Raw genomic sequence first — 57,671 nt, forward strand, 5'->3', positions numbered from 1 at the left:
TCTGCAGTATAACCGAAATATTTGTGTAGTTCATTTTTCAAAGACTGGCTCTCCATAGAAATAATAAATTTCAGTACTGTTGCAAAATCCCATTTTTTCTTTCTTGTAAAATCTTTGTTTGGATTAACCGTGAATTCTGATGAATTCAAAGACATGTCATCAATTAAATTCCATAGTGTGTTTTTTACTTCTTCCGAAAATCGCATAAGCGAAACCTCCTAAAATGTAATATATTCAAGGGGCTTCGCCGCATTTTTTTGTTAATTTGTCAAGTGTTTTTTCTAAAAAAAAAACGAAAAAAAGAACAGATATGTAAGCTATCATATCTGTTCGGTATAATATATTTTCTTATCTTAATGACATTGGACTCCCGTGCCGGAGGGGCTGAATTCTGTATAGGAGTCCATTCTCTCCACGATGTCTTCTGCCATCTGTGTCAGCTTTCCACCAAACACGCAATGGTCGATATCTACCATGCAGAAATCATCAAATGCACCCATACCGATTCCGTCATAACCATCCATTGCATTGACTGCCAATCGAAAATCCGAAAAGGTATTTTTATCGGCACTGCTCGCTTTTCTGCCATTTGTCTGATACGGCACTTTTGTCATGCGTCCGTTTCTCTCTTCATATTTCCACAGACAGAACCGTCCATCTTTTTTCAACTGTTCAGGAAGTTTCTCGTACATCCTGTGCTCCTCCTTTCCCGCTTATTTCCCGATGCATCATTTCTCTGTAGCTCTTGCAGATAACCACACTTTAAATTCCGAAACCGGAATCAATACCCGCTTGCCGACACGGACGATCGGGAAGTCTGCCTCTCTGGTCAGAGCATATGCTTTGCTTAGGCTGATTCCCATCTGCATCGCCATTTCCTGTACGCTCATCGTGATTTTATCCATAGCCATCCTCCTCTCTGCATTTCAAACATGAATTGCTCTTGTTTTCTATCACAGTATACTTTATAATGTTACCAAAGGCTATTTTCTATTGGTAATAGGTCGTACTGGAAGTAAGTTCTATCGGTAAGAATGGAGGTAGAATATGAACGAAGATTTCAGTTTGGGAAAAATAAGTGCGGATGCAAGACTGACAGCAACTTTCAAATATTATGAAAAGACAGAAAAGAACGGGGAAATCATAATAACCGCCTGTCTGGGGGATGGAGATGTGCCACGGCTCAACCGTGGCTATGGCTTGGATGGAAACGAACTCTGGCTTTCCCTGAACAATCTGTATCAGAGCATCCGTGGAAAAGATGACAACACTGCTGCCGATGATATCATTTCATGGTGTCAGCAGTACGCACACCCTTACTATGCATTCGGCGGTATTGCCGAATATAAATGGGATATAGATAAAGATGCAGAATATTGGGATGTGTCTACCAATATACTTGGAAGTTTTACTTTCGATGTAAAAGAGATGAGGGATGATTTAGAAAAATTGTACCGTGACACTCTGGTTATCCTAATGTTCAAAAAATGTCTAGAGCAGCTTGATATTTCCGATGACCTTGCACAGATAACATGGACAAATGAATTTGCGGATTTTAATTCATTTCCTATGCAGAAACATCTCGGTAAAATATCTGCTTACCTAAATGAAATGAGTGGAGTGACCATGAAGCTTGGATTAGATGAGAATGGAGAATTGAAGGTCATGCCGGATTTCCACTCTGTTTTTGACGCTGCCCGATTCGCCCTGTCGCAATATGTATCTATCCCTACAGATTATCCGATTGCCTATGCAGACCGAGTTGGTGTTGCCACCTGTGAGTGCTGTGGTCGCCTGTTTATCAAGAACGGAAACCGTCAGAAATATTGTGATAATCCGGAATGTAAAAAGGAACGAAACCGCAGAAAATCCCGCACAGCTTATCACAGGAAAATACAGGAAGAAAATGATAACCGCTGGGCGTAATCACTACATTTTTCACACTGGGGCAAGATGTGGCAAGTAATATAGGTTATTTTCTATAATGGCTCTATAAGAATAACCTATATTATCTGCCACAAGCTGCCCCAACTGTTTTTTCATAGAAAAAGGGCGTCGGTTCTCACCGACACCCCAGTGTGATTTTATCCCTATTCTCCATAACGAAATGCTGAATTTCCAGTCAGATTTCTGAGCAAAATCTTCCTTGCTGTCTTATAGTCATTTCCGATGAAGCCAAGCCTGAGTAAAAAACATCGAAAAGCATACTTGTCATTGTCTGTTTCAGTCGGCTTTGATGATACTCTTTTTGCATTTTTTTCCATATCACACAGCCTTGTGATAAATTGCGTGTATGCTGCTATCTCGTCACCATCCTCCGTATATGGAAACCATGCAAAGTTAATTTTCTTCTCTGTGATTTCAACCTCGGTGCTATTCGTCTGAAATGCCTTTTTGAAAAGCGTCTGCTTATTTGCTATGATCTTCTGTAAATTTTCCAATGCCGTATCAGTAAGGCTTACTCTCGGAACTGCTATTATCAACTTATCCTTCGGTAAAAGCACTTCTTCAGTAAATTCCGCATCATCCTGAAACCCACGCTCCCGTAACTGGCGAATTAAGTGTTCCACCATTTCTACCGCTACTCCCTCCGGGATGTGCAGCACACCCTCTTTGTCCAGTCGGTATCCTGCAATATCGTATGCACAGCTTGGCACCCGCTCATAATGCGGGGCTGTTCCAAGTATTTTTCCAATCTCCTGTGCCAGCTTTGGTCTTTGCTTTGGTTCCAGTGTAAATCGGATTTCGTTTCTCATAATATGTACCTGCCTTTCTTTTTTCGGTAGTACATATATCACTCTGACGGCACAGAATAGCTAGACATTTCTGATTATATTTTTGTCAGAAAATATGCATAAAAACTGTGCTTTTTCCATCGTTTCACACACGGTTTTATGCGTATTTCGGTATTATCCGGCAAAACAAAATCGGCTAAAGAAGCGGTATTCTGCGAGGATTTTCATATAATATGAATTTTGTGGGTATCCCCCCTGTTTAATTCTGCGAAAATTCGCACGAAAGGGGCCATCGGTCTTCAGGCAGAAAGGATGTAGAGATTTGGATTCCCCCACTCAACAATTTATTTCGAGCGCAATTATTAAAATATTAATATTGTTTTTATTCGCCACAGCGTATATAATATTAAAAAAGGAGGTCGCTATGGATTATATTTCAGTTAAGGATGCAGCAGAAAAATTTAAAATTTCAGAAAGAAGAATTCAAAAACTTTGCGAGACAAATAGAATAGCTGGATGTACAAGAATAAGTGGTATATGGCTGATTCCTTCAGATGCCGTTAAGCCTATAGACGAAAGAACTTTCTCTGTTCCAGATTCGTCTAAATATTTATCACTCAAAGAAGTTTGCGATGAACTTTCCATTTCTACTGCAACTGGGCGGAATTGGATTAAACTTGGAAAAATTATTCCTGAAAACACCGACACAAAAAAAACATATTTTTCAAAAAACTATATAACAACCTTAAAAAAAGAAATACAGTCTGGAAAGATTTCTGCATTAAAAAGTCGCCGTAATAAAAAATTTGTATCTGGATATGCTTTATACAATTCTTATGTATCAGAGAATTGTATAAATATTCCCACTATCCAAAAACTTTTAGCACTCATATCAAAAAACGAAATCATTATTTCGGAAAATGTAATACAGTATATCATTGCGGACTGTGCCATTCATCTGCTTGGAAATAAAAAAAATTATACGTGGAGCGGGCAAGGTAACTTGCTTTTAAAATTTTTGAATCAGGAACTTACAACCGGAACATATGATTCACTCATTGACGATTTGATTGACAATGGTGATAGTGCCAGATTATTCTGTAAACAGAATAACGCAATATTTAATTTAGATTATGAATATGAACCACATGAAGATATTCTCGGTCTCATCTATATATCATGTAAAAACTTAGGTAACAGAAAATCTACTGGTTCATATTACACCTCTAATAAGGTTGTCAATCAACTTATAAGTAAATTCAAATTCAAGGAAAATGAAAAAGTTCTTGATCCTTGCTGTGGAACTGGTAATTTTTTATTACAACTTCCAGACATAATACCTTTTGATAATATCTATGGAAACGATATTGATGCCATAAGTGTAAAAATCACCAAGCTCAATATGGCATTAAAGTACAATGCTGATATCAACATCATTGATGCTCATATTACTAATTTTAATTATCTTACCAATTTTAACCTTGATACCGAATACCATTATATTATTGGAAACCCACCATGGGGATATGATTTTTCCGAAGATGAAAAAGTTACATTGAAAGCGAACTTTAAATCTATTTCCAACAAAAGCATCGAATCCTATGATGTTTTTATAGAACAGGCTCTTAGAAATCTTACTTTGGGCGGACATCTTGCATTTGTATTACCAGAAGCACTACTAAATGTAAAAGCTCATACAAGTATAAGGAACATTATACTTAGTAGTTGTTCAATCAGACATTTGGATTTTCTTGGGAACGCTTTTGACGGAGTACAGTGTCCTTGTATTATTATAGATCTGCAATACCAGAACGCTCCTCTCTCTACCGTCGGAATGGTAGTTAGTAATAAAGACGACGTGTTTACAATCAATACATCTCGAACAACTTCCGCAAATCACTTTAGTTTTATAACTTCTGACAAAGAATATAAATTACTTCAAAAAATACGCAATATTGATTCTGCCTGCTATTTAAAGGACAACGCAGACTTTGCATTGGGAATTGTAACCGGAAACAATAAAGAATACATTTCCAAAACTAAAACAAAAACAAATGAGATGATTTTAAAGGGTTCGGATATAAGCAAATACCACGTCAACCCTACAACAAACTATATTGTTTTCAAACCTGAGAGTTTTCAACAAATTGCACCCACTGAAATGTATCGTGCACCTGAAAAGTTGCTGTATCGTTTTATCAGTAGCCAGCTTGTTTTTGCATATGACAACACACAAATGCTGTCATTAAACAGTTGCAATATTGTTATTCCGAAACTCCGCGAAATAAACATAAAGTACATCCTTGCTATTCTTAATTCAAGAGTTGCTCAGTTTATTTACAAAAAGGAATTCAACTCCGTTAAAGTACTCCGTTCTCATATTGAAAGCATTCCCATTCCTATCACTGATGCCGCAACTCAGGATAAGATTATTTCTGTAACCAATAAACTTATTGCCGGCTTAAATGGTGAACAGCTTTATGCCCAATATGATACACTTGATTCTATGATATGTGACTTATTTCACTTAACAAACACAGAGCAAAATATTATCAAACAGGTTGTAGACAGGGATAATAAATTTCTTGATTAAAAACCAAGCCAATGATGTTTTACACTATCATTGGCTTGTATTTTATTTCTTTCCTTTTTTCTTTACAGCATTGAGAACATCTTTTTCAGCAACACAGAATGGTACCAATTCCTCTTCTGCCATAAATACCTGTCCTTCATATACTTCGACGCCTTTAATTCCTGTATTTTCATTTCTATGCTGAGATCCGAGTTTTCCTGTCTGTAATAATTCATCACTGGTCAACACCCAGTAAATCAGGTCATCTCTGCACACACCTATCCAAATAAATACATCACAGCAAGTCGGTTTCAACTGCTGATAATGATATTTGAAAGAATTTGCTGTGGCTTCGGAGTGCAAATATGCTCTACTTGCAAGGCTTCCCCCTGCTCTTGTGCTGTTTGCTCGACAAGCCTTTACCTCGACTCTTATACCATCTAACCATAAATCAAATTCTCCATCAAATTTGGGATAAACTGAAGCAATATTCTCTTTCGTCGCCTTCATAAATTCTGGGAAAAGATTTAAAATATGCTTTTCGCCCCATGTTTCTCCAAATGTTCGCGGTGCCATATCAAACAAATCTAAACATTGATTCCGTTTTGCATATGCATTTTGCAGTTCCATATATTTCTCATAATCAATAGCTCTTGTAGACAATAAATATGCAAGCACACGCCCCTCAGTGCTAAACGGGAAAACCGGCTTTTCCCGTTTAATAACTTCTATAATTTGATCATCTACACCGGATTGTTTTAAAAGTAAATCCAGTTCATTTTGTAATTGTTTCATATCACTAATTCTCCTCTTGAAGTAGTTCATATAATTCTGGATAACTTAATACTCTTTGTAAAAAGTGGTCTCTATGTAATCCAATATTTCTTCTATTTAAATGGAACTGCCCTTCTCCCACATTTCCCCTGTGCTGTTTGTTGGAATAGTTTTCAAAATTTAATACTTCCAAACGAGTAACCTTAAATATCTCAATCTGATCCCAAAAGAATAGTCCATAATATAAAATATCAAATTCCTTTCCCTTAATCTGTTGTATATTTGAATCAAAATCATATATTTCCGCTTCATACGAAAAAATAGCCCTTGTTTTGTAATCCGCATCCATAACTTGTTGAAAAACATTTTGATCATTGATTGCTTCTTCATTTTTCTTTAGCGCAGTAGAAAACTTTATTTCTACACGAGCATTTGTAACCGTATCTCTTTTATCAAATGCCAGCGTTCCCGATTCATTCAACCCATACAATTTCTTAATCATAATTTCTGCTACTGTACCAAATCTACGAGTTCGCAAATCAAAAATACCATTTTTAAATTTCTCAATTTTCAAGCTATAATCATTCATTTGCATCACCATTCCTCTGTTCAGAGTAATCCTCCATTACTGAAAATAACTCACTTATAGATAGATTGAAACCATTGGCAATTTTATAAATATTTTTCAATGAAATGTTTCTTTTTCCTGCTTCAACAGAAGCATAATATGTTCTATCCATTCCAATAGAAAGTGCAAATTTTTCCTGACTTAAACCTGTACCCTCACGAATCTTTTTTATCGTCTTTCCAAAATTTGCTTGAATCATTTCGACAACTACCTCCATAAAATATTATAGTTTTCGCATGCCTTTGAGGCAACGGATTATAAGTCACAATCCAGCATTCAAAAAAGCCACAATCCAAGTAGTTTCCTACCAAAAATTGTAGCTTTTATCATTCATATTCAACTTCTAAGTAGTCCCTTACTATTAAGGAATCCTCACAACACCTTTGCCTTTATCTCACTTCCAGCCATGAGCCTTAGTAGTCTAAACCGTAGTAATTCCAAGGTTTTCCATCCTATTATGCCGTACTCTGCCCCAGTCTGCGAAGGTATGCATTATCATAAAACTGGAGTGCCGTGGCAGATGAAAAGTATTTTTATCATATATCTAAAACCTCTCTAAACGCTTGATTTTACTGTATTTTCGGCACTTACAACAATTCTGCAATATTTCTGTGATAGTGCTTTTGTTCACATTTTCAGCATAATTTGGAATAACTTTGCATAACTTTTCCTTCATTTGGGCTAAATTCTGGGCTATTTTCATACCTTTTAGCCCACGACCTTTTTCATCTCTACTAAGGCATCCTCAAACTGTAAATGAGTATATGTATTAAGGGTAACTCCTATATCTGAATGTCCCATAATATATTGTAAGGTCTTTGGGTTCATTCCAGACTTTGCCATATTAGAGCAGAAGGTGTGTCTGCATACATGAGGTGTAATACACGGCATTTGCACTTTATAAATACTGTTGTACTTCTCACGGATATGTTGAAAATATTTCTCCCAATGCAATGCCACCATAGGCATATCATTCTTATCTAAGAATAAAAAACCACTATAACCATCAATCATAGGTTCAATCTTTGGATGCTTTCTATTCTGAATGATCCTACGAAAACAATCTGCAACATCTTTCTGCATTGGAACATATCTTTCACCTTTTTCTGTCTTAGGTGTCAATATCTCATATTCCATATTGCGTGTCCTCTGTAATTGATGATCTACTTTGATTCTTTCTTTGTCAAATTCAATATCATTGATGGTCAATCCGACAAATTCTGATACACGCAATCCAGTATGAAACAAGATATAAATTCCATCATAGTATTTACAGAAATGCTTATCCTCTTTGATAAATCTTAAAAATTCTCTCTGCTGTTTTCTTGTGATAGCTTCTCTCGTCACACTATCATTTACAACTACTGTTGCAAGCTGGAACTCAAACGGATTTTTATTTATCAAATCATCATCTATTGTCACTAATCATTTTCCTCCTTTTTGATAAATCAGAGGTCAAGAAATAAAGGTAAACTAAAATTCGTTCCCCTTAATAAACTGCTAAGTGCAACAGACGTATTATTCAATTTTCTCATATTGGAAAATGTGCAGAATTGCACGTTAGATATTCTTGATCTCTGATACAGACTTTCTTTTACTTCCTGCCTGTTGGGAAATATCCATACATTTGTTTAGAATCGGTATATGTCTGCCGATTATTTACTTTTTCCAAGGAAGCATAATACATCATCATATGTACCGCTATACAGTTTCTTTTCATCATAAATCAAAGAATATGTTGCAAGATTCATAAATCCCTTTGCAAGATGACCGCTTTTGTAATGTTTCAAATAGTGGCTTGTATTTTTAGCAACATATGTACTTCCACTCTCTTGTAATATCTTGTTGAGATTATCCACACACGATTCTCTGTATGTCTCTAAATTTCTAGCAAATACCTTAATATTTTTGTGGAAAGTCGTTTTGTTACTTGCTTTATGGACATATTTGTTTACATATTCATCAACTGTATCTTTTAATATTGCATCAAGCTCTGGAAACTCAAAAACACAATTATCACCTTCTATTCTTGCTTGTCCTTTTGTTTTAACTAAATGTCCTTTATACAGTCTTAATATAGTTTTTCCTCTGCTAAAATCTCCCCATTTCTTATACCACTGTGATAATATAAAATTCTTACTCGGTATCATTGGTGCAGAACACATAGAAACTGTTAATAGTTCTATGATTTTCTGCTTTTCTTCTAAATTCTTAATCAATCTGAATCCTCCTTTATTTCCTCTATTGCAACTCTGATATGGTTATTTACTATCTGTGATAACCTATCAATATTTAATTCTCCATACAGCTTTAACAAATCACGGAAATTATCTTCTGTCAGAATTGCAATTCTATCTTTTAAATCAATCTTCTGTATCATTCTGATTATCCCTCACAATTTCAGTCAACCTTGTACCTGGTAAAATCTTCACTATCTTATGCTCTTTCTCCATAATAGTTTTTCCATAAGGTGCTATATATCTTTTTCGTGGCTTCTTTGTTATGGTTTTAAGTGTGAATATTTCTTTCAGAAACATTGCTTCATCCTCTTCAATTACATCAACCATGGTTTAGAAAGCAGTTCCCGATTGCATCACTACCGTCTATTCCAAAAGCTTCTTGGCGAATATGAAGGCATCTGCTATCTTTATCAGAATATTACCAACGAGGACCATGCCACGCTCCTTCACTATAGGGCAACCGAAGCCGCTATTATTCATCAAAATCATGTAAAAGCTCTGGAACTGGAAGAAAAAGCAATTGCAGAAGCCTGCGGAAAAGGCACCACACATATCTTCAATTTATCCTCCATGTATCTAGATGCCGGAAGTTATTGTATGAATCTCCGAAAACCAGAGCAGGCTTTGGATTACATTGAAAAATCTGCCAATATACTTGTACAGACACAGATGCAGTATTCCCCAAACGGCCTCTATACCATGAACACTTATGCCAAACTTTTATATCATCAAGGCAAGTTCCCGGAGGCTGCCCGAATCTTCACAAGCTGTATCGGTATTACAGATAAGGTATATGAATCCGATACCCTTACCAAAGGTTACCTGTTTCAAAACCTCGCCGCTGTCCACGCCTCTATGCATAACGCAAAAGTAGCTCTTATGTACTATGCACAGGCCGAAAGCATACTCCATAAGTTTCTGGATGAAGAGCATCCTGATTTGTTGACTTGCAAGGAGCAACGGAGAAATCTGATAGAGATGGATGGGCAGAAAGTGGATTTGCTTGAAATTGAAAACTTATAATACCTAAAAGAGGCTTACATCTTATAAACCGATGTAAACCTCTTTTTTCATCCAAATTCTATATAGTTCTTTCTATAACTCTATCTGATACCTTGAACCACCATTAATATCTGTTATAATAAAATACTTATCTCCAACATCCTTCGTCCAATTTTTTAATGGTGCAATTCTGTGCATAATACAAACACCATGTCCATGTTTACCACTCAAATACTCTTCATGAACTTCCGGTGGCAAAACTTTTCCTATGCAACCTTCTATATGATAATCAATTGCTCGTATTTTTTCTGGTGAAAATGTATATGCCTCTTTATACTCAAGTAAAATATTTTGTGCCTCAATTATCACTCTACGATAATCCCCTTCATACAGCAAGTATGCTAATTCGATAACTGCAGGTTTCTCAAATCCCTCTAAGACTAATGTTGCCGGATAATTAAACTTGATTGTTATTTGATAAAGTTTTGTATCAAAATCCATAGTTATAGTCAAAGCAATTTTTGCACACTTACAACGCCTTCAAATACTCTTCCACATTCAGATAAGCCACATCTTCCTGTGTCTCCACGCCTGCCTTAACAAGCGATGTTGTAGCACCACGGTATATCACATACTTTCCGGTAATTGTACCATATCTAAATTCAGTATCCTTGCATTTTTGTTCATCCAACAAATGTTTGCACTGCTGTGGAACAACTTCTTTACTATGCTTAATCTCATAGATTTCGCAAGTCCCTTCATCCGGATTAAACACCACCATATCAAATTCGCCAATTGCAAACTGTAAGCGGAACACTTCACAATTCTTTTTGGAAAGCTTTGTTTCCAAAAGAACAATATCCTCCATCATTCTGCCTTTGATTTCATCTATTATTCTTTCAGTTACTCGCTTTCGCTCTTCAAAGGATAAACCTCTAAACATATCATCCTGCATAAGCGATTTGATAAGTGCCTCTGCTTGGGAATAACGCATACCAGGCTGCGAAAATGCTGTTCTGGATTCTCTTCGATTATAATCAGACATCCATCTGCTTTCTATTTCGACAGTTAAGTCAAGCAAATCCAAGTATTCTTTTATTTCGTAACGATGTGAATCTTGGATTTCAACCTTTTGTTCTTCCTTATCCTTGATTTCCAGCAAAGATTTCAGCATTTCATTCACTTTAAGAATATCAATACGATCGAGAATATCTGTCGGTTCTTCCCGATCCTTTCGTAAATTGCTTGCTGAAATTCTTAAATCATTTGATTTAAAATCTCTGGTCAATACCTCCATAGTGAATCGATGGTTCATATCCTCCACGATTCTGTTAATTGCGTTGGTTAATTCATTTTTCTCATATAAATCCCGGAATGAACGGAAATGACCTTCATACTTATAATTTTTTAAGGAATGCTGAATATTTCTCGCAATGGCACTGTCAACGTACTCGTCGGTACTCTTCTTAGTGGCAAAAATCATGGCATTATCATTATACTGCTTTCCACCAAGACTCATCGTTCCGCCATATCGAATGAAATCATCAATACCAACAATTCCCAGCACTCTCTCAAATTCGCGATATGGAATAAAAGTTGTATGACACATAATGCACCTGTCATACAACTCCTCATCCTCTGTAAACATAAAGCCTAAGGAATCAGTACCGGAAAGTACTATCTTCATTCCGCTCGCCGCAAATACATCAGAAAACAGTGCTGCACCTTCGATAAAATCATTCATTAGTGTAACCTCATCGATAAACACATAGCGATAACCTTTTTCTTCCAGAACTTTTAAATCCCGATTCACATCATCCAAGGTCTTATTATCCTGTATCTGAATGAACACAGTTTTACTTCTCATTGATGTATCCATCTCTGATATCAACTGACGTATCAGTGTTGTTTTACCGGTTCTTCTAAGACCATACAAAATATACACTCTATCATGTATATCTCCATAAACATAATCATGAAGTTGCTGGTAACATTCACGTTTTACCCACTTTGCCACTGGTTTTACAAAACGCTCCAGCTCCTCTCCAATTCTTACTGTACATCGAAACTGCGAAACCGGCTTTTCTTCATTTATTTCCTGATTATCTATGTTTTTTATTAAGTTTTGAAGTACTTTCCTGCGTTCGATTTGCTTGGAAAGCTGTTCTAACTCTTCATCCTTCGTCCTTCTGGTATGTTGCTTTCCATCCTCGCGCCATTGATAATAAGCATACTCTTTTCCATTTATTTTTTTATAAGTAATACCGCCTGTTGGCAATGTTTCAATCTCAGCAATAATCTTGTTATATTCTTCGTTTGTCATAAGCAACCCTCCTTATAGGTCTATATTAACTTTTTTAACTTCGTTTGTAAAGTTAAAAAGTTAAAATTATGATTTTTTTCATATTATTGGCTAATTCACTCAGAAATGCTATAATACTTCCAGTTGAGAAATCTGCGAGGTTTGCACCATAATATAGGGCAAACCTCGCTCACTCTTATCGAATCCTAACGCCTCTTTCATAACTTCTGTCTTTGTCCGCACTCTGTAACTGTGTCCCCACCTTAATACATGCATCCCGGAATCCATATTCAGAAAAATCTTTTCCATGCATCTCTTGCAGAACAACTTTCGCCTTTTGCTCTGCTATATGCTCTACCTGATTATTATTGCCAAATCCGTCATTGTTTAAGATACCATATGCACCTCTAACCAACTCTGCATACTTTTGAATAATTCCTTCGCATTCGGCCATAATACTCCGATTTCGTTCCGCAAGAGTGTTGCACAGACTCCAGGTCACATTGTAGCTTTGTTGTTTTACCCAAAGCTCACTTTCCGAATAACATCCAGCTTTACTAAGTATCCTCTTATTCTCTTCTTCGATGCGTTTCACTTCGGCAGAAGCTGTTTCAATCTGCTCCTTATACATCTTCTTCAAATTTTTTTGAAACAAACTGCACTTGGATAATTCCGCCGTCCATTGATTGATATAAGACGACTTATCCAAAATGCGTGCCATATTGGCTTGATAAGTAGCATAATCCGGATTTTTGTAACGATGCTCGTAATCAAGATCCGAAATTTTATCCAGATTATATTGAAATTCGTATTGCAAGCAAACGAATTGTGATTGTAATTCTGCCAACAATTCCATATAGTTAAGTTCCTTTGACATTGCATCCCTTTGAATCGACTTGCTTTTTTCTGTTACAGAATACTCGCCTTCCAAAATCGTTTCAACCATCTCCTCTGCAAGCTCTTCCATCGTAAAAGTTTCTTCAAGCACATCTGCAACAAACTCTCCCACCGGCAGCTCCACAAACACTTGCTCCTCTGCAGCCTCAAGCGTTTCCTTACGCATTGCTTCCTGCTCCGCCCTAAGTTCTTTTTCCTTAAAAGCAATAGCTTCTGCAATCCGCTTTTCCAAAGCAAACTTATCATAATTTTCACCCAAGGACTTACCACGAATGGACTTCTTCATATGTGGCATCCGAAAGGATATGGTTTTATTGGTCTCACGAATCTGCCAATCTTCCACATGTTCTAGATAGTATATCATATGGTCCAAAGATTCTGCGTGTTGTATCAACGCATCCAACCTTTCCCGAATCATATCTTTATCTGTCTTAAAATCAGGTTCTGCTTCCTTTCCACGCTTCTCTACCCAATAATTGTTACCATCAGAGCGAGCCAGCAAATCTACCTGATTGTAACCTTTTAGCATACACTCCCGCATTACCCAACGCTTTGCTGCGTGCATAAACTTGCCGGTGCTTTTATGTTTGCATCCCTGCCTGTATTCGCATGGCTTATCCTGCCAACGTTCTTTTTTGCCCTCATACTTTCTGACGGAATTAATTACAATGTGAACATGAATATTCCCGGTGCCGTTATGACCGTCAGGATGCACCGCCAGAATTGCCTGATGCCCCAGCAGAAACTTCTCCACATATTGCTTCCCAAAATCCATTGCCTCCTGCATGACAATATTGTCTTCCGGTGCAAAACTGATGATATAATGATGAGCTTTTACATCCTTTATAGCATTGTTTTTGCCATAATACCGATTGACCTCAATACATTCTGCACCGAAGGTATCAACCTCGCAATTGATACCCTCGATTAAGAAATTATCACGCATTATCATTCGTCCCTTGGCATCCACCAAAGGCTTCATAGTATGCTCATCAAATTTGCAGGTGAGATACTCCACCGCCGCAGAATAATATCTGTTCTTTACCGGTATGTGCTTGATAATCGCCATTATGCACTCCTCCTGTGATGATACTTACCACAGCAGACATCTTCTACCTGTTTCAGCATCCGAAAACGCATATCATTCCAATCCTTTATCACTTCCAACAAGTCATAATAAACAGAATAAACGCTGCCTCCGGCATTCAAATGGTGTGCTATCTGATTTAGATTGGAACCAATCTTACCAAGTTCAGCCGAAATCTCCCTTAATACTGCCACATCTCCATACTGCGGTATCTTCCTGCTAAGAGCACACCTCCTGATATACTCCGACATACTGATGCCTGCCTTATTTGCTTTTTCTTGAATTTTAGCTTTCTCTTCTTGTGAAAGCCACATATTAAATTGAACTCCGTTTCTCGCCATATAAATCCTCCTCTAAATCTGCTTTATCTATCTTGTGCCGGATACGGCACTTGTCTTTCGCCGTCGCTTACGCTCCTCCCTCCGGTTATACTCTCACTCCCCTAAGGTCGTTCACGAATATGCGCGCTAACGCTTGCGAATACGCTCCATTTAAGTCGCAAATAGTAGAGCAAGTTCCGCCCCGTGTAGACACGAGGCAGAACTTGTTGGGGATTTTACATCCCCAAACCCCAGCTTCCATATGAAATTTACCACTTACTTATGCACCAACGTCTGACAAGCAGGCGTACAGCCAATCGCCCAAAGCGATTGCCTGACGTCACTTTGTCAGCCTTAACGATACACAAGAAATTTTAAAAATAACCATAATAATCGTTTAGGAAATCATCCACCTCATCTGATAGTTCTTCAACTGCTTCCGGTGGTGCCACGCCAGCATCTGCTTCTACCGTTTCATCAGCACCTGCAACAGCTCCTACCACCTCTACCAGTCCACCCTTACGCCCAGTTGCATCCAACATGTTTTGCATCCGCTCCATCATATTGTCTGCTGTAATGCGGGCACATTCCTGTATTCGATTGTCCCAGTCCACAATTCTGTCCGGCTCTGTCTTTTCCCGATAAAGGCTTTTTATTCCTTCCCGAAAAATGTCAGATTCCGTTGCATACTCACCTGATGCCAGCAAATATTCAAACATCCGGATTACTTCCTTCTGCGAATAATCCTTATTGCTTAGTCTGATGGTCCAGCGATATCCGTCCTTTGTTCTCTGCATTATACCGACCTACCTTTTATTCATCTGATGAGCTGCCAGAAGCTCGTAACCCTTGGCATTCAGTCTGATATCCTCAAGATAAGCTGCATTTTCTCTTGCGTTTCCAAATCTTCTCATAATAGTTGCTCCGCCACCCACATAAAGAATGTTAGAATAAGCGAGGTCAAATCCACTCTCATCAAGCATACCTTCTATATCCGTTGCAAATGCTTTCATTTTTGATACGATAATCTTCTCTACCTCCTCAGGAATTACCACATCCTTACCACGTATGAAATTTTGTACCACACTTTCGGGAATCCTTCCGCCTGTTGCCTCCGCAACATCTGCGTTGATTTCCTGAAATAGTGTAATTATGGAATTGGGTATAGTGACGCATTTATCCGGTTGTACCTTTCTCTCATCAATACAGATGATATCCTTGGTCCAGGAACCGATATCCGCCACAACATATCGCCCATGCATATTGCCAATACGGTCTGCCACCGCTACAAAACACTGCGGAAAACAATATACATCTTCAATGGTTATTACATAATCCTCCTCTTCGAACTCGATAAAATGTGGACCACTTCGCTTTAAATATGCCACCAGCTTCGCCTGCTCCTTCCAGAATCTCTTAAAAGGAACTCCCACACCCAGCACTACACGCAAGGTACGTGACAATTCTCTGGTTTTAATTTCCTTGGCAACAGCTACTAATGTCAAAAGGAAGAAATCCTCATCCGCTGTCTTATCCTCTTGAACTGTCTTACGCTCTCCACCAATGCAATAGTAACTGCCATCATAATAAAAACTATTCTCTGCTACCGGCGGTCTGCCATTACACCTCACTATGCCGTTGCTAAAAATGTGATGCTTGGTTTTCATAAGTGAAAACCCGTGGTCAATGCCGATTACAACCGGCTTGTCCTGTGAATTATTTTCTTCGTACATACTCTATACCTGCCTTTCTGCCCTGCGGGCGTTTTATTTTGTAGGTATAGAATAAGAAAAATCCACCCAACCTACATTGAATGTAAATTGAGTGGAAATTGAGAGAAAATAGAATTCATAATTTGTATTAGCCGCTATTATTAGTTCCTCTTTGTTTTTTGGTCTTGGCATAGACTACCCTTCTTTCTCATATTTTTTTACAATATTGGAAGCAATTTGATACAGCTTTTCTCTTATGGATTCCGGTTCTATCACTGTTACCTTTTCTCCACAAGTAAGCATCCAGTACAAAAGACTCTCATCATCGGAATACTCATGCTCAAACAATAATCTTCCATCTGGTAGCATACTAAATGAATCTACACCAAACTCCTCAATCAGTTGCCACTTCATGCACGAATCAAAAACTGCCTTTATTCTTGTTTTTGCCGGAAATACACATTCATCAGACAAATCCGGAATCGGGACTGTTCTTCCTTTTTCAAAAACATCTCCCATAACAATTTTATCCATCCGATTTAACTTAAACATGCGAAAATCTTCACGAAACATACAATAGCCATATACATACCAGCTACTCCACCTGAAAATCAGAAAATAAGGTTCTAGTTTTCTTATACTGTCACCACTCGGTGCATAGTAGTGAAAATTTAATGTCTTTCTTTCTTCGATAGCCTCCTGAATAATTTCAATCTTCGAAGCTAAAGCTTCCTTATCCCACGACGAAAGATCAATCAAGATAGATTCTCTACCGCCTATATAAGACGACGAACCTGTCTTGATTTTCTCCATAAGCTGCCTATAATAGTGACTGCCACTTACCCCATCAAGGCTTCGTAATCCTGCCAATATCATCTGCATATCTTTGGATGTAAGTATAGTTCTATCCATCCGATATCCTTCCATAATACGAATTCCTCCGCCTACACCTTGTTCCGTACTGATAGGAATTCCGGCTTTACACAAAGCCTCGATATCTCTGTTAATGGTTCTTCGTGACACTTCAAATCTTTCTGCAAGCTCCGGGGCGGTAACTTTTTCCTTTTGCAATAACACAGAAAGAATACCTATGAGTCTTTCTATTTTCATTTTATCACTTCCTGTCTTATCATACCACCCAAAACATGTCAACGGTATGTCATGTTTATATATTATAACACATTATTTACCATAAAATTTGATATGTTTCATTGCCTGTTTAAATCCTTCCTTTTCCTCTTCTCATTGCCTGACTATATAGCCACTAATCTTACTCTGTTTCCGCATTTGTCTGCATCAACTTCAAAAAATTCTTTTCCATAATAACTGCCAATCCCTGCGCCTCATCTCCTAATATAATAAGATTATCCCCAGGCTCTATTCCAAACACTTTTCTTGCTTTAGCGGGAATGACAATCTGCCCTTTATCTCCCACTTTTACCATTCCAAAAATATGTTTTCCCTTTGGTGGAACACCAAGTCCGTTAGCTGCTTTGTCATAGTTTACCAAGTCATCCATGGAAACATCGAAAATGTCTGCCAAAATCTTACATTTTTCTATATCAGGCAAAGCCTCTCCTGTCTCATACTTTGAAAGAGTTTGTCTGCTCACACCGATTTTTTCAGCAAGTTCTTCCTGGGACATTTGATTTATTTTACGAAGTGAAACCAAATTTTCATGAAACATACTTTTTCTCCTTTTTTATTCCTAATACGCACCAGCGTAATATCGGTATTCGTGAAATAATTTCATACAATATAATAGCTCCTCCAAAAGCGGAAACAGCTGTAAACAGATAAATCACCACTCCCGGCATATTGGTATATGTAGTTAAACAGTATGCACAAACCGATAAAGGTAAATAATGGAACACATAAATTCCAAAACTTTTTGGGGACAAAAATCCACTCACCTTGTTACTATGATTTCCCCATTTTTTCATGCATCCCAAAATTGCCAAACACATTATCCAGCAATATGCAACGGCAAGGGGATTATTTACATTTGGTGCCACTGTATAGTTTTTTCCATAATCCATCCGAACATAGATAATTCCTAGTGCACTGGCAAAAATAAGCAATGGAACACAATACTTTTTCAATATATCGGTCACAGCTTCATGGGAAAACACATAGTATCCCAACAAAAATGAAATGCCATAAATACCAAAACGATATACGACAATTACCGGAGTATTTAATATTTGCGCAAATGCCCATACCAAAGTACCAAGCAAAATCAATGGAATAATTCCCAGTTTCTCGCCTATCTTCAGAAGACGCCCCTTTTCAATTTTCCGTACTAACAATAACACCATGGACAAAATCCACATTACCTGAATGGTCCAAAGTACACCGGTTCCGGATACGCACATAATCAAGTACAAAACAACTCCCGGTATTTTAGTTGGCATATTATCAAAAGCATGACTGATTGCCATATTATAGTATCCCTGTATCCATCCAAAAACCAGCAAGCCAATGGTAGACGGCACTAATAATTTTCTGGTTCGTGCCTTGATATATTCCTTTTCCGTATGTTTTTCCAAATAGTATTTAGAACACATACCGCTTATGATAAACAAAATAACCATAAACCACGGATACAGCAAATATTGTACCGCATCTACACCATTTGCTTTTGTAATCGGACCTATCACACCATCTGTTATTACTGAATTAAACATATAAATCACATGATAGATTACCACCAGAATAATTGTCCATGAACGAATATTATCTATGTAATATTTTCTCATATTTTTCCCACCTTTGCTATCTTTTTTTACAATTATAACAAAGGAAAATAAAAGCATCCACCAACTATTTTTGACATAAATCGTTGGTGGATGTTAAAAATTGTGGCAATCCCTAAAATCAATTTTCTTTACATCTGTTCCGGTATAATGATTGCTGCAACCAGATATGCAATAAGTCCTGTCACAGTACATCCAAGCAGTACAAATAACAATCGAATAATGGTCGGATCAATATTCAAGTATTCTCCTATTCCTCCACATACTCCGCAAAGCACTCTGTTTGTTCTTGACTTATACAATCTTTTTGGTTCCATATATTTCTCTCCTTTACTTTTCAAAATCTACGGTGATATCGCCAACTCCGCAATCAATATCCACGGTTTTCGCACCGCCTTTTATCTCCTTGGTAGCTCCTAATCCACTGTAATCACTATCGCCAACTTCTACGTCGCCAACTCCACAGTCGATACTGTAACTATAATCTTTTTGCTTACCCGCCAGCGTAATATCAATATCTCCGACTCCACAGTCTAAGGTTACTTCCTTTGCATCCGCATAATCCACATTTATTTCGCCAACTCCGGCATTTAACTCTAACTGCTCTGCATTTATATCAGAAAAATCGATTTCACCTGCATCTACTTCTGCATACAATTTCCCGGAAACCTGCAATTTTTTGTTAATTGTACAATCTCCTGCACCTACTATAGCACTAAAGTTCTTCACCTGCAATGCATAATCCACATTAACTTCTCCTGCTGAATTTCGCAATTCTACTGTTTCAAAGGTCATGTCTTTCGGAATCTGCAACAAAACATGTACATTATCATTTGTCACCAGTTTCTTAGCATCCTTTTCTTTTATCTCCAATGTATTTTCGCTATTGTTTACATTAATAGCTCGCTTGGAATTTTCTTTTTTATATTTTACTTCTATATGGATTCCCTGAGATGCAGGTACCTCTTCGATATCAACAATGCCACATTCTACAGACAATTTTAGATTTTGGATATTAGCACAATCTTCTGTTGAAAAATCATATTCTTGTGTATTTCCGGCATTCCAGGATTCCCAGTCGTCATCCCAGTCATTCCCATTCCATGCTTCATTCCAGTTTTCACTCCACTTTTGACTCCACTTGCTAAAATTGCCAAAGTTAGGACCTATCGTAAATATTCCTTCACTTATCATTTTCGGAATAGACGTGTAATGAAATCCAATTCCTGCTGCTGTAGCACACAGTCCACTACCCAATATCACCAGCACTAATACCGTAATCAGTGCGCCTTTTGTAAATTTTTTCATTCTGCTCTCCCCTTTCCTGAAAAAGCTCTTTTACATAATGTTACACATCCGTGTACCAACCACGGGATAAACCTTCCATACAACCACACACATCCTATGGTTGCCAAAACAGCTAATGCTAATACTAAAAGTCCTGCTCCTAACATAGCAGTTCCGGTTGCAATGCCTCCTACTACTAATTGGCCAATTCCAAGTCCAATAACAGCAGCACCTGCAATGTACAAAGCACCCGCTACAGCAATTGCTGCGATTGCAACTCCCAAAATTCCTCCTGCAAGTCCTAACGCTCCACCTAGCAGTCCACCTACAGCTCCTACCCAGATAGGGCTGGTAATCACTGCGAGAATTACAATTAAGAGAATTCTTCCGGATTTATCATTATTATCCTGTTTCCCTGCTTCCTTTTGTGTAGCAAATTCTGCATTATTACCATTACTCTCACTATCGTTTTTTTCCATACCTAAGTCTGCCTTAATGGTCTGGGCTACTTTTTCCGGAGATTCTAATTCTTTTAAAATTCTTTCCTCATTCTCCTCTCCTGCATCTTCAAAGTAACCACGATAATACTCTAATGCTTCTCGCTTCTCTTCCTCAGGTACATCGCTTAATAGCGTTTCTAATTGTTTCATAAATTCTTCTCTGCTCATGCCGACTCTCCTTCCGAAAATAACATTGTAATTTTAGAAGAATAACTTTTCCACTCTGCCCGGTACATATCTAACTGATTCATGCCACGTTCTGTTATCTTGTAGTATCTCCGATTTCGTCCGCCACACTCCACGTCGTATACTTCCAAGCAATCATCCTTTTGAAGTCTACGCAAAACCGGATATAACGTTGATTCTGATACTTCAATTGCCTGCCGGACATCCTGAGTGATCTTGTAGCCATATGTGCCTTCCTCTTCCTTACAAACAACTGCTAATACAATCGCATCCAGAAGAGCTGCACCTGTATTAAATACCATGCCACCACTCCTTATCCTTATGAAATATTATTTATTACACATTACTATTTGAAATGTATTACTATTTCTTAATCAATACTATATGTCATATAATATTATTTGTCAACAATTATTTCCTTAACTTAACAAAAAACTCTGTACCACTTTTTATATGATACAGAGCTTTCTATTATTTATTCTATTGTCTTTTTTACAAAATTTCTTGCATTCTCAAAATCCGTCTCATTTGGATGTAACAATGCTTCATCAAAGTTCTGAAGCATTTTCTTTCTCCAAACTTCCTGCTTGGGATCTTCCATAGAAATTTCATACTTTTCCCGCACATGCATTGGCATCTTTCCCTGACACATGAACGTTCCCAAGTATTCGCAATCATCCGGTATCCAGACACTCACTTTTTGCTCTATGGACTTATAATACTCTTTATCTCCCCCAAACCCACAGGTTCCAAACAGTGCAATCTTTTTTCCGTGAAGCCCGGAAATAAAATCAATGACTGACATATCACAAGTGCCTCGGTTGGTCCAAAATCCTACGAAAAAGGTATCTGCGTCTTTTCCATTATATTCCTCTAAATCCTGCATATCCTTGGACATTCCCGGAAGTGCACTGAAAATCTCGGTAGCCACCTGCTTGGTATTTCCTGTTTTACTGGAATAAACAACCATATAATCCATACTCAAAGACCTCTCTTCTTTCCTAATAATATCTTCCATAAGGCATGCCGCCACAACACAGACCGCCGCCTCCGCAACATAGATTACAAATAAGGTTTGCAACACAAAGCTTCATGCAGAAACTTCCGCTGCCTCCCATGCTGCTTCCGTAAGTCTGACGCTGTCCCTGATACCAACTTCCACCATTTTGAAGCTGTGCATATAACTGTTGATACTCGTGATTTCCAGGCTCCATTTGTACTGCCTTTCCGGCATGTTCCATAGCCACTACGTTATTTCCCATTCCGGAATTGGCAATGGCACTTAAATAGTACCAACGTGCATCCCTCTGACTCATTCCATTCAATACATTTAATGCTTCTTTATAATATCCGCTTCGGATATAATTAGCGGCTGCCTGTTTATATGTACTATCCTCGTCCATACCACTGGTTCTACTCTGTCTTTGACCTTGACCGCCAAAGCCGCCAAAGAAATCACCAAAGCCACCGAATCCTCCAAAATCCCAGTAGCCTCCGCCTCCATACTGTGAAGACTGTCCGCCATAGCCACTTTCGCCATAACCACTCTGACCGTAACCGCTGGAAGTTCCATGCTCCTTTTCATACATAATCTGTTGATATGCCTGTTGAATTTCTTTGAATTTTTCCTCTGCCTGATCCTTATTTGGATTATTAATATTGGCATCTGGATGATATTTTCTGCTTAGTGCCCGGTATGCCTTTTTTATTTCTTCATCTGTCGCATTTCTACTTACTCCAAGCACCGCATATGGATCGTACATATTGTTTCCTTTCCGCTCTAAGCTGTTAGATTCTTGTCCATTTCTTTCTTATTTTCCTGCTGTTGGCGTTTATTTTTCACCATTTCATAACGACGCCATACACCGGAATATAAAATATTTCGCAAAATCTCTGTATTGTCTACAATGGGTAACCACTCAAATGATTTGGAACACTCTGCCATCATCATAGTCAAAATATTTCCCACTTTTTCATCAAAATCAGGTTCTTTTTCCCATTGAAAGAATGGATTGTAGTTTCCCTTTTTTCTATCCTTTTCTAAATCCTCATAGGCATCCATCAGATAAATAAACTTTCCAAGGAAAAATCCCATGCGCCGAAGTTCCTTTGCCCATTCATCTTCACGCCAGGCAAAGATTTCACTCATAATTTCTCCGAAATATCCGGCAATTTCATCAATATCCGTTGCATTCCTTTTCTCACATTCATGAATCTTTGCAAGCATCTCCTGCATAACCTCTGCCTTGTGAGGATATTCTTCTGCTATTTTCCTGCATTGCCCATACAATGTTCCTGCCATGATTCGCTTATTTACCTTGTGCTCATCCTGCCAGTCATCCATACATTTGTAATATGACAACAACAGGTTCATGTCTGCTGCATACTTTGTGAATTCATTACTTCTGGTCGGATGTTTTTCAAAAGGATGTGCAATACACTTACAGGCACTCTCTTTGGTATCTGTCTCATATAAACTGGTAAGCAGCAATATCACAAACGTCATATCATAACTTAATGTCAACTGACCTCTTTTTCCATACTGTTCCTTCAGTTTCTGACAGAACCCGCAATAATAGGATTGATACAAATCAAACTCCTTGAATTTCATTTCCTGTTTATTTACAATAATATATCCAAACATATAAAAACTCCCAAAGGATTAAATATTCTATAAGCACTATTCTAATCCTTTGGGAAAAAATTGCAATTAACAAATAGGGAAGTTTCTATTAAATCTTTATAAAATTTTCTCTAACTGTGCCAGCCATACTTGTCCACTGGCATCACTCGGCATACGCAAATCTCCTCTTGGAGAAACTGCAACGGTACCAACCTTTGGTCCGTCCGGCAGACAGGAACGCTTGAACTGTTGCGAAAAGAAACGTCTTACAAATGTTTTTAGCCATTTTAAAATAACTTCTTTTTCATAAGTACCCTCAAATGCCTTTAATGCCAGACGATAAATCTTTGCCGGTCCAAAACCGGAACGCAACATATGATATAAGAAAAAGTCATGTAGTTCATATGGTCCTACAATATCTTCTGTTTTCTGAGAAATCTTTCCTTCCTCCGGTGGAAGTAATTCCGGGCTCACCGGAGTATCTAACACATCCAGTAAAATTTTTCTTAACGTCTCTTCGTCGCAGGTATCCGCATAATACTGTACTAAATGTCGCACCAACGTCTTTGGCACAGAAACATTCACACCATACATAGACATATGGTCACCGTTATAAGTAGCCCATCCTAAGGCTAACTCAGACATATCACCGGTTCCAATTACCATTCCGTTTTCTTTATTGGCAACATCCATAAGAATCTGTGTACGCTCTCTTGCCTGTCCGTTTTCATAAGTTACATCATGACAGGTTTCTTCCTGTCCGATATCCCTAAAGTGTACACGCACAGCTTCTTTAATATCTATCTCCAAGAAATCTGCATTCAGACTCTTAATGAGATTTACTGCATTATCGTAAGTACGGTCTGTGGTTCCAAATCCCGGCATCGTTACTGCCTTAATGCCTTTACGGTCAATTCCTGCCATATCAAATGCTTTTACCGTTACCAAAAGTGCTAATGTAGAATCCAGTCCTCCGGAAATTCCAATGACCGCACATTTACATCCGGTATGCTCTAGACGCTTTTTCAATCCCATGGACTGAAGCATAAGGATTTCTTCACAACGCTTCTGTCTTTTTTCTGTTTTTCCCGGAACGAATGGAGATGGGTCAATAAAGCGTGTTAAAACCGTTTCTTCTATTTTTAATGGAAATGTAATTTCCTGATAATTTCCTGTATTGCCCTCAAACGTAGACATTCTTCTACGCTCTGCATTAATCTTTTGTACATCAATTTCAGAATACACGGATTCATTGCAAAAACGTTTTGCAGACCCTAAAATAGTTCCGTTTTCCGCTATCATGTTATGAGCAGAATATACCACATCCTGGGTAGATTCTCCTTCTCCTGCACTGGCATACACATAGCCACACAACAGTCTTGCAGACTGCCCTGCAATCAGGCTTTCCCGGTAAATGTCTTTTCCGGTAATCTCATCACTGGCTGACAAATTTACAATCAGATTTGCTCCTGCTAATGCATGAGAAATACTTGGTGGATTTGGCACCCACACGTCCTCACAGATTTCTACACCCACTTTTAATTCGGGCATAGAGTCCGGAGAAAATAGAAGATGACTTCCCATAGGCACTGTAATTTCTTCTGTTAAACGTACATTAACAGGTTCTTCCATCCCTTTAGCAAAATGTCTTGCCTCATAAAATTCATTATAATTTGGAATATGCATTTTCGGCACAAGTCCTAAAATTTTTCCCTGACACAAAGCTGCTGCCACATTGTAAAGATTACCGTTCCAGGAGATTGGCAATCCTACAAACACCAACATGTTTTTTCCATTGGTATCTGCTGCAATTTTTATCAGTTCTTCCTTGGCACTTCTTAACAATGTTTCCTGCAAAAACAAATCGCCACAGCTATAACCGGTAATACACAGTTCCGGAAAAACTACTACGACCGCTCTTTCTTCTTCTGCCTCTTTTAACTTTTGAAAAATTACCTGTCCATTATACGCAGGGTCTGCTACTTTCACTTTTGGTGTCACAGCCGCTACCTTGATATACCCGTCTCTCACTTTATAATCTCCTTTAATTCCTCTGTGCTGAATACATAATGTTTATCACAGAACTGACATTTTACCTCGATTGGTTCATTATCATCAATCATTTCCTGAATATCTTTTTTTCCAATACTTGCAATTACTCTGGTAACACGCTCTTTGGAACAGTCACAGTGATACTGTACCGGCAATGTCTCATTGATTTCAAGACCGAATTCTCCTAATATCTGCTCTAAGAGGCTTTCCGGTGTTGCTCCCTGTTCTAACAAATCTGTAACAGAAGTTACTTCCGCTACTTTTTTCTCTAATTTTTCAATGATTTCATCATCGGTAAATGGCATTAACTGAATGATAAATCCTCCTGCCTGTTTTACCGTATTATCCTTATTCATCAAAACGCCAAGTCCCACAGCGGACGGTACCTGCTCGGATGTTGCAAAATAATAGGTCAAATCATCACCGATTTCTCCTGTTTGCAACTGTACCTGTCCAATATAAGGCTCTTTCATTCCTATATCCTTAATAACACTTAATACACCAAGGTCTAAAGCTCCGCCTACATCCAGTTTTCCCTTTGCATTGGCAGGAAGTATTACATCCGGTACCTGTGGATATCCCTTGACATTTCCTTTAGAATCTGCCGTTACCGTCAATCCCTTTGCCGGACCGCTGCACATAATCTGAAGGGTTAATACATCCTTTTCTCCCTTCATCATGGCTCCCATCATAGCTCCGCCTGTCAGTAATCTTCCTAAAGCCGCTGTTATCACCGGACTGGTATTGTGGTAAATTCTTGACTGCTCTACCAAATCTCTTGATGTAATGGCAAATGCTCTAATCTGACTGTCTGCCGCTGTTGCTCTTACAATATAATCACTCATTCTTTTTTCCTTTCTCTCTGGCTATCATATAAATACGTTCACTATCCGGCTTTACACTTTCATGGGTAAAGGCATCATACGCTGCCACAAATTCCATGCCTGCCTTTTCCAATAATTTTTTTACGGTTTCTACTTCATATGCCCGCTGAAAATGTGTTTCTTCATATTTACGATATAATTCATCTTCTTCTCTTATAAAAAGTGTCAGGTCGTATTGATTTATCTGTTCTTCTTCATCATAATAGTTGTCCCAGATAAAACTTCCTTCTTCACGGTTCTCGCAAATAGTAGTTTCTCCCAGCAGTTCCTGATATTTATATATGGTGTTCATATCAAAAATAAATATTCCCCCCGGATCTAAATAGGTATTTACTCTTCGAAATACCTCCAGTAAATCTTCTTCCTCTAAAATATAATTCATAGAATCACAAATACTTACTACCGCTTTTGCTGTTCCGTATAGCTCCAGTTCCCGCATATCCTGCTGCAAATAAAGAATCTCATCTTCCTCCTGCCTGGATGCCATGGCAATCTCCAGCATTTCTTCGGAATTATCGATTCCGATCATGTCATATCCGGACTTTGCCAGCAATCGTGTCATTTTCCCGGTACCACAGCCTAATTCCAGCACAACTCCTTCGTTAATACCATATTCCCTTAACAAACCGGTGAGATAGGTATTCCATTCCTCATACGGTACGTTATCCATAAACATATCATAAACTTCTGCAAAACCTGTATATGCTTCCATGTTTGCTCCTACTCTAGTGTTTTAAGACAGTATTGGGTTCCGTTCTTCCTTCGGGACTCACTGCCTTTTTAATATTTGCAAAGGTATCTTTTCCACTAATATAATAATTCCAATTTCCCTGTTCACTTTCATATTCCAAATAAACATAATCCTTATTGGTCTGGTATACCTTCACATTAGAAATGGCACCATTTCCTCTAATGAACTTCATTTTGATACATTCGCCCTTTTTCACCCCAAATATATAAGGTTTATGCGCCTCATTACACAGATAATATTCTACCCCTTTCAGATTCTGTGCAGTAACACAGACACTTTTGCCATCAACCTCCACACGGTTATTTACTTCCGGTGACTCCATGTCATAAGACACCACCATCATATACTTCTGATATCTGTGCATTTCTACAAAACTATATACCAAAAATCCAATTCCCAATGCAAGCAAAAGAATTGTAATTACGATTACTACTGTTGCCTTGCTTATTTTCCGTTTCTTTTCCATAATCTCTTTCTCCCATTTTTTATGCCAATCCTATATGTGCCATGTAACTAATACTAACAAGTTTATCACAAAAAATCAAGTTTCCTGCCGCGAAACTCTCTTGATTATTTCTTTTAAAAACCGTATACTATGAGTATCATCAATTTAGAGGAGTATTTATGACACAAAACTACGAACATTATATTTCAAAGCATATTAAAAGCGTATATAAACGAAGACTGTTATCTCCTATTATTTATCTGGTGATTTTGCTTATTCTTTGGATTATTTTACCTTTGCAACATCTTTTATTTCCACAAAAGATTAGCAGTGTTTCCGACTTAAGCAAGTATCAACGCCAACGAGATTCTTACGTTCAGACTACGTTAAAAGATTTATATTTTACCGGATATACCAACACCTTGCTTGGGCAAAAAACAGGATACTATTATTACACTATGTGGGATGACAAATGTGTTGTTGTACTGTTGTCTCCGAAAACCTGTGAAGATGGACTTCCTACCATAAAATCCGCACACATTCGCGGACGTGTGATTTCAGGAAATAAGGCTTTTAACACCTTATTGGATTCTCTGGCAAAGGATTTAGACTGGACTTCCAAAGGAATTTCCGGGAAAATCAGTCCGTATCTCATCAGCGAACCGGCTTTTAAATCTCTTTCCAGTACCATACTGATGGTTGTTTATTTTGCAACCGGCATTTATGCACTGATTCGTTTGATTGCAGATACCTTGTATATCTTTTTCCCTGTACTGACTCCTGCCTGCCGTCAGCTCTCCCGCTTTGGTAAGCCTTCGGTACTTTTAGCTCAGGCAGAGGAAGAACTTGCTACCTTACCTCAGTTAGCAACAGAGGATATGTTTATTACAGAACATTATTTTATTGAGCTTGCCAATTATGGCATTGCCATTGTTCCAATTCAGGAAATGATTTGGATATATAAGCATTCCACCTTGCATAAGTTCCTGTGGTATCACTTTAGTATTTCTTACACACTGCATATTACAGCCAATAAATATCTGTACATTCAGTGTCCGAAAAATATAAAGTCCGATATTGACGGTATTATGGATTATCTGGCTGAGGCCAACCATGATATTCTGGTGGGATTTAACGAAGAGAACCGTTTAAAGGTTCAGGAATTGCAAAATCATGGTTTGCAGTTCGATAAGTTCATTGCTTTCTTAAAACGAAGAATTTAACAGCATCCCGTAAGTGTTTTCATACGCTTACGGGTCTTTTTTATGCAATAGGAAATTGCGTCCTATTGCATAAAAAACGTTCTATCATAGAAAAAGTAAAAAATTTTTCTCTTGCTTTTCCCCAACGATTATTTTATAATGCAGTAGCAAACCTTTTAATGTGGACAGTTCGGAACCATCCTGTCCGAATCGTATAAGACATTTATATGATTCAAATCAAAACTAGGGACGAGACTTGTAACTTATTGTATCGTTGTGAAACATTGGAGGTGGACATATGAATAAAAAAGATTTCAGTAAAACACAAAAGCTTACAATATCCGCTATGGTTATGGCACTTTATATTGTAGCACTTTATTTTACGCAAAGTTTTTCTTTTGGCGCATATCAAATTCGAATTGCAACATCTATGTATGCGTTATCTTATTTTTGTCCGTTCTTAGTTTTTCCCCTTGGGCTTGCAAACTTTATCGCGAACACACTTTTTGGTGGTCTGGGACTTCCCGACATGATTGGTGGCTGTCTGGTAGGCATTGTTACATCCGGTATTATCGTTCTTATACGAAAATTCCATTTGCCTAAATTCCTGATTGTATTACCGATTACTTTTGTTCCGGGGCTTTGTGTTCCAATCTGGCTTTCATACCTTTTGCATCTTCCTTATGGTGCACTTGCCGTAAGTTTATGCATCGGTCAGATTGTACCTGCAATTTGCGGAACCGCAATTGTTTTATTATTTGAAAAACGGTTTTTTAAATTAACACAGCAAGGAGAGTCTATGGTATGAGCAGTGGAAGAAACAAAGAAGAACTGGAACATGTGACAATGCTTGGAAATCAAAAAGTAAAGTATCCCGATGATTATGCACCGGAAGTTTTGGAATGGTTTCCCAACAAACATCCAGACAATGACTATTTTGTAAAGTTTAATTGCCCGGAATTCACCAGTCTTTGTCCGATTACAGGACAACCTGACTTTGCTACTATCTATATTTCCTATATTCCGGGAGAAAAAATGGTAGAAAGTAAATCCTTAAAACTGTATTTATTCAGCTTCCGTAACCATGGAGATTTTCATGAGGATTGCGTAAATATCATTATGAAGGACTTAATTAAGCTTATGCAGCCTAAATACATAGAAGTGTGGGGCAAATTCACTCCAAGAGGAGGAATTTCCATTGACCCTTACTGCAATTACGGAAAACCTGATACGAAATGGGAAGAAATGGCTTTCAAGCGTCTGAGTGAACACGATATGTACCCGGAGAAGGTGGATAACCGATGAAAGAAAAAGCTCTGGTATTATTCAGTGGCGGAGTGGACAGTACCACTTGTCTTGCCCTTGCCATAGAACGTTTTGGAAAGGAAAATGTAGAACCCTTAAGTATCTTCTATGGTCAAAAACATAAAAAAGAAATAGAAGCCGCGAAAAAAATTCTTTCCTTTTATGGAATTAGCGGTATGGAACTTGACTTATCCGCTATGTTTGATTTTAGTGACTGCTCCTTACTCTCTCACTCAGCCATTGAGATTCCCCAGGAATCCTATGAGGAGCAGTTAAAAAGCACTAACGGAAAGCCCGTATCTACTTATGTACCATTTCGAAATGGCTTGTTTCTTTCCGCTGCGGCAAGCATTGGACTGGCAAAGCACTGTTCTTACATTTATTATGGTGCTCATAGAGATGACGCTGCCGGAAATGCTTATCCGGATTGTAGTGAAGACTTTTTCGCCGCTATGAACCATGCAGTATGGGAAGGCTCCGGAAAGCAGATTCAATTACTTGCTCCGTTTATTGCAAAAAACAAAGCTCAAATTGTAAAAGAAGGCCTTCGTTTGCAGGTTCCTTATGAACTGACCTGGAGTTGCTATGCCGGTGGCGAACATCCTTGCGGTGTCTGTGGTACTTGCATTGACCGTAAACGTGCCTTTGCATTAAATGGCGTAACAGACCCGGCATTATACTAATATAATGCAATAGGAAATTGCGTCCTATTGCATAAAAAATCCCAGTAGAATAAATACTTCTACTGGGATTTTTTATAGACTTACTTCTTTTCTAAAACAAATTTTTAAAGAAATCAATAATGGACTGGAAGAAAGCTACAATTTTATCCCATAATCCTTCTGCATCCATATCTGCCAACTTATCATACAAAGACTGTGCCTGACTTTTAATGGTATCTAAGTCCAAGTCCAAATCTTTAATCTTCATTAGCAAAGTGGTTAACTGGTCTATTTCATCCTGATTTAATGTAATGTCAAACTTATCACAGGCTTTTTTGATTGCCTTTTGAATATCTTCTTTGGAATCTAATCCGTTTTCAATGATATCCTGCTTTAAGTATGCCAAAAGTTCCTCTGCTTTTTCAGAGTCTCCCACAATCTGAGCAATATCACCTGTTACAACCAACTCGTTTAGTGCCGCATCCATACTCTCTTCCGACACTTCTTCTCCCGTCATAACAGAATATGCCTTTAACGCTCCTACCAATGCTGCTGTACCTGAAATCGGTGTTGGACCTGCAACGATAATATCTGCATCTGTAATACCGGCAGTAATTAACGCATTTTTATACATTCCTATGGTACAATAAGAAATATTCTTTGTAGTAATGTTAATTCCATGTCCCTCTTCCCTTTTTACTACTAATACAGAGGAAAGAGATCTTGTTCCGATTTTATCCGAAGAAACATATTTTCCCAAATACTGATGTTCCTCGTCATTGGTAACATATATCACATCATAATCACTTAATTCTTCCGGCTTAATGCCTAACAGTTCCAAGACTGTTGCCTGCTGTTCTGCTGTCAAATTGGCGCCCAATGCAAGATATGGCTTATCCTCTTTTGTAATAGGTTCTGTTACTTCGCCCTTTTCTTCCATTGCTCCTGTATCTATCGGTGTTTCTGTATTGGCATCGGTACTTGTATTCTGCTCTGTGTTTGTGCCTTGCTCTTTAGAATTACTATCAACTTTGTCTGCACTTTCTGCATCAGTACTATTTGTGGTATTCTCGGTACTTTCTGCATTATTGGTTGTTTCTGCTTCCTTGTTGTTTTCTTGTACTTCGGTAGTTTCCTGTGTCTCCTGACTCTCCTGTGTCTCTGTTGCCTGTGCCGCTTTTACTGTACTTGGTGTTGTAAGTAATACGGTTCCTGCCAGACATAGGCTCATAGCCTGTTTGATGTGTTTTTTCATGTTGTCCTCGCTTTCTGTCTCTATACTAATTCCATGCGCACCTTTATCCATGCATAAATATCTTCATATACCTTTTCTCGATCTGTTTCATTTAAAATTTCATGACGGTCTGTAGGATAAAGTTTCCATGTAATATCTTCTATTCCGGCTTTTTCATATGTTTCATAAGCCTCTTTTACCCCTTCGCCATAATTTCCTACCGGATCATCCTCACCTGCCACCAAAAACAGTGGAAGTTCTTTTGGTATTGCATTTATATGCTCTGGCTGATTGATATAATATATGGTATCAAAAAGGTTGTAAAATCCGTTCAAAGTAAAGATAAAACTACACTTTGCTTCACTGTTATAAGCCTCTACAATTTTTCTATCCTTAGTAAGCCATGCGCCTCCCCCTTCTGATTCAAATCGTTTATTATTTTCAGAAAAGGCTAAATTATTTACGAACTTACTTCGATGATTCCATCCCCTGAAAAAGGCTAACACTTTGCATACTCTTTTTCCAAATTTTACTCTTTTATCCGGCTGGCTTCCCGTTCCCATAATAATTGCCCCACGAAGATTTTCTCCATACTTAGACAAATACTTTCTTAACAAAAAGGATCCCATACTGTGTCCCAACATGAAATATGGTACCCCTGCATATTCTTTTTGTGTCATGGTACGAAGTTTATTCATATCTTCTACCAAGATGTCACTGCCATTTTTAGGTGCAAAATATCCCCAGTATTCAGAAGACACCACTGAATCTCCGTGTCCCAAATGATCATGACCTACTACTACAAATCCCTTCTGAGTCATGAACTGGGCAAAGGCATCATAACGTTCAATGTATTCTACCATTCCATGTGCAATCTGCAAAACGCCGACTACTTCTTTCGTATCTGGTTCCCACTTTACGGCATGAATCTTGGTTCCTTTATCGGCGGATAAAAATTCAAATGTACTCTTCTTCATATTTTTCTCCTGTCCTTTCCCAATTTATCTTCCTGCTGCTTCTAATTTTGCTGCTTTTATCTGTTCTCGAATCTCCTGCTGACCGTCCTTTAGCTGTTCTAATGCATCCTGTTGTTTCATAAAACTTTCTCCGGCCTGTTCCATAGCATCTGTTGCTAACGCATATTGTTTTACCAGCTCTTCTTCTTTTTCAACCGTTCCTGTTAATTCTTCCTGTAACTTCTTCACTTGTGGACTAAAGTTCTGTATGTCTGAATGCTCCATTCGATAGAGACTATCGGAAAATTCTTTGGTACTCTTTCCCATACGAACATTGTTATCCTTCAATAACCCATTCAAATGTGTTACCTGGGCTTTTGTCTCTTCTAACTTTTCATTTATGGTTTCTATCGCCTTTTGAAAAGAACCTGTAATCTGCTGATACTGACCTGCTAACTCACGCACATCTTCTGCTGCTGCCACAAATTCTCTTCCGCTCTCTCCCATACGTCCTGCCTCAATTGCAGCATTTAAGGAAAGAACTCCCATCTGTTTTCCCATATCTTCTAATTCTGCCATATGGGATGTAATTTCTTGCATTTCTTCCTGCAACTCTGATGATACTTTACTTAAAAATTCTGCCGGTGCAGTAAAATGCTTATTCTGCTCCACCGTTTCTAACATATTCTCCTGTTGTTGCTTTAACTCCTCTACGATTTTCCAATAACAATCTTCTGATTGCTCTAATCCACCGGAAATTCTCTCCACAACTTCCTGAATATGATGATTCTTCTGTCTTTGTTCTTCTGTATGGTCTGCCGCACAATTTACTGCATCTATTACTCTTGTTAATTGCCGGTCCATCTTTTCCTGGCTTTTCTTCAAAGTGTCCAGTCTCTCATCTGTATCGCTTTGTTTCTGGGTAATATCTGCAAATACTTGTGAATAACGATCCAGCATTACTTGCCTTGCTAATAATTCTTTTTCTAATTCTTTGGATTCACCCTGTTTCTTTCGTCCACCAAACATCTCTCCTGCCCCTTTCTGCAATCTTCCTTTAAGTATAACACCATTGCCCTTATATCAGCAATAATTCTTCACAATTATTTGTAAACTTTCTCTTCCATTATATTCATTTACTTCCGGATAATACACAAAGGATGCCAGCATCATTCTGCCATTTCCGTGAAGTGTTTGCTCTAATGCCTGTTCTCCGTACTTTTCCTTATAAAAAGCTAACATTTCCTGTATATTTCCGAAATACACCGCTTCCATTCTGGTTCCCGCTTGACTTTCCACTTGCATTTTACATACATTCTGATTCTTTCCTATAATTCGCATAGATAATAGCCGAATATTTTTATCTGCAAATACCGGTTTTTCGTTGGACTTTCCAAAAGGCTCTAGGCATTTTAACTCCTCTATCAATCCTTTGGATATGTAATCCAGTGGCATAGGCACATCAATCATAATCTTAGGCAACAAATCTTCTTCTGTAAGTGTTGTATTTTCATTCATCTGCTGCCGAAAAATATCTACGTTTTCTTCCGGCATGGAAAGTCCGGCTGCCATAGGATGTCCGCCAAATTTTGTAAACAAATGACTGCACTTTACCATTTCATCATACATGGAATAACTTTCAATGGAACGCCCGGAGCCCTTCACCCCTTCTTCTCCCCTGGTAAGTACAAATACCGGACGATGATACCGCTCTCGAATTCTTCCTGCTATAATTCCGGCTAAGCTCTCATGACACTCCGGTAAATAAATCACCAATACTTTATCCTTTTTTAATTCTGTTTCTTCTACTAATGCCTTTGCCTGTTCAACACCTGCTTCTGTTAATTCTTTTCTGCTGGCATTCAAATCATACAGGTCGGTTGCACAACTTGCAGCCTCTGCCTCATTTCTTGCCAATAAAAGCTCCAATGCACGCTTTGCAGTATCTAATCGTCCGCTGGCATTCAGACAAGGTCCTAGTACAAATCCAATGTGATAGGACTTAAGTGTTCCCATAGGAATATTATTTTTTGCCGCCAATGCACGCATTCCACAATTTGTAGTATGATTTAACTTCTTCAATCCCTCTTTTACCAGAATACGATTCTCTCCTGTCAAATCCATTACATCGCCCACGGTAGCAAATGCTGCATTTTCCAAAAATTCCATTGCTTTTGCAGCCTCTATTCCCATCGCCGGATAAAGCACCTGTATTAGTTTGAATACTACTGCTGCACCACACAATCCTTTATTGGGATATGGACAATCTTCCTGTTTTGGATTTACAATGGCATCTGCCGGCGGAAGCAAATATTTCTTTTCACCATTTTCTTCCTGATACGGCACCTCATGATGGTCTGTTACAATCACAGTCATGTTTAATTGTTTTGCCAGCTCTAATGCCTCTGTTGCCGCAATACCGTTATCGCAGGTCAATATGGTATTTACTTCATCTTCCTTTGCCTGCTCTATCAGTCGGTTATTTACACCATATCCATCTGCGATTCGATCCGGTATGGCATAATCTACGATTGCTCCACATTTTTTTAATCCGGAATACAAAATGTAAACAGACTGCACACCATCGATATCATAATCTCCGATAATTCTAATTTTCTTTTGGTTCTCTATTTTCTCCTTTAAAATAGAAACTGCCTTTTTTACGTCTTTTAATTCTTCCGGTGGATATAAATCATCAATGGTTCCATTCAAATATTTATCGATTTCCCCTTCGTCTGTAATATCCCTGTTTCGTATGATTCGAGCTGTTACCTGATCAATCCCAAAACGCTTGGAAAGCTCTTTAAAGTCCGCTCTTTTTGTTGCAACATACCACTTTTCCATTTCTGTTTCTTCCTATTCTGTCAATATTCTACGCTCCACAAGGTTAATCCCTTTGAGGGCATGGTAATCCCTGCATTTTCTCTTTTCTTTGTATCTAAAATTACCGGTATTTCTTCCGGTTTTCGTGTTCCCTGTCCCACTTCCGTCAACGTTCCTACGATAATACGCACCATATTATGTAAAAAGCCATTTCCTGTTACCCGAATATCTACCTCTTCTTTTTCTTTTATAATCTCAATCTGATAAATGGTTCGTACCGTAGACTTCTTTTTCCCAGGATTTGTACAAAACGCAGCAAAATCATGGGTTCCTGTCAGATATTTGGCTGCCTGTCTCATAGCCTCTATATCCAGTGGTTTTTCTATGGTATACATCCACTTTCGTTCAAATACATTGGGCATACTGCTGTTAAAAATCCGATATACATATGTCTTTCGTACTGCCGACAATCTGGCATGAAACCGCTCCGGTGCCTCTTCCATTGCCACAACTCCGATGTCTTCCGGTAAATAGTGATTCACATACCCCAGTATTTCGGCAATAGACATATCCACAGACAAATGCACACTTGCCGTCTGTCCTACCGCATGAACCCCTGCATCCGTTCTGCCGGAGCCCTGTAATTCCACCGGCTTTCCTTCTAGTTTTGAAAAGACATCATTTAACTTTCCCTGTATGGTAATATCTGTGCTTTTCTGACTTTGCCAACCTTTGTATCGTGTACCATCGTACTGTATGGTTAATTTATAATTTTGATTCACGTTCTGTCTCCTGTGCTATCAAATCATGTATTTTATTCCTCTTGCATGATAGCAAAATATAATGACTTTTTCAAGGAACTATGATAACATGGTGTTAATTATACATTACAGAAACGGGGTATTTTATGAATCCGCTAACATTGATTTCCATTTTAAAAAATCATACAGTTTTTATCCAGGCACACAATTTTCCGGACCCGGATGCCATTTCCAGTGCTTTCGGATTACAGCAGTTTTTGGCTTATTACGGCATTGAGTCTTCTCTTTGCTATGATGGACGAATTGACCGTCTAAGTTCTAAAAAAATGCTAGATACTTTTGGAATCACTATGTTTTCCAAGGAAGAACTGTCTCATATGAAGGAATCTGACTTTATTATTTTAGTGGATTCTCAGAAAAAGAACGGTAATGTTACCGATTTTATTGGGGATGAAGTGGCATGTATCGATCACCACCCTACTTATTTTCCATATCATTATGAATACAGCGATATTCAACCGGTAGGAGCCTGTGCCTCTATCATTGCTTCTTACTATGCCAGTACCGATACTCCTATTTCTCCCAAATGTGCCGCAGCTTTAGCCTACGGTATCAAAATGGATACTGCTGATTTTACCCGTGGCACTACTCGTCTTGACACCGATATGCTGGCTTTTCTATTCCCCAAGTCTGACTGGAGTCTGGTTACTTATATGTATTCCAATACTATGGAATTTGACGATCTACGAGCCTATGGTGCTGCCATTCAAAATATCTGTATCTATGACCGTACCGGATTTGCTTATATTCCATTTAACTGTGCTCAGGCATTAATTGCGATTATTTCTGATTTTATTCTTTCTTTAGATGTGGTAGATATTGCAATCGTATATGCAATGCAGACAGACGGTATTCGTTTTTCCATCCGTAGTGAAGAAACCCGTATCCATGCAGGTACGTTAATTTCCCGTACTTTGAATGGTCTTGGTAGTGGTGGTGGACATCCCAGTATGTCCGGTGGAATTATTCCCAAAGACAATATTAAGCTTCTGGGAGAAAATCTCCACAACCGCATCCATGCTCTATTTATGAATGCCATTGCGGAGACTTTAAAAAATACTCCTAATTAATTTCATCTGCGAAACGATAATTATTTTTTGTCGTTCGCTTTATATCATACAAGGCTTTATCTGCTTCCTTGATGATATCCCCAAATTCCTGCTTTTCACGAATGTTTTCTCTTAATACAATTCCCATGGAGCAGGAAACTTTTTTATTTTCCGGAATTACAACTTCTTCTCCTAAGAATTCTTCAATCATCGGAATAAAGTATTGTGCTTCCTTAATTTTTTCCATGATTTGTGTTGCTGTCTTTTGTGCCGTTTCTCGCTGCGCGCTCATGATAGTTACCAAAAATTCATCCCCACCAAATCTTGTGGCAAATCCATTATTGCGGGAAATTTTCTTTAAAATAATTGCGATTTCTTTTAGCACAATATCTCCTACATCATGTCCGAAGGTATCGTTATAATACTTGAAATTATCCAAATCCAAATATATCAATGCCATATCCATGCTGCATTTTTCTTTTAGACTGCGCTCCAACATGGTCTCCACATTCCGGAAAAATCCATCCCGGTTATATAATCCGGTTAAGAAATCCGTAACCGCAGAACGTTCTAACTTGGCATTGATTTTTTGAATTTTTCTGTCATTTTCCAATTTTGCCAACGCATCCAAAAGCTGTTGGAACACCAGCGTAAACATATTATAGTCACTTTCATCTAACATATAACGGTTAATTGGGGAACTCCAGTTGTCCTTCATCAATATGTAGGAAACAAAAATACTATCTAACTTCTCATTCGCATAAAACGGTGTACACAGCATAGAGCATACTTTACTTGCTCCAAACAGTGAAATCACACGATGATATTCATTGTAATTTGCCTGAAGTTTGGACGTAACAAATCCACTTCTATGCTTTGAAAAATATTCTTCTAAGATTGGAATCATTTCATCACTTAACGGAATTGGTGTGTTCTTGTATAAAATCTGTGGTTTTCCATTGTAATACTTAATAAAAATAATTCCATCTAAGTTTGCATTAATTGAAAATACACTCAGCGCATTGTCTACTAATGTGTCTCTTTCTTTTCCATCAATGGCAATGATTTTCTGCCAGATTGTCAAAAACTGCATCTGCTTTTTCAAATCCTGATAATCACGCAAGATTCCTGCCTGTTTGATAATTTGCGTAATTTCTTCCATGGTAAGCCTTTGCAATCGTAAGTCATAGCGATTTGCAATACTGTTTTGTCCTTCTAACAAGTTTTGAAGCTGTATTGCCTTCTGCACATTTTTGTGTACTCTTGCATATTCAAGTGCCAATCCCAGTTCTTTTTCCGCAAGGTCTTTTCTTTCCATCTTGTAGAAAAGATTTGCCTTTGCCGTATGATATTGCACATAACTGAAAAACTGAAATCCCTTGGATCTTTCTACATACAGATTTGCTAAATCAAAGTTTTTTAACGCTTCTTCATAATGCTCTTCTTCGGTATCAATCAATCCTTCTACATAAAAGCTCAAGAAAATATCATCATCACACAAAGTATACGATGGGTCTAAATTATCTTTTATTTCCTTCTGATTCTTTTCTAATATATGGCTTAAAAACTGTTTGTTGCTCTTTAAATACATCTTTGCATTGTATACCATATTTAATTTAAAGCTGCACAATGCCAACAAGCCAAACAGTTTTGAAATATTACAGATACGAAGGTCATTTAATTTTTTCTTGCGTACAATCTTTAAACACAATGTCAAATAAGTGTATGCAGACTCAAAGTCCTCTGCCAAAATACAATTTAACGCCAGATTATAAAAAGTTTCTCCCATATAATCTACTCGTTCAAGGTCATAAAATAACTTCAATGCCTTGTTATAACATTCATTGGCTTTTTCGTACTTTTCTGTGGCACAACAGTTATATCCTAATCCGTTATAAATATTTGCCATGGCAAAAGAATCACTGTCTTTGATTAAATCTTTCCATTTATAATAGTAATAATCTGATATTTCAAATAATCCGTGTACAGACGCAATCATAATATTCTTACGATATGCCTCTACCATCAGATACTGGTTATCTATTTTTTCTGCAAGTTCTAATCCCTTTGCATAATGTACCAATCGTTCTTCAATTCCGGTAATTCCCTGAAAAAGTTCTTTGGAATTATCATAAGCAAACACATAAGTATATGCTAAATGATTCCAATGTTCATACTTTTCGGCTCTCTCCAAAAAACCTGGATTGATTTCTACATCATTTACACAGAACAAAATGTTATGCCAGCCTGACATTCGCGCCATAACCTCTAGCATTTCTGCCTTAAAACTATAAAAATCACTTTTCATGGTTTGGGCTATTGCCTCACATTTTTTTGCACAGGAAATGGCTTCTTTTAAATTACCGCTATACATCTGCGTAACCCCCAGCAGATAGTAATAAAGATATTGACCTTCCTGTTGTTCTTTTTGCCATTCCACACTTTGTAAATTTTCACATACCATTAAAGCATTTGGTATGTCATCCGACAAGATGCAGACTCTGGCATATAATTCTAATACCTGAAACTTATCTGTTTCTTTTAGATACAGATTTTCCATTTCCAGCTTATGGTAAATAATCTTCAAATAATACTTTGCCTGCTCTAAATCCAAAGTTTCATACATATTATGAAGATACTTCAAATACCGGGTAATATGAGCTGATTCAAAATGAAAGACGGCTGCTTCCTCTTCTGTTTCTCCCGGATTCATCATCATTTCTCCATTAATAATGCATCCGTTTTCTTCTAATACTTCTATATACTCATTCCAAATTTGCGCTATATGCGTAGGAACTGTATGAAGACTATTATATGCTAATAACACACAGAAGTTTTCTGTATCTTCGTAATGCAAAAGTTGTTTCATCAAATACACCGTTGCCCCGCCTGCTAAATGAAATCCATTCAATACTAACAAAAACGGTCGTTTACGAGAACAATAAATCATTGCGTTAATCAAAGAGTCTATCATACGCTTCTGCTCATAAGTTACTTCGCTTAACAGAATCTCTTCTTTTCTTCTGCAAATTCCTTCTGTCATATAAGAACGGAATAGTTCCCACTGTTGGCTGTACACACCACATTCCTCTAAAAATTGTTCTATGGGCATTTCTCGGTTTTGCTGATAAAGCTCTTTTATCAGGCTTAGAAATGGCTCATATGCATCTGGCATTTCTTTTTCATAAAAGCTGTGGTAAAACACATCAATGTCCGGGTATTGATTTCTTATCTGTTCAATATCTTCTGATGGGATATCGAATCTGTTATAGTGTTTAATTACAAGATAGTTGTTTCTCTTTCTCCCAATACCGGAAATCAATGTGTGTATAAAACTATATACATATTTCAGATATCTCTCACGCACACTGCTTTCTCCTTCACCTTTTACTCTTCTTTATCAATTTTCCCCTAATAATATTATAGCTTGATGTGAAAAAGCATTGTGTTGTTTTTTTGTGTTATTATGTTGTTTTTTTATGAATTTGTGAATTTAGTACCAAAAAAGAGTCCCCTTAGGGACCCTTTCTTTCTGTATTTTCTATAATTCGCAGTTATTTACTGTTCTTGGAAATGGAATTACGTCACGGATATTTCCCATTCCTGTTAAATACATAACGCAACGTTCAAATCCAAGACCAAATCCTGCATGTCTTGCACTTCCGTACTTTCTAAGGTCTAAATAGAAGTCATAGTCTTCTTTTTTCAGTCCTAATTCATCCATTCTCTGGCACAATTTATCGTAATCATCTTCTCTTTGGCTTCCACCGATAATCTCACCGATTCCAGGTACCAGACAGTCTACGGCTGCTACTGTTTTTCCATCCGGATTCAATTTCATATAGAATGCTTTGATATCCTTTGGATAATCAGTTACAAATACCGGTCTCTTATAAATCTCTTCTGTCAGATAACGTTCATGCTCTGTCTGTAAATCACAGCCCCAGCTTACCTTATAATCAAACTTATCGTTATGTTTTTCTAAGATTTCCACTGCTTCTGTATAAGTAACACGGGCAAACTCAGAATTAACTACATGATTTAAACGCTCTAACAATCCCTTGTCTACAAAGTTATTAAAGAATTTCATTTCTTCCGGTGCATGCTCTAATACATAAGAAATTACATATTTTAACATACTTTCTGCCAATATCATATCGTCCTCTAAGTCTGCAAATGCAATTTCAGGCTCAATCATCCAGAACTCTGCTGCATGTCTGGTTGTATTGGAATTCTCCGCACGGAAAGTCGGTCCAAACGTATAGATATTTTTAAATGCCATAGCATAAGTCTCACCATTTAACTGACCGCTTACGGTAAGATTAGTTGGCTTATTAAAGAAGTCCTGACTATAATCTACGGAACCATCGTCATTCTTTGGAATATCTTTTAAGTCCAATGTAGTAACCTGGAACATTTCTCCTGCACCTTCGCAGTCACTTCCGGTAATCAATGGTGTATGCACATAAACAAAATCTCTCTCCTGAAAGAATTTATGAATTGCATAGGCAATCAAAGAACGTACTCTGAAAACAGCTTCAAAAGTATTGGTGCGTGGTCTTAAATGAGATACTGTTCTTAAATATTCAAAGCTATGTCTCTTTTTCTGCAATGGGTAGTCCGGAGTTGACTGACCCTCAATCTGCACCTCATCTGCCTGAATTTCAAATGGCTGTTTTGCATCCGGAGTTGCTACTAATTTTCCTTTTACGATGATTGCCGCACCTACGTTTAACTTTTCAACTTCTGCAAAGTTTTCCAGTCCGTCATGATATACTACCTGCAATGGTTCAAAAAAGGTACCATCATTTACTACAATAAAACCAAAGTTCTTAGAATTACGAATGCTTCTAACCCATCCGCCAATCTGAATGTTCTGGTCTAAATATTTTTCCTTTTCCCGATATAAGTCTCTGATATTAATCAATTCCATAACTTTTCTCCTATTCTTCCTATTATTTATTCTGTAACAGTATTTCCGTAAGTTACCACTGCTTTTTCTGTAATCAAATCCATTGCCTTATTATTACGATAGATGTTTTTTACATAATCTTCGCCATATTCATCCATCAATGCATTTTCATCTGCATAATTTCCGTTACTGATAATATTATTGATATACTCTTTATATCCGTCTTCGTCTACTTCAATTCCTTCTTTATCTGCAATTGCTGTAAGAATCAGTTCTACTTCCAGATTCTTCTGCATATAATCGTTTACTTCTGTATCAAATTCTTCCTGTGTCTCATTCATAGAGGATAAATAATCTTCTACACTCATGTTATATTTATCCTTCAAAGTCTTTTCCATTTCGTCCTTATAATCCTTGACTCTCTGGTCTAATACTCCGTCCGGAAGACTGTTTACCGTACATACTTCCTGTAATTTTTCCAAAATCGCACTCTGAGTATCTGTCTCTTTTGTAGATTCGTTACTCTTTGTCAACTGTTCCTTAACTCCGTCTTTTAATGCCTGTACTGTCTCATAACCCTGACTGCTAAAGTTATCAGCCACATACTGGTCTGTTATATTATCATAATTAATATCTTGTTTTGTTACAATTTTATTGATTGTTACGTTAAATACTACTGCCTGTCCCGCAAGCTCTGTACTCTGATAATTTTCCGGGAAGGTCAAATTCAAAGAAACCGTATCTCCTACATTGGCACCAATGAGTCCGGATTCAAATCCGTCAATAAACTTATTAGATCCTATTTCAAGAACCGTTCCCTTCGCTGTTCCGCCGTCAAATGCTACTCCGTCTTTTAATCCTTCATAGTCGATATTTACAAAATCACCATTTTCTACGGTTGTTTTATCGGTATCTTCGTATGCAGGGTAAGAAGCTATCAATGTTTCTATCTTGCTCTTTACATCATCATCTGTTACTTCATAATTAGAATCCAGTGCCACCTGCATTCCTAAATAATCTCCTAATGTTACATAATCAGAGGCATTATAATCTATACTGACTGTTGATTTACTTTCCTTCTTATCACTCTTTTTATCGTTTTTCTTGTCACTTCCACAGCCGCCCAGCATAGAAACTGCACAAACTGCTGCTAATAGTACTACTAATTTCTTCTTCATTTTTATTTACCTTTCTATTCTAGTCTAGTTTCCAGAAATACCATTATGAAAATATATACTCCAAAATGGTTATACTCAATAATAAAGAATATCACACTTTTCTATAATTGAAAAGCTCTCTAAAACAAAAATCACAAATTAATCACATATATACTGTAAAATTTTAGGAAAATGTGATATATTGTCACTAACCTAGAATTTTGTATTGGAAAGGAGTAATTATGAGTACATTAAATTTAACATTATTGACAGACCTTTATGAACTGACAATGATGCAGGGGTATTTTAAAACAAAAAATCGCGAAGTCGTTGTATTTGATGCTTTTTACCGCAATAATCCATGTGACGGTGGTTATGCTATCTGCGCCGGTTTAGAGCAGGTAATCGATTATATCGAACACCTTCATTTTGACGAGGATGACATTGCCTATTTAAGAAGTTTAAAAATCTTTGACGAAGACTTCTTGGAATACTTGAGCAATTTTCATTTCACCGGAGACATCTATGCCATTCCGGAAGGAACTGTTATTTTTCCAAGAGAACCTTTGATTAAAGTTGTTGCACCTATTATGGAAGCACAATTAATAGAAACGGCTATTTTAAATATTTTAAATCACCAAAGTCTGATTGCCACCAAGGCTGCCCGTGTCTGCTATGCTGCTCAGGGTGACGGTGTTATGGAATTTGGTCTTCGTCGCGCACAGGGACCTGATTCCGGTACCTACGGTGCCAGAGCCGCTGTAATTGGTGGTTGCTGTGGTACTTCCAATGTTCTTTGCGGACAACTCTTTGATGTTCCGGTAAAGGGTACTCATGCCCATAGCTGGATTATGAGTTTTCCGGATGAATATACTGCATTTAAAAACTATGCTACCTTATATCCTTCTGCCTGCATTCTTTTAGTGGATACTTATGACACCTTACGTTCCGGTATTCCAAACGCTATCCGTGTATTCAAAGAAATGCGAGCAGCCGGTATTCCTCTTACTTTTTACGGTATTCGTATGGATAGTGGTGACCTTGCTTACCTGTCAAAAAAAGCCCGTAAAATGTTGGATGATGCAGGATTTCCGGATGCAGTTATTTCTGCTTCTAACGACTTAGACGAATATTTAATCGAAAGTTTGAAAAACCAAGGAGCAACCATTACCTCCTGGGGCGTAGGAACGAATCTCATTACTTCCAAAGATTGTCCTGCTTTCGGTGGTGTATATAAGCTTGCTGCTATTCAGAATGAAAATGGGGAATTTATTCCAAAGATTAAGCTTTCTGAAAATACAGAAAAAGTTACCAATCCGGGAAATAAAACCGTTTATCGTATTTATGAGGAAGACTCACACAAGATAAAAGCAGACCTTATCTGTCTGGTGGGCGAAACTTTTGATACGAATGAAGATTTAAGACTGTTTGACCCACACGAACCTTGGAAAAAGACCCTGTTAAAAGCGGGAAGTTATTCCATGCGTGAACTTCTGGTAAAAGTATTTGACAAAGGAACCTGCATTTATCATTCTCCAAAGGTCATGGATATTCAAAAATACTGTGACAAGGAAAAAGAAACTCTTTGGAATGAAACAAAGCGTTTTGTCAACCCTCATAAGGTATATGTAGACTTATCTGATAAATTGTATGAAATGAAACGTCAGATTTTAAATGAGATGGGTCAGGAGTAACAACTATGTCCGACCTGCTAACATTAAAAGAGGTATGCCATCTCTTATCTGTTTCTACCGCTACCGGGAGAAACTGGATAAGATTAGAGAAACTTGTTCCAACTAAAACCATAGGAAAGCAGACTTATTTTTCCAAGTCTTATGTGAATCGTTTCAAAAAAGAACTCACAACCGGAAAAAATACTGCCCTTAAAAGCAGACGCAACAAACGTTTTGTTACAGGAAACGGAATTTATCGTTCCTATATCTCTCCTGATTCACCCAATACCGCTTGCGTCTGCCAGCTTTTCCTGGCACTTTCGGAATACGATATAACACTCACTGCCGAGCAAATAAACCTGTTACTGGCAGAATGTGCCCTACAACTTATTTGCCAACGAACCGGACTTGTACCTCCCGACACCGACTCTTCCATGGAGTCTTTTCTAAAACTATATGTAACCAAACAGTTATGTGTGGAACAATATACTTCCTTATTGGATGATTTCATTTCCTGTGGTAACTCTGCCCTTACCTTTATAGCAGAATATCCCACATTATTTGACATATCCTATAAGTATGTACCTTCCGAAGACATCTTGGGATTATTATATATTTCTCTGAAAAATATGACTTCCCGCAAAGCTACAGGTTCTTATTATACACCCACGGAAATGGTATTACACTTGATACGCCATCTGGTGGATACGCAAAAAAATCTTTTGGGAAAACAGATTTTAGACCCTTGCTGCGGAACGGGGAACTTCCTGTTACAGCTCCCTGATACCTTAGATTTTTCTCGGGTACACGGCAACGACATTGACCCTGTAAGTGTAACCATTACCCGCATCAATATGGCTTTGAAGTTTCAGGTAGAAGACATAGCTTTACTTTATCAAAATATTACCGTTTCTGACTTTTTAACTACCAAGGCGCATTCTTCTTATGACTTCATTATTGGGAATCCGCCTTGGGGGTACTCCTACTCTAAGGATGAGAAAAAGCAACTCTGCGAAGCCTATCAATGTGCCAATGGTAATTGTGTGGAATCTTATGACCTATTTACAGAACGTGCCATTTCCCTGTTAAAAGAAAATGGTACACTTGCTTTTGTTGTTCCTAAGGCAATTTTGAATGTAAAAAGTCACACTGCCATTCGTGAGTTCATGTTGAAAGAAACTTTGATTTCCAGACTGGATTTTTTAGGAGATACTTTTGATAACGTACAATGTCCAAGCATTATTTTACAACTTGTTCGTACACAAAAAGTACATACTTGTATTGGCATGACTGTTTCTGACCCAAACGGTTCTTTTGTGATACAAAAGGAACGTTCCTTAACTTCGGATTGTTTCAGCCTTTTCATTACAGATAGCGAATACAATGTTTTAGAAAAAATAAAAAACCATCCTCATCATACCACCTTAAAAAATCAAGCTGATTTTGCTCTCGGAATTGTTACCGGAGATAATAAGAAATATGTCTCCCATAGAAAAACTTCTGACAATGAAATTGTTTTAAAAGGTGCTGATATTAAAAGATACCAAATACAAAAAAGTAAAAACTACATCACATTTCATCCAGAACATTTCCAACAGGTTGCAAGAGAAACCTATTATCGTGCACCGGAAAAACTGGTTTATCCCTTTATCAGTAAGCATCCGATATTTGCCTATGATAATGAGCAGCACCTTTCCCTGAATAGCTGTAATCTTATCATTCCGCACATTGACGGACTGGATATCAAATATATTCTGGCGGTTTTAAATTCCAGAATTACAGCCTTTTTATTTGCAAAACAGTTTGATTCCGTAAAGGTACTACGCTCTCACATAGAGCAGATTCCTATTCCGATAATTTCTTTTAATGAGCAGAAGGAAATCCTCCGACTTGTGAATGAACTTCTTACGGAACAGGATTCTGTCACATTTCAGTTAAAGTATGATGCACTGGATAAAATGATTGCAAAACTTTTTGAACTTACAGAAGCTGACTATGAGATTATCTGCAATTTATAATTTTCTTTCCTGCCACATGATATGCAATGGCAACTATTGCGCTAACTATCAATAAAAAGTAAAAATTGAGTCCACGGGTCACACACATAGATGCAGTTAGATACGCTCCCGGAAAAATCTGTGCAAATGCGGTCTTATACATCATTTCTGTGATTCCCTGGGCTCCCGGTAATGGAAGCATATCTACCGCAATATACACCGATGCCTGCACAATCATTACCGTAAGCATACTCTGTCCTTCCATCCCCATTCCCCGATAAATAAGATAAGTAAGGAAAAACACACTGCATCTTTGTAGGATGGTACCAACCATGACCTCTGCTATTTTTCTCTTATTTTTTCCTAAAAATACTACTGCTTCGTGATACTGGTCTGCCATTTCCACTAACTTTTCTGTTCGTTCTCCGGAACCTTTCAAAATATGCAGTCTTTTTAATAAATTCTCCCCACCTACCACAAGTTTCTTAAAACAGCTTGGACTTATCATAACAAACAGTAAAATTCCTACCAGCAATACATTCAGCAACAATCCTAAATAGTAAAGATACATATAATTTTTCAAAAAGGCTTCCAATGGTGCATGATAAAACAGTAAGATACCAAGTCCCATAAGCACCAGTACCAATTTATATACCAGTGCTACTACCATAAGCACTACGGTACTATTTGATACCTTATGTCCATCTTTTTGCATATAGTATAGTTGCACAGGCTGTCCTCCGGTAGCAGATGGTGTAATTCCTGAAAAAAAGAACCCTACAAAAGAATATCCAATACATCGGAAAAGATTTGCCTGCTCGTGTAGGGCATGTAACAAATACCATATCATAATTCCCTCTGCTACAATGAAAAACAACGCAACAATCGCTGCTGCTACCAGATAGTCTGTATTTAGATTCTGTACAGCTGCAGCAACTGCTCCCATATCATTTCCTTTTACAATTACCCGAAAGGTTAATAACATTAATAGCAATAAAATTATTGCACTTATCAGATTTTTTCGTTTCATATTGTCCCCTTCTCCTAATTCTCCTAGTATGCATTTCCCGCCTGTACTGCTCCAATAAATTCCTGCAATGCTCCCTCATACACCACATGGGTTTGTGGCAACTCATAAAAATCTCTTGGGGTTACCAGTGAAAAATGTTTTTCAAACAACTTCATTCCGTTTTCTTCTAACAGCTTTGCAGAAAATGAAGAACAGGTATAGTGATTTTTCTGATAGAAGGGCTTTTGTAAAAGAATAAATAACAATCCTACGATACAATAATGATAATGAAATCTCTGCTGATAACATTCTTCTAACTGCTGCTCTATCTGCGCTTTCTGTTCTTTGGTACATTCCAAGCTCACGATTCGATAACGTGCTGTGGGAAATGCCTGTACAATCTGATATATATTTTCTCTTTCAAATCCTGCACTTAATGGAATAAACGGATTTCTTCTTCCCACACTATATGCCCTTTGCAATTCCTGATCCAATGCCACTACCACATGGATATAATTACTCTTTGTGACTCTTCGTATGATGGATGCAAACAGCCCCGGTGTATCTACCAGTGCAAAATATATTTTTTCCATTATTTTGCCTCTTTTCCTCTGTATTTTTATTTCTAATTAAACTGATATATCTTTCGTGCTGTTTTATATCCGGCAAGTGTAATTCCTGCTCCGAACCTTCCCGGCAGATAAGTCAATCCGCTTATGGTTCTTCTCTTCAATTTAAAATATAATTTCTGATTGTGATTCTTGATATAATTCCACAACATTTCTCTCTTTTGCATTGCTTCTGAAGTTCCTATGAGTAATAAATGAATGGAGGAAATTGCCATCATAATAGAAATATTTCTGGTTAAATAATTTGCAAGCTTGGGATATCGTCTCTCTACTTTTCCGATATCTGCGCAATTAGACACTAATTTTGTCACACGAATTTGCTGGTCAATTCGTTGCATCAATACTTTTTCATTCACAGACTGATCTTCTCTTCCCAAAAAGTAATGATACATATCCAAGTTCAAATAACATATAGTATGTACATACGGAAGCGGCTGATTTGCAAAAATATTATCTACATAAAAAGTATGTCTTGGAAGTCTTACCCCGGCTCTTCGTAGTACATCTGTCCGATAAAACAACGCATGCATCACTAAATACTGAGAGGGGCGAAATCTTCCGATGTCGTTCCAACCACAGACCACATTTTCCTTAAAAACATTTCCATAAGTCATCCGTTTTGCTTTTCCTTCGTATAAGTGATCATAAATATAATTACATACAATTAAGTCTACTCTTGTATCGCTCTTATCCCATTGTTCTATTGTTTGCAACAATTTCTGCAACTGAGATTCTTCCAACCAGTCATCCGAATCCACCACTTTAAAATATCTGCCCGTAGCATGCTCCAATCCGGCATTTACTCCGGCACCATGTCCACCATTTTCCTGATGAATCACTTTTACAATCTCCGGATAATTTTTTGCATAATTATCTGCTATTTCACCGGTTCGGTCAGTGGAACCATCATCTACAATGATAATTTCTACTCGTTCTTCCCCACTTAATAAAGTATCTATACAACGCTCCATATAACTCTCTGAATTATAACAGGGTACGGTAAATGTAATATCTTTCATAAATTTTCCTCCTCACTTGTTCTTTTCATTTTCTTTAACGAAAGAACTTCCAATTTTTCTTCAACTAATTTTTCATTCTTTCTTATTGTACCGTACCAATGTAAAATCTGCCCTCATTCTACCTTACACTTTTCTTACAATTCTGTAAGGATTTTCTTTCCAAAATATAAACACAGCATTTACACGTTAATGTAACATGGTATTTCCTTGCGGAGCATTTTTAATGTAATAGGAGGCTATTTCCTATGATATAAAAAGAATCTCTGAAAACCTATTTCTAAGTTCTCTGAGATTCTTTCATATACTCTGACATCATGCATGCACCTGCTGCATTGCTTTTTTCTATTTGTGTTATGTTTTCCGGATGTATTCCACCAATGGCATATACCGGAATCGTCACGCTTTCGCATACCTCTTCTAAAAACTCCAAACCTCTTGGCGATAAGCCCGGTTTACAAGCTGTGGTAAAAATATGCCCTGCCGTAACATAATTTGCCCCAAGCTGTTCTGCCTCTTTTGCTTCTTCTACCGAATGAATGGACGTTCCGATTATACGCATTTCTTTCAACGCCTGTTTCTCCATGCCACTTTCATTTCTATATTTTTTTAACATAGGAAATGGCAAGTGGATTTTATCCATTCCAAGACTTTTTGCTGCTAAAAGGTAAGTATGTGGGATTAGTTCTACCTTACTCTGACCTGACTTTTTTCGGAGCATTTCCAATAACTTGGCATATATTTCCTCTGATAAATCTTTTTCCCGTAAAATCAATCTATCCGGCGGATTACCAATATATTCTAATTTTGCCAGATGTTCAACATAATCTTCTATTTTTCCTGTGCCGTGATATTTCCGATACAGTCCCCAGTTAGAAACTGCAATTCGTTTAAATGAAAACCTAGACATAAACATAATCATTCATAACAGGCTGTAATCCCTGCTCCTTAATTGCAGCAAATACTTCATCTACATTTCGGCTATCTGCAATTTCAAATTGATCGTCACCTTTTTCTTCTACCTCATCGGAATGACTTCCGATTCCGGTACTTACCCCTGCTGAAATTTTGGTTGCTGTCATACCAATAACATGATTTCTGAATTCTGCACGTTCTCTGGTGGAAATTGTCATACCTGCAAATGGCATGAACAAGCGATATGCACACATAATCTGAAGCAACTGTTTTTCATGTACATCCTTTGGATTGATTGTGGCATCATTTACAATTGGGCGCAGTCTCGGACAGGAAAATGATATTTCTGCATATGGATATTTTCGTTGTATGTAGTATGCATGAAGTCCCGTTGCCAAAGCGTCTTTTCTAAAATCTGCCAGTCCCAACAAAGCTGCAAATGCTACGCCACGCATTCCTCCCTTTAGTGCTCGCTCCTGAGCATTAAATCGATATGGGAAAATTCGCTTATGTCCTGCCAAATGCAATGTCTCATATTTATCGGAATCGTATGTTTCTTGAAATACTGTCACATAATCTGCACCGCACTTTTGCAAATATGCATACTCATCGGAATTCATTGGATATACTTCAATTCCAACCATTTTGAAATATTTTCTTGCAATCTTACATGCCTCACCAATATAAGAAACATCTGACTGTGTTCTGCTTTCCCCTGTTAAAATCAAAATCTCTTCTAATCCGGTCTTAGCAATGGCTGCCATCTCTTTTTCAATTTCTTCGGTATTTAACTTCATTCTATGGATATGATTGTGGCAGTTAAATCCGCAATATACGCAGTAATTTTCACAATAATTAGAAATATAAATCGGAGTAAACATATACACGGAATTTCCAAAATGTTTTGCCGTTTCCTGTTTTGCTTTTTGTGCCATCTGTTCGATATATGGTTCTGCTGCCGGAGAAAGTAGTGCCGCAAAATCTTCGATTTCTAAATGGTCTTTCATTAATGCACGTTTTACATCTGCCCCGGTATAATCTTCTGCACAATACGCATTCCTTGCAGAAATTACTTTATCCATAATATCCGAATCTACTTGTTCCATTCCTTCCATATATTCCATATGGTTTACTCTTGGTCTTGTATCCTGTTCCATGTTCTTCCTTCTTTCTCTTCTAATCCCTTAAAAATCCTGTCATTGGGGAGGAGGCTGTTCCGCCTTTTTCTAACACTCTTCCAAGTTTTGCAAGGTATGCCTCTCTTCCTGCTTCTATTGCTTTCTTAAAGGCAGATGCCATAGCGGTAATATCTCCTGCTGTTGCAATGGCGGTATTTGCCATAACTGCCGCAGCTCCCATCTCCATTGCTTCACATGCCTGCGAAGGACGACCGATTCCTGCATCTACAATAATCGGTAAATCAATTTCATCTATCAATATCTGAATAAATTCCTTGGTTGCCAATCCCTTGTTGGAACCGATTGGTGCTGCCAATGGCATAACGGCTGCTGCTCCTGCATTCACCAAATCTCTTGCTACATTTAAATCCGGATACATATATGGCAACACGACAAATCCTTCTTTTGCTAAAACTTCCGTTGCCTTGATTGTCTCTTGATTATCCGGAAGCAAATACTTGGAATCTCGCATAATTTCAACTTTTACAAAATCCCCACATCCAAGCTCTCTGGAAAGTCTTGCAATTCGCACAGCTTCTTTGGCATCTCTTGCACCGGAAGTATTGGGTAACAAAGTTACTCCCTTGGGAATAAAGTCTAAAATATTTTCTGCTCCTCCTGAATTTGCACGACGAACTGCCAAGGTAATAATCTCTGCTCCTGCCTGCTCCACTGCTGCCTTAATTAACTCTACATTATACTTTCCTGATCCTAAAATAAATCGTGACTCGAACTCATGTCCACCGAGTACCAGTTTATCGTCTTTCATCTTGTTTCCTCCTGTTGATATTTTCATCTGTGTTTCTATATATTGCCTCTTGTTTCTAACATTACTTTTGTTTCTAACATCACTTTTGTTTCTAACATCACTTTTATTTCTAGCATGATATGTATAAGTTTTTTCGTTTTGGTAATTCCCCCTTTATCAGCCACCTCCCATAAATTTTACAACTTCCAGTTGGTCTGCATCATTTAATATATACGTTTGATATTCTGCTTTTGGTACAATTTCTTCATTGCATTCTACTGCAATCTGCTCTGGTTGATATCCTTCTTTTGCTAATACCTCTGATAAGGTAATTCCCACTGGATACTCTTTTTCTATTCCATTGATAATCATGTTCCCACTCCTTTGATTTTTTATTTTCAGGTACAAGAAAGAATCCTGCCCAGAAGGATTTTTATGTAATAGGGAATTTCAACGAAATTTCCTATTACATAAAAAAAGCCACCACGAAGAGAACTACACCCGCGGTGGTGTACCCCTTCGTGTGGCTTACGCTTCACACTCTGTTACGCATTATAGATTGTTTTTTTCAAAAAGTCAAGATTATACTCTTTCAAATCGTTTTACTTCTCCCTGCAATTCTGAAGAAATACTCTGACTGTTTTCAGTTTCTGTGTGAATCAATGAAATGGCATTTACAAGACTTACTGCATTTTGTGCCACATCAGAAACTCCCTTTGCCCCTTCATCTACATTCATAGATATATCATTGATACCAGTATTCATATCCTGCATGGTTTTTTCTATTACAGATGCTTTTTCTACAAATTCTTGTAAAATCTCATTCATATTATCAGCATCTGCCTGATACTGCTTAACAATATCTACAAATCCATCATAATCTGTGATTACCTGTTCATCCAGAAATTTCAACATCTCTTCTGCATTATTTGCCAGTTTTTCTACTGCTTCTGTCACCATTCCACTAATATTTTGAATATTATTTGCAGTATCACGACTGCTGTCTGCAAGTCCTCTTATCTCATCTGCTACTACTGCAAATCCCTTTCCAGCCTCTCCTGCTCTTGCAGCCTCTATGGATGCATTCAACGCCAACAAATTTGTCTGACTGGCAATATCCAAAATATCCCCTGTAAGCTCATTTATTTTCTCTACACTCCTGCTTTCCTTCACTGAACTTTCCAATACATCTCTGATATCAGTAATTACCGTATTTGCAGTCTCTTTGCTCGCAACTGTGTCATGGTACATTTCTCCTGAACGGCTCTTTATGATATTCACCATTTTTGCCCCTTCGTCTGCCTTACCATTAATTTCTTTTACCTGCTCTAATATGTCGTTACTTCCTGATGCAATTCGCTCTAATGTAGATGCTACTTCCTGCATATTAGCAGAAAGTTGTTCCATCGCAGAGGATACATTCATTGCACTTTCATTAGATGCATCCACCTGATTCGTCATTTGTAATGTAGACGCTGACATCTTGTCTGATTCCGACTGAATCTTTTGCATCAACCCTTGTAGCTGCTCCATAAAACCATTAATACCAGAAACGAGCTGTCCCACTTCATCATTGGTTTTCACATCAATTCTTTCTGTAAGATCTCCTCTATCATTCTCTATTTTTTCTACAATTCCAGCTAAACGTGCACTGGCTTTTTGGGCAGGGATTGCAATCGTTCTTATTATAATAAAAATTACAATAGTCATAATAACGATTACCAAACCTACTAATATGAAATTAAATACATATGTACCACTAATTCTCGTATTACTATGTTTTATAATACCATTTAAGTTATTCTCTATTTCTTCTGCCCCACTAGAATCCCCACTTTTTACTTTTTGCTCTATCTGCGAAACTTCTGTATTAATTTCTCTGTTATAATTTTGTATAATACTTAATGCAGACAAATTACAAAAACAGATTCCTATCATGAGCACACCCAAAAGCACCACAAATCCAATTACTTTCTTTCCTATACTATTTTTCATTTTACTTCCTCCATTCGCAATTGAAACCTTTCCTCCTACCTGCTTATTATAGCAATTTATTATAATTTTCACAATATTTTGTATAATTTCTTCTTTGAATTACATAAAAAAGAGTCCGCTTGTCGGACTCTTTCGCACCCGAGCGGTGTCATTTATGACTAATTTCATCTCCGCGAGGTGCGCTTCCAATGTTGTCAACTTAAGATAAAAAAAGTACTTGACAAAGTGAACAAAAAATGTTGCGCCGCAATTGATTATAGACTAATTGATTGCGAGGTACATTTATGGGTTATTTAGATATTGTAAAGAATATTTTCATCGAATTGCAGAAGCAGGTAAGTTGTCAGTCATTAAAAAAGAAATATTTTTCGCATAATGAAACTGCATTTACCAGAAAAAGAAATATGCCATTGACCCAACTGGTTGCTTTTCTATTACAACGCACCACAAATGGATTGGATATTAAATTGGATAAATGGTTTTCTAAATGGATGCCGAAAGATTCCTTACCAGTATCACGACAGGCAATATCAAAAGCAAGGCAGTTACTGCCTGAAGCTATTTTCCATGATTTTTTAAATCTTTCAGCCAAAGAATTTATGGGTAATATCATTTCTAAAAAGAATTGGAATGGATATCAGATATATGCAATTGACAGAACAGATTTACAACTTCCGACAACACCAGAAACTTTAAAAGAGTTTGGAAATATGAAGTCACGTTTTGGTACACAAATAGCAGGAGCAAGTGCATCTCTGCTTTATGATGTCCTAAATGATGTAATTCTTGACGGGGTTATATGTCCATATAGAACAAATGAGAGAAATATGGCAAAAACACTATTAGAAAATACAGTATTCAGGAACTCCCAGGATAATTGTATTGTAGTGTTTGACAGAGGGTACCCGGCTTATGAATTTCTTGGATATTTATTTGATAACAATATCAAATTTGTCATTCGTGTAAAGGAGCAGATGAGCAGACTCAGAAATACCAATACAGAAGATGATGAGGTGTACAGAAAATGTGGAAGTAAATGCCGAACACTTCGAACAATACACTTGCGACTTGAAAATGGAACTGAAGAGTATTTAATCACTAATCTCTCAAAAGAAGAAATTGCCCATGTCGCTTTTAAAGAGTTATATTTCTTACGTTGGGGAATTGAAGGAAAATATAAGGAAATCAAAAGCCGATTTGAAATCGAAAATTTCAGTGGTAAAAAAAGCATTTGCATAAAACAGGACTTTTATATAAACCTGTTTTTATCCAATATATGCAGCCTGTTAAAACAAGAAATTGATGATGAATCAGATAATGATGAAGGACTAACGAGAATCTATCAAACAAGGAAAACCTTTGTAATCTATCGGGTAAACAACATAATAAGTGGTTTGGTTCTTAAACAGGTAGAGTTGGTAGAAGAACTAGTGAATTTAATAGAATGTTGTAAAAAGAAACGTTCACAAATACGATGCAACCGTAAGTGTGAACGTAACTTAAATATAAATCGGCGTAAATACAGTAATAATTATAAAAGCTGCATTTAACAACCAAAAACAACAAGTAAAATATAACACAAAAATAAGAAAAAAGATAGTACCTATCAAGTACTATAAAGCTTAAGTTGACAACATTGGGTGCGCTTCCTTAGCGGAGCGTTTTCTTTAATTAAATCCTACTACCTTTTGTGATATCTTATAGGCAGCAACGGAAATCTTTCTACCACCTTTTCCCGGAAGATTCATGGTTGTTCCCATGATTCCTCTTCGCAAATGATGGAACAGACGAATATCATATTCCTTTATGTATTTCCACAGTTCCCGTTTCTTCTCAAGATTTTCATCTGTTCCGGAACGAATACACATAATAGTAGAAACTACCGTAATAATTTCTAAATAATTAAACATATATTTTCGAAGCTTACGATTTGGTAATTTCCACAAATCTACTGCCTCCACCATAATTTTATTTACCTTTATCTGCTGATCAATTCGTTTAATCATAACCTTTTCGTTAACAGACTGGTCTTCTCTTCCGATGAAGTAACGATAAAAATCTACATTCAGATAATACATGTTTTTCACATATGGAAGTGGCACATATACAAATATATTATCCACATAGAAAGTATGCTTTGGCAACTCTAAGCCACATTCTCGCAATAATTGCGTGCGATAAATAACAGAATGCATCAGAATGTATCTTCCCTTGCGAAAATGCTTTGCATCCTCCCAATGAAACATCTTGTTTTCCGGTAACATTCCGGTATACTTCATTACCTTTTTATGTTTCGCACCTTCTTTTTCATATACAAAGTTGCTAATCAGCATATCCAATGTTTCACTTCCACCGGATAATTCTCGCAATGTTGCCAAAATCTTAGTATATGCCTCCTGATTTACCCAGTCATCACTGTCAACAACTTTAAAATACAATCCGCTTGCATTACGAATTCCTGTATTTACTGCTTCTCCGTGTCCACCATTTTCCTGATGAATTGCTTTTACAATGTTTGGATACTTTTTCGCATAGCTATCTGCAATTTCTGCTGTACGATCCTTAGATCCATCGTCTACAATAATAATTTCTACATCTTCTCCACCTGGCAAAAGTGTTTCTATACAATGTTCCATG

General features: G+C 37.5%; 57 protein-coding genes and 2 pseudogenes (1 of these 59 running past the window's edge). 11 read left to right on the forward strand and 48 right to left on the reverse strand.

Annotated elements, in window-relative coordinates:
• From KQI83_RS05835 to KQI83_RS05845, 3 genes and pseudogenes are all read right to left on the reverse strand, one after another.
• Positions 1–206 (reverse strand): annotated as a pseudogene (locus KQI83_RS05835) (IS4 family transposase); the annotation flags it as partial.
• 147 nt (positions 207–353) lie between these two features.
• Positions 354–692 carry a hypothetical protein gene (locus KQI83_RS05840; RefSeq protein ID WP_253295525.1) on the reverse strand — a complete coding sequence of 113 codons (339 nt, stop codon included), beginning with the start codon at positions 690–692 and terminating at the stop codon, positions 354–356.
• Between the two features lie 36 nt (positions 693–728).
• Positions 729–905: an excisionase family DNA-binding protein gene (locus tag KQI83_RS05845; RefSeq protein WP_216555454.1), complete on the reverse strand. Its 177-nt coding sequence runs from the start codon at positions 903–905 to the stop codon at positions 729–731.
• 142 nt (positions 906–1,047) lie between these two features.
• On the opposite strand from KQI83_RS05845, the gene KQI83_RS05850 reads away from it, so the two are divergent.
• Positions 1,048–1,926 carry a hypothetical protein gene (locus KQI83_RS05850; RefSeq protein WP_216555457.1) on the forward strand — a complete coding sequence of 293 codons (879 nt, stop codon included), beginning with the start codon at positions 1,048–1,050 and terminating at the stop codon, positions 1,924–1,926.
• A gap of 164 nt (positions 1,927–2,090) precedes the next feature.
• On the opposite strand, the gene KQI83_RS05855 is transcribed toward KQI83_RS05850, so the two are convergent.
• Positions 2,091–2,756: a hypothetical protein gene (locus KQI83_RS05855; RefSeq protein ID WP_216555460.1), complete on the reverse strand. Its 666-nt coding sequence runs from the start codon at positions 2,754–2,756 to the stop codon at positions 2,091–2,093.
• A gap of 403 nt (positions 2,757–3,159) precedes the next feature.
• Here KQI83_RS05855 and KQI83_RS05860 point away from each other — a divergent pair, with 403 nt between their 5' ends.
• A complete protein-coding gene (locus KQI83_RS05860; protein WP_216555462.1) occupies positions 3,160–5,328 on the forward strand; it encodes a TaqI-like C-terminal specificity domain-containing protein in 2,169 nt (722 codons plus the stop codon).
• 42 nt (positions 5,329–5,370) lie between these two features.
• Here the strand turns inward: KQI83_RS05860 and KQI83_RS05865 are convergent, their stop codons facing one another.
• The 7 genes and pseudogenes from KQI83_RS05865 to KQI83_RS05895 form a co-directional block, all read right to left on the reverse strand.
• A complete protein-coding gene (locus KQI83_RS05865; protein ID WP_216555464.1) occupies positions 5,371–6,102 on the reverse strand; it encodes a restriction endonuclease subunit M in 732 nt (243 codons plus the stop codon).
• Positions 6,103–6,106: 4 nt separating this feature from the next.
• Positions 6,107–6,676 carry a hypothetical protein gene (locus KQI83_RS05870; protein ID WP_216555466.1) on the reverse strand — a complete coding sequence of 190 codons (570 nt, stop codon included), beginning with the start codon at positions 6,674–6,676 and terminating at the stop codon, positions 6,107–6,109.
• Positions 6,663–6,908: a helix-turn-helix domain-containing protein gene (locus tag KQI83_RS05875; RefSeq protein ID WP_216555469.1), complete on the reverse strand. Its 246-nt coding sequence runs from the start codon at positions 6,906–6,908 to the stop codon at positions 6,663–6,665. The genes KQI83_RS05870 and KQI83_RS05875 overlap by 14 nt, the downstream gene beginning before the upstream one ends.
• A gap of 509 nt (positions 6,909–7,417) precedes the next feature.
• Positions 7,418–8,131: pseudogene (locus KQI83_RS05880) on the reverse strand (site-specific integrase); the annotation flags it as partial.
• A 233-nt stretch (positions 8,132–8,364) separates the two neighbouring features.
• On the reverse strand, positions 8,365–8,928 hold the full coding sequence (locus KQI83_RS05885) for a hypothetical protein (protein WP_216555472.1): 564 nt from the start codon (positions 8,926–8,928) through the stop codon (positions 8,365–8,367).
• Positions 8,925–9,089, reverse strand: coding sequence for a hypothetical protein (locus tag KQI83_RS05890; RefSeq protein ID WP_216555473.1), 165 nt, complete (start codon positions 9,087–9,089; stop codon positions 8,925–8,927). The genes KQI83_RS05885 and KQI83_RS05890 overlap by 4 nt, the downstream gene beginning before the upstream one ends.
• Complete coding sequence (locus KQI83_RS05895; RefSeq protein ID WP_216555474.1) at positions 9,073–9,276, reverse strand: hypothetical protein; 204 nt, start codon at positions 9,274–9,276, stop codon at positions 9,073–9,075. The genes KQI83_RS05890 and KQI83_RS05895 overlap by 17 nt, the downstream gene beginning before the upstream one ends.
• A 21-nt stretch (positions 9,277–9,297) precedes the next feature.
• On the opposite strand from KQI83_RS05895, the gene KQI83_RS05900 reads away from it, so the two are divergent.
• Positions 9,298–9,972: a tetratricopeptide repeat protein gene (locus KQI83_RS05900; RefSeq protein WP_216555475.1), complete on the forward strand. Its 675-nt coding sequence runs from the start codon at positions 9,298–9,300 to the stop codon at positions 9,970–9,972.
• 72 nt (positions 9,973–10,044) lie between these two features.
• Here the strand turns inward: KQI83_RS05900 and KQI83_RS05905 are convergent, their stop codons facing one another.
• The 20 genes from KQI83_RS05905 to KQI83_RS06000 form a co-directional block, all read right to left on the reverse strand.
• Positions 10,045–10,452: a hypothetical protein gene (locus KQI83_RS05905; RefSeq protein ID WP_216555477.1), complete on the reverse strand. Its 408-nt coding sequence runs from the start codon at positions 10,450–10,452 to the stop codon at positions 10,045–10,047.
• Between the two features lie 28 nt (positions 10,453–10,480).
• Positions 10,481–12,274 carry an AAA family ATPase gene (locus KQI83_RS05910; protein ID WP_216555480.1) on the reverse strand — a complete coding sequence of 598 codons (1,794 nt, stop codon included), beginning with the start codon at positions 12,272–12,274 and terminating at the stop codon, positions 10,481–10,483.
• Positions 12,275–12,449: 175 nt separating this feature from the next.
• Positions 12,450–14,219, reverse strand: a complete 1,770-nt coding sequence (locus KQI83_RS05915; protein WP_216555481.1) for a relaxase/mobilization nuclease domain-containing protein — start codon at positions 14,217–14,219, stop codon at positions 12,450–12,452.
• A complete protein-coding gene (locus tag KQI83_RS05920; RefSeq protein ID WP_216555483.1) occupies positions 14,219–14,578 on the reverse strand; it encodes a plasmid mobilization protein in 360 nt (119 codons plus the stop codon). The genes KQI83_RS05915 and KQI83_RS05920 overlap by 1 nt, the downstream gene beginning before the upstream one ends.
• Positions 14,579–14,931: 353 nt before the next feature.
• Positions 14,932–15,354 carry a hypothetical protein gene (locus tag KQI83_RS05925; protein WP_216555484.1) on the reverse strand — a complete coding sequence of 141 codons (423 nt, stop codon included), beginning with the start codon at positions 15,352–15,354 and terminating at the stop codon, positions 14,932–14,934.
• A 9-nt stretch (positions 15,355–15,363) separates the two neighbouring features.
• Complete coding sequence (locus tag KQI83_RS05930) at positions 15,364–16,290, reverse strand: ParM/StbA family protein (RefSeq protein ID WP_216555485.1); 927 nt, start codon at positions 16,288–16,290, stop codon at positions 15,364–15,366.
• 174 nt (positions 16,291–16,464) lie between these two features.
• Positions 16,465–17,379, reverse strand: a complete 915-nt coding sequence (locus KQI83_RS05935) for a helix-turn-helix transcriptional regulator (RefSeq protein ID WP_216555486.1) — start codon at positions 17,377–17,379, stop codon at positions 16,465–16,467.
• A gap of 160 nt (positions 17,380–17,539) precedes the next feature.
• Positions 17,540–17,956: a helix-turn-helix transcriptional regulator gene (locus KQI83_RS05940; RefSeq protein WP_216555496.1), complete on the reverse strand. Its 417-nt coding sequence runs from the start codon at positions 17,954–17,956 to the stop codon at positions 17,540–17,542.
• Positions 17,946–19,028 carry an acyltransferase family protein gene (locus tag KQI83_RS05945; protein ID WP_216555499.1) on the reverse strand — a complete coding sequence of 361 codons (1,083 nt, stop codon included), beginning with the start codon at positions 19,026–19,028 and terminating at the stop codon, positions 17,946–17,948. Before KQI83_RS05945 ends, KQI83_RS05940 begins: the two co-directional genes overlap by 11 nt.
• 128 nt (positions 19,029–19,156) lie before the next feature.
• Positions 19,157–19,342 carry a PspC domain-containing protein gene (locus KQI83_RS05950; protein ID WP_216555502.1) on the reverse strand — a complete coding sequence of 62 codons (186 nt, stop codon included), beginning with the start codon at positions 19,340–19,342 and terminating at the stop codon, positions 19,157–19,159.
• Positions 19,343–19,355: 13 nt separating this feature from the next.
• Positions 19,356–20,333 (reverse strand): DUF4097 family beta strand repeat-containing protein, encoded by a 978-nt coding sequence (locus tag KQI83_RS05955; protein WP_216555505.1) that lies wholly within the window; start codon positions 20,331–20,333, stop codon positions 19,356–19,358.
• Complete coding sequence (locus KQI83_RS05960; protein WP_216555507.1) at positions 20,330–20,980, reverse strand: DUF1700 domain-containing protein; 651 nt, start codon at positions 20,978–20,980, stop codon at positions 20,330–20,332. Before KQI83_RS05960 ends, KQI83_RS05955 begins: the two co-directional genes overlap by 4 nt.
• Positions 20,977–21,300, reverse strand: coding sequence for a PadR family transcriptional regulator (locus tag KQI83_RS05965; RefSeq protein WP_216555509.1), 324 nt, complete (start codon positions 21,298–21,300; stop codon positions 20,977–20,979). The genes KQI83_RS05960 and KQI83_RS05965 overlap by 4 nt, the downstream gene beginning before the upstream one ends.
• A gap of 173 nt (positions 21,301–21,473) precedes the next feature.
• Positions 21,474–22,016, reverse strand: coding sequence for a flavodoxin family protein BilS (bilS, locus tag KQI83_RS05970; protein ID WP_253295526.1), 543 nt, complete (start codon positions 22,014–22,016; stop codon positions 21,474–21,476).
• On the reverse strand, positions 22,000–22,761 hold the full coding sequence (locus KQI83_RS05975; RefSeq protein WP_216555511.1) for a J domain-containing protein: 762 nt from the start codon (positions 22,759–22,761) through the stop codon (positions 22,000–22,002). The genes bilS and KQI83_RS05975 overlap by 17 nt, the downstream gene beginning before the upstream one ends.
• A gap of 17 nt (positions 22,762–22,778) precedes the next feature.
• Positions 22,779–23,642, reverse strand: coding sequence for a DUF5685 family protein (locus tag KQI83_RS05980; protein ID WP_216555513.1), 864 nt, complete (start codon positions 23,640–23,642; stop codon positions 22,779–22,781).
• A gap of 96 nt (positions 23,643–23,738) precedes the next feature.
• The gene (locus KQI83_RS05985) at positions 23,739–25,652 is read right to left on the reverse strand and encodes an NAD(+) synthase (protein ID WP_216555516.1); all 1,914 of its coding nucleotides are present in this window, start codon (positions 25,650–25,652) and stop codon (positions 23,739–23,741) included.
• Complete coding sequence (hslO, locus tag KQI83_RS05990) at positions 25,649–26,518, reverse strand: Hsp33 family molecular chaperone HslO (RefSeq protein WP_216555519.1); 870 nt, start codon at positions 26,516–26,518, stop codon at positions 25,649–25,651. The genes KQI83_RS05985 and hslO overlap by 4 nt, the downstream gene beginning before the upstream one ends.
• A complete protein-coding gene (locus KQI83_RS05995; RefSeq protein ID WP_216555521.1) occupies positions 26,511–27,269 on the reverse strand; it encodes a class I SAM-dependent DNA methyltransferase in 759 nt (252 codons plus the stop codon). The genes hslO and KQI83_RS05995 overlap by 8 nt, the downstream gene beginning before the upstream one ends.
• Before the next feature lie 13 nt (positions 27,270–27,282).
• Complete coding sequence (locus KQI83_RS06000) at positions 27,283–27,774, reverse strand: hypothetical protein (RefSeq protein WP_216555524.1); 492 nt, start codon at positions 27,772–27,774, stop codon at positions 27,283–27,285.
• 158 nt (positions 27,775–27,932) lie between these two features.
• On the opposite strand from KQI83_RS06000, the gene KQI83_RS06005 reads away from it, so the two are divergent.
• The 4 genes from KQI83_RS06005 (at position 27,933) to queC (ending at position 30,943) form a co-directional block, all read left to right on the forward strand.
• A complete protein-coding gene (locus tag KQI83_RS06005) occupies positions 27,933–28,976 on the forward strand; it encodes a DUF6709 family protein (protein ID WP_216555526.1) in 1,044 nt (347 codons plus the stop codon).
• A 277-nt stretch (positions 28,977–29,253) separates the two neighbouring features.
• Complete coding sequence (locus tag KQI83_RS06010; protein ID WP_216555529.1) at positions 29,254–29,763, forward strand: QueT transporter family protein; 510 nt, start codon at positions 29,254–29,256, stop codon at positions 29,761–29,763.
• Positions 29,760–30,260, forward strand: coding sequence for a preQ(1) synthase (gene queF, locus KQI83_RS06015; protein WP_216555532.1), 501 nt, complete (start codon positions 29,760–29,762; stop codon positions 30,258–30,260). The genes KQI83_RS06010 and queF overlap by 4 nt, the downstream gene beginning before the upstream one ends.
• Positions 30,257–30,943 (forward strand): 7-cyano-7-deazaguanine synthase QueC, encoded by a 687-nt coding sequence (gene queC, locus KQI83_RS06020; protein WP_216555533.1) that lies wholly within the window; start codon positions 30,257–30,259, stop codon positions 30,941–30,943. The genes queF and queC overlap by 4 nt, the downstream gene beginning before the upstream one ends.
• A 91-nt stretch (positions 30,944–31,034) precedes the next feature.
• On the opposite strand, the gene KQI83_RS06025 is transcribed toward queC, so the two are convergent.
• The 5 genes from KQI83_RS06025 to truA are packed head-to-tail and all read right to left on the reverse strand — an operon-like array spanning position 31,035 to position 36,717.
• Entirely contained in the window at positions 31,035–32,228 is a 1,194-nt protein-coding gene (locus KQI83_RS06025) for a DUF1002 domain-containing protein (protein ID WP_216555534.1), read from the reverse strand.
• On the reverse strand, positions 32,198–33,133 hold the full coding sequence (locus KQI83_RS06030; protein WP_216555535.1) for an alpha/beta fold hydrolase: 936 nt from the start codon (positions 33,131–33,133) through the stop codon (positions 32,198–32,200). Before KQI83_RS06030 ends, KQI83_RS06025 begins: the two co-directional genes overlap by 31 nt.
• A 24-nt stretch (positions 33,134–33,157) precedes the next feature.
• Positions 33,158–34,141, reverse strand: coding sequence for a methyl-accepting chemotaxis protein (locus KQI83_RS06035; RefSeq protein WP_216555536.1), 984 nt, complete (start codon positions 34,139–34,141; stop codon positions 33,158–33,160).
• 54 nt (positions 34,142–34,195) lie between these two features.
• Positions 34,196–35,956, reverse strand: a complete 1,761-nt coding sequence (gene recJ, locus KQI83_RS06040; protein WP_216555537.1) for a single-stranded-DNA-specific exonuclease RecJ — start codon at positions 35,954–35,956, stop codon at positions 34,196–34,198.
• A gap of 20 nt (positions 35,957–35,976) precedes the next feature.
• Positions 35,977–36,717: a tRNA pseudouridine(38-40) synthase TruA gene (gene truA / locus KQI83_RS06045; protein ID WP_216555540.1), complete on the reverse strand. Its 741-nt coding sequence runs from the start codon at positions 36,715–36,717 to the stop codon at positions 35,977–35,979.
• 125 nt (positions 36,718–36,842) lie between these two features.
• On the opposite strand from truA, the gene KQI83_RS06050 reads away from it, so the two are divergent.
• Positions 36,843–37,826, forward strand: a complete 984-nt coding sequence (locus KQI83_RS06050; RefSeq protein ID WP_216555543.1) for a DHH family phosphoesterase — start codon at positions 36,843–36,845, stop codon at positions 37,824–37,826.
• Here the strand turns inward: KQI83_RS06050 and KQI83_RS17045 are convergent.
• From KQI83_RS17045 to tig, 3 genes are all read right to left on the reverse strand, one after another.
• On the reverse strand, positions 37,819–41,172 hold the full coding sequence (locus tag KQI83_RS17045; protein WP_216555544.1) for a tetratricopeptide repeat-containing diguanylate cyclase: 3,354 nt from the start codon (positions 41,170–41,172) through the stop codon (positions 37,819–37,821). The genes KQI83_RS06050 and KQI83_RS17045 overlap by 8 nt on opposite strands.
• Positions 41,173–41,346: 174 nt before the next feature.
• A complete protein-coding gene (gene asnS / locus KQI83_RS06060; protein ID WP_216555546.1) occupies positions 41,347–42,738 on the reverse strand; it encodes an asparagine--tRNA ligase in 1,392 nt (463 codons plus the stop codon).
• 26 nt (positions 42,739–42,764) lie between these two features.
• Entirely contained in the window at positions 42,765–43,895 is a 1,131-nt protein-coding gene (gene tig / locus KQI83_RS06065) for a trigger factor (RefSeq protein WP_216555547.1), read from the reverse strand.
• A gap of 221 nt (positions 43,896–44,116) precedes the next feature.
• Between tig and KQI83_RS06070 the strand changes: the two genes are divergently transcribed.
• Together KQI83_RS06070 and KQI83_RS06075 are read left to right on the forward strand one after the other, a co-directional pair.
• Complete coding sequence (locus tag KQI83_RS06070; RefSeq protein WP_216555548.1) at positions 44,117–45,568, forward strand: nicotinate phosphoribosyltransferase; 1,452 nt, start codon at positions 44,117–44,119, stop codon at positions 45,566–45,568.
• Positions 45,569–45,573: 5 nt separating this feature from the next.
• Positions 45,574–47,565: a TaqI-like C-terminal specificity domain-containing protein gene (locus tag KQI83_RS06075; protein WP_216555549.1), complete on the forward strand. Its 1,992-nt coding sequence runs from the start codon at positions 45,574–45,576 to the stop codon at positions 47,563–47,565.
• Here the strand turns inward: KQI83_RS06075 and KQI83_RS06080 are convergent.
• From KQI83_RS06080 to KQI83_RS06115, 8 genes are all read right to left on the reverse strand, one after another.
• Complete coding sequence (locus tag KQI83_RS06080; protein ID WP_216555551.1) at positions 47,549–48,574, reverse strand: lysylphosphatidylglycerol synthase transmembrane domain-containing protein; 1,026 nt, start codon at positions 48,572–48,574, stop codon at positions 47,549–47,551. The two genes, KQI83_RS06075 and KQI83_RS06080, sit on opposite strands and share 17 nt — an antisense overlap.
• Before the next feature lie 23 nt (positions 48,575–48,597).
• The gene (locus KQI83_RS06085; RefSeq protein WP_216555554.1) at positions 48,598–49,146 is read right to left on the reverse strand and encodes a hypothetical protein; all 549 of its coding nucleotides are present in this window, start codon (positions 49,144–49,146) and stop codon (positions 48,598–48,600) included.
• Between the two features lie 32 nt (positions 49,147–49,178).
• Entirely contained in the window at positions 49,179–50,201 is a 1,023-nt protein-coding gene (locus KQI83_RS06090; protein ID WP_216555557.1) for a glycosyltransferase family 2 protein, read from the reverse strand.
• Between the two features lie 277 nt (positions 50,202–50,478).
• Entirely contained in the window at positions 50,479–51,108 is a 630-nt protein-coding gene (locus tag KQI83_RS06095; protein ID WP_216555560.1) for a thiamine phosphate synthase, read from the reverse strand.
• Positions 51,101–52,270, reverse strand: coding sequence for a 2-iminoacetate synthase ThiH (gene thiH / locus KQI83_RS06100; RefSeq protein WP_216555563.1), 1,170 nt, complete (start codon positions 52,268–52,270; stop codon positions 51,101–51,103). The genes KQI83_RS06095 and thiH overlap by 8 nt, the downstream gene beginning before the upstream one ends.
• A 19-nt stretch (positions 52,271–52,289) precedes the next feature.
• Positions 52,290–53,060, reverse strand: a complete 771-nt coding sequence (locus tag KQI83_RS06105) for a thiazole synthase (RefSeq protein WP_216555566.1) — start codon at positions 53,058–53,060, stop codon at positions 52,290–52,292.
• Positions 53,061–53,216: 156 nt separating this feature from the next.
• Positions 53,217–53,411: a sulfur carrier protein ThiS gene (gene thiS / locus KQI83_RS06110; protein ID WP_216555568.1), complete on the reverse strand. Its 195-nt coding sequence runs from the start codon at positions 53,409–53,411 to the stop codon at positions 53,217–53,219.
• 210 nt (positions 53,412–53,621) lie between these two features.
• Complete coding sequence (locus KQI83_RS06115) at positions 53,622–55,034, reverse strand: methyl-accepting chemotaxis protein (protein WP_216555571.1); 1,413 nt, start codon at positions 55,032–55,034, stop codon at positions 53,622–53,624.
• 284 nt (positions 55,035–55,318) lie between these two features.
• On the opposite strand from KQI83_RS06115, the gene KQI83_RS06120 reads away from it, so the two are divergent.
• On the forward strand, positions 55,319–56,584 hold the full coding sequence (locus KQI83_RS06120; protein WP_216555574.1) for an IS4 family transposase: 1,266 nt from the start codon (positions 55,319–55,321) through the stop codon (positions 56,582–56,584).
• Between the two features lie 117 nt (positions 56,585–56,701).
• On the opposite strand, the gene KQI83_RS06125 is transcribed toward KQI83_RS06120, so the two are convergent.
• Positions 56,702–57,671, reverse strand: the 3' portion of a protein-coding gene (locus KQI83_RS06125) for a glycosyltransferase family 2 protein (protein ID WP_216555576.1). Its footprint extends 47 nt past the window's final position; the window shows 970 of its 1,017 coding nt (coding positions 48–1,017); its start codon lies off the right edge, out of view; its stop codon occupies positions 56,702–56,704.

The sequence above is a fragment of the Roseburia sp. MSJ-14 genome, from assembly GCF_018918225.1.
Lineage (GTDB): Bacteria > Bacillota > Clostridia > Lachnospirales > Lachnospiraceae > Petralouisia.

What these genes read in the sequence shown, in the direction of transcription:
- KQI83_RS06080 (WP_216555551.1), bottom strand. Translation starts at nt 48,574, where the DNA reads ATGAAACGAAAAAATCTGATAAGTGCAATAATTTTATTGCTATTAATG.
- KQI83_RS05905 (WP_216555477.1), bottom strand. Translation starts at nt 10,452, where the DNA reads ATGGATTTTGATACAAAACTTTATCAAATAACAATCAAGTTTAATTAT.
- KQI83_RS05980 (WP_216555513.1), bottom strand. Translation starts at nt 23,642, where the DNA reads ATGTTTGGATATATTATTGTAAATAAACAGGAAATGAAATTCAAGGAG.
- KQI83_RS06120 (WP_216555574.1), top strand. Translation starts at nt 55,319, where the DNA reads ATGGGTTATTTAGATATTGTAAAGAATATTTTCATCGAATTGCAGAAG.
- KQI83_RS06095 (WP_216555560.1), bottom strand. Translation starts at nt 51,108, where the DNA reads ATGTCTAGGTTTTCATTTAAACGAATTGCAGTTTCTAACTGGGGACTG.
- KQI83_RS06085 (WP_216555554.1), bottom strand. Translation starts at nt 49,146, where the DNA reads ATGGAAAAAATATATTTTGCACTGGTAGATACACCGGGGCTGTTTGCA.
- hslO (WP_216555519.1), bottom strand. Translation starts at nt 26,518, where the DNA reads ATGAGTGATTATATTGTAAGAGCAACAGCGGCAGACAGTCAGATTAGA.
- thiS (WP_216555568.1), bottom strand. Translation starts at nt 53,411, where the DNA reads ATGATTATCAATGGAATAGAAAAAGAGTATCCAGTGGGAATTACCTTA.
- KQI83_RS05850 (WP_216555457.1), top strand. Translation starts at nt 1,048, where the DNA reads ATGAACGAAGATTTCAGTTTGGGAAAAATAAGTGCGGATGCAAGACTG.
- KQI83_RS05930 (WP_216555485.1), bottom strand. Translation starts at nt 16,290, where the DNA reads ATGTACGAAGAAAATAATTCACAGGACAAGCCGGTTGTAATCGGCATT.
- KQI83_RS05925 (WP_216555484.1), bottom strand. Translation starts at nt 15,354, where the DNA reads ATGCAGAGAACAAAGGACGGATATCGCTGGACCATCAGACTAAGCAAT.
- KQI83_RS06115 (WP_216555571.1), bottom strand. Translation starts at nt 55,034, where the DNA reads ATGAAAAATAGTATAGGAAAGAAAGTAATTGGATTTGTGGTGCTTTTG.
- KQI83_RS05910 (WP_216555480.1), bottom strand. Translation starts at nt 12,274, where the DNA reads ATGACAAACGAAGAATATAACAAGATTATTGCTGAGATTGAAACATTG.
- recJ (WP_216555537.1), bottom strand. Translation starts at nt 35,956, where the DNA reads ATGGAAAAGTGGTATGTTGCAACAAAAAGAGCGGACTTTAAAGAGCTT.
- KQI83_RS05890 (WP_216555473.1), bottom strand. Translation starts at nt 9,089, where the DNA reads ATGATACAGAAGATTGATTTAAAAGATAGAATTGCAATTCTGACAGAA.
- KQI83_RS05845 (WP_216555454.1), bottom strand. Translation starts at nt 905, where the DNA reads ATGGATAAAATCACGATGAGCGTACAGGAAATGGCGATGCAGATGGGA.
- KQI83_RS05995 (WP_216555521.1), bottom strand. Translation starts at nt 27,269, where the DNA reads ATGGAAGCATATACAGGTTTTGCAGAAGTTTATGATATGTTTATGGAT.
- KQI83_RS06035 (WP_216555536.1), bottom strand. Translation starts at nt 34,141, where the DNA reads ATGTTTGGTGGACGAAAGAAACAGGGTGAATCCAAAGAATTAGAAAAA.
- KQI83_RS06050 (WP_216555543.1), top strand. Translation starts at nt 36,843, where the DNA reads ATGAATCCGCTAACATTGATTTCCATTTTAAAAAATCATACAGTTTTT.
- KQI83_RS06000 (WP_216555524.1), bottom strand. Translation starts at nt 27,774, where the DNA reads ATGGAAAAGAAACGGAAAATAAGCAAGGCAACAGTAGTAATCGTAATT.
- KQI83_RS05940 (WP_216555496.1), bottom strand. Translation starts at nt 17,956, where the DNA reads ATGTTTCATGAAAATTTGGTTTCACTTCGTAAAATAAATCAAATGTCC.
- thiH (WP_216555563.1), bottom strand. Translation starts at nt 52,270, where the DNA reads ATGGAACAGGATACAAGACCAAGAGTAAACCATATGGAATATATGGAA.
- KQI83_RS06070 (WP_216555548.1), top strand. Translation starts at nt 44,117, where the DNA reads ATGAGTACATTAAATTTAACATTATTGACAGACCTTTATGAACTGACA.
- KQI83_RS05870 (WP_216555466.1), bottom strand. Translation starts at nt 6,676, where the DNA reads ATGCAAATGAATGATTATAGCTTGAAAATTGAGAAATTTAAAAATGGT.
- KQI83_RS06090 (WP_216555557.1), bottom strand. Translation starts at nt 50,201, where the DNA reads ATGAAAGATATTACATTTACCGTACCCTGTTATAATTCAGAGAGTTAT.
- KQI83_RS05950 (WP_216555502.1), bottom strand. Translation starts at nt 19,342, where the DNA reads ATGGAACCAAAAAGATTGTATAAGTCAAGAACAAACAGAGTGCTTTGC.
- KQI83_RS05935 (WP_216555486.1), bottom strand. Translation starts at nt 17,379, where the DNA reads ATGAAAATAGAAAGACTCATAGGTATTCTTTCTGTGTTATTGCAAAAG.
- asnS (WP_216555546.1), bottom strand. Translation starts at nt 42,738, where the DNA reads ATGGAATTGATTAATATCAGAGACTTATATCGGGAAAAGGAAAAATAT.
- KQI83_RS06005 (WP_216555526.1), top strand. Translation starts at nt 27,933, where the DNA reads ATGACACAAAACTACGAACATTATATTTCAAAGCATATTAAAAGCGTA.
- KQI83_RS06105 (WP_216555566.1), bottom strand. Translation starts at nt 53,060, where the DNA reads ATGAAAGACGATAAACTGGTACTCGGTGGACATGAGTTCGAGTCACGA.
- KQI83_RS05915 (WP_216555481.1), bottom strand. Translation starts at nt 14,219, where the DNA reads ATGGCGATTATCAAGCACATACCGGTAAAGAACAGATATTATTCTGCG.
- KQI83_RS05865 (WP_216555464.1), bottom strand. Translation starts at nt 6,102, where the DNA reads ATGAAACAATTACAAAATGAACTGGATTTACTTTTAAAACAATCCGGT.
- KQI83_RS05955 (WP_216555505.1), bottom strand. Translation starts at nt 20,333, where the DNA reads ATGAAAAAATTTACAAAAGGCGCACTGATTACGGTATTAGTGCTGGTG.
- KQI83_RS06010 (WP_216555529.1), top strand. Translation starts at nt 29,254, where the DNA reads ATGAATAAAAAAGATTTCAGTAAAACACAAAAGCTTACAATATCCGCT.
- KQI83_RS05975 (WP_216555511.1), bottom strand. Translation starts at nt 22,761, where the DNA reads ATGTACGATCCATATGCGGTGCTTGGAGTAAGTAGAAATGCGACAGAT.
- queF (WP_216555532.1), top strand. Translation starts at nt 29,760, where the DNA reads ATGAGCAGTGGAAGAAACAAAGAAGAACTGGAACATGTGACAATGCTT.
- KQI83_RS05860 (WP_216555462.1), top strand. Translation starts at nt 3,160, where the DNA reads ATGGATTATATTTCAGTTAAGGATGCAGCAGAAAAATTTAAAATTTCA.
- KQI83_RS06025 (WP_216555534.1), bottom strand. Translation starts at nt 32,228, where the DNA reads ATGGATAAAGGTGCGCATGGAATTAGTATAGAGACAGAAAGCGAGGAC.
- tig (WP_216555547.1), bottom strand. Translation starts at nt 43,895, where the DNA reads ATGAAGAAGAAATTAGTAGTACTATTAGCAGCAGTTTGTGCAGTTTCT.
- queC (WP_216555533.1), top strand. Translation starts at nt 30,257, where the DNA reads ATGAAAGAAAAAGCTCTGGTATTATTCAGTGGCGGAGTGGACAGTACC.
- KQI83_RS05855 (WP_216555460.1), bottom strand. Translation starts at nt 2,756, where the DNA reads ATGAGAAACGAAATCCGATTTACACTGGAACCAAAGCAAAGACCAAAG.
- KQI83_RS05945 (WP_216555499.1), bottom strand. Translation starts at nt 19,028, where the DNA reads ATGAGAAAATATTACATAGATAATATTCGTTCATGGACAATTATTCTG.
- KQI83_RS06075 (WP_216555549.1), top strand. Translation starts at nt 45,574, where the DNA reads ATGTCCGACCTGCTAACATTAAAAGAGGTATGCCATCTCTTATCTGTT.
- KQI83_RS05840 (WP_253295525.1), bottom strand. Translation starts at nt 692, where the DNA reads ATGTACGAGAAACTTCCTGAACAGTTGAAAAAAGATGGACGGTTCTGT.
- KQI83_RS05895 (WP_216555474.1), bottom strand. Translation starts at nt 9,276, where the DNA reads ATGGTTGATGTAATTGAAGAGGATGAAGCAATGTTTCTGAAAGAAATA.
- KQI83_RS05965 (WP_216555509.1), bottom strand. Translation starts at nt 21,300, where the DNA reads ATGGTATTTAATACAGGTGCAGCTCTTCTGGATGCGATTGTATTAGCA.
- KQI83_RS05920 (WP_216555483.1), bottom strand. Translation starts at nt 14,578, where the DNA reads ATGGCGAGAAACGGAGTTCAATTTAATATGTGGCTTTCACAAGAAGAG.
- bilS (WP_253295526.1), bottom strand. Translation starts at nt 22,016, where the DNA reads ATGGAAGATATTATTAGGAAAGAAGAGAGGTCTTTGAGTATGGATTAT.
- KQI83_RS05875 (WP_216555469.1), bottom strand. Translation starts at nt 6,908, where the DNA reads ATGATTCAAGCAAATTTTGGAAAGACGATAAAAAAGATTCGTGAGGGT.
- KQI83_RS06030 (WP_216555535.1), bottom strand. Translation starts at nt 33,133, where the DNA reads ATGAAGAAGAGTACATTTGAATTTTTATCCGCCGATAAAGGAACCAAG.
- KQI83_RS05960 (WP_216555507.1), bottom strand. Translation starts at nt 20,980, where the DNA reads ATGAGCAGAGAAGAATTTATGAAACAATTAGAAACGCTATTAAGCGAT.